The 55338-nt window shown below is 71.3% G+C and carries 54 protein-coding genes and 1 tRNA gene (2 of these 55 cut by a window edge); 24 read left to right on the forward strand and 31 right to left on the reverse strand.

What is annotated here, in order from left to right:
• Positions 1–13: the beginning of a single-stranded DNA-binding protein gene (locus ACT01A_RS15910; protein WP_445148066.1), read on the reverse strand. 473 nt of this gene lie to the left of the window's left edge; the window shows 13 of its 486 coding nt (coding positions 1–13); the start codon lies at positions 11–13; its stop codon lies beyond the left edge, outside the window.
• A 211-nt stretch (positions 14–224) separates the two neighbouring features.
• On the reverse strand, positions 225–614 hold the full coding sequence (gene rpsF / locus ACT01A_RS15915) for a 30S ribosomal protein S6 (RefSeq protein WP_445148067.1): 390 nt from the start codon (positions 612–614) through the stop codon (positions 225–227).
• 99 nt (positions 615–713) lie between these two features.
• Between rpsF and ACT01A_RS15920 the strand changes: the two genes are divergently transcribed.
• Positions 714–1217 carry a hypothetical protein gene (locus ACT01A_RS15920; RefSeq protein ID WP_445148068.1) on the forward strand — a complete coding sequence of 168 codons (504 nt, stop codon included), beginning with the start codon at positions 714–716 and terminating at the stop codon, positions 1215–1217.
• A 335-nt stretch (positions 1218–1552) separates the two neighbouring features.
• Here the strand turns inward: ACT01A_RS15920 and ACT01A_RS15925 are convergent, their stop codons facing one another.
• The 5 genes from ACT01A_RS15925 to ACT01A_RS15945 are packed head-to-tail and all read right to left on the reverse strand — an operon-like array spanning position 1553 to position 7586.
• Positions 1553–3019, reverse strand: coding sequence for an alpha,alpha-trehalose-phosphate synthase (UDP-forming) (locus ACT01A_RS15925; protein WP_445148069.1), 1467 nt, complete (start codon positions 3017–3019; stop codon positions 1553–1555).
• Positions 3016–4290, reverse strand: a complete 1275-nt coding sequence (locus ACT01A_RS15930; RefSeq protein WP_445148070.1) for a glycosyltransferase — start codon at positions 4288–4290, stop codon at positions 3016–3018. Before ACT01A_RS15930 ends, ACT01A_RS15925 begins: the two co-directional genes overlap by 4 nt.
• 15 nt (positions 4291–4305) lie before the next feature.
• Positions 4306–5448 carry a S1C family serine protease gene (locus ACT01A_RS15935; RefSeq protein WP_445148071.1) on the reverse strand — a complete coding sequence of 381 codons (1143 nt, stop codon included), beginning with the start codon at positions 5446–5448 and terminating at the stop codon, positions 4306–4308.
• A complete protein-coding gene (locus tag ACT01A_RS15940; protein ID WP_445148072.1) occupies positions 5445–6854 on the reverse strand; it encodes an ATP-binding protein in 1410 nt (469 codons plus the stop codon). The genes ACT01A_RS15935 and ACT01A_RS15940 overlap by 4 nt, the downstream gene beginning before the upstream one ends.
• Positions 6855–6872: 18 nt before the next feature.
• A complete protein-coding gene (locus ACT01A_RS15945; RefSeq protein WP_445148073.1) occupies positions 6873–7586 on the reverse strand; it encodes a response regulator in 714 nt (237 codons plus the stop codon).
• Positions 7587–7610: 24 nt separating this feature from the next.
• Between ACT01A_RS15945 and ACT01A_RS15950 the strand changes: the two genes are divergently transcribed.
• Both ACT01A_RS15950 and ACT01A_RS15955 read left to right on the forward strand, forming a co-directional pair.
• Positions 7611–9401: a hypothetical protein gene (locus ACT01A_RS15950; protein ID WP_445148074.1), complete on the forward strand. Its 1791-nt coding sequence runs from the start codon at positions 7611–7613 to the stop codon at positions 9399–9401.
• Positions 9402–9403: 2 nt separating this feature from the next.
• Positions 9404–10120 (forward strand): sortase, encoded by a 717-nt coding sequence (locus ACT01A_RS15955; RefSeq protein WP_445148075.1) that lies wholly within the window; start codon positions 9404–9406, stop codon positions 10118–10120.
• Positions 10121–10331: 211 nt separating this feature from the next.
• Here ACT01A_RS15955 and thiL read toward each other — a convergent pair whose 3' ends face one another.
• From thiL to ACT01A_RS15975, 4 genes are all read right to left on the reverse strand, one after another.
• Entirely contained in the window at positions 10332–11321 is a 990-nt protein-coding gene (gene thiL / locus ACT01A_RS15960) for a thiamine-phosphate kinase (protein WP_445148076.1), read from the reverse strand.
• 21 nt (positions 11322–11342) lie between these two features.
• Entirely contained in the window at positions 11343–11561 is a 219-nt protein-coding gene (gene infA / locus ACT01A_RS15965) for a translation initiation factor IF-1 (RefSeq protein ID WP_445148077.1), read from the reverse strand.
• Between the two features lie 56 nt (positions 11562–11617).
• Positions 11618–13879 carry a transglycosylase domain-containing protein gene (locus ACT01A_RS15970; protein ID WP_445148078.1) on the reverse strand — a complete coding sequence of 754 codons (2262 nt, stop codon included), beginning with the start codon at positions 13877–13879 and terminating at the stop codon, positions 11618–11620.
• A 119-nt stretch (positions 13880–13998) separates the two neighbouring features.
• Entirely contained in the window at positions 13999–14790 is a 792-nt protein-coding gene (locus ACT01A_RS15975; protein ID WP_445148079.1) for a mechanosensitive ion channel family protein, read from the reverse strand.
• Here ACT01A_RS15975 and ACT01A_RS15980 point away from each other — a divergent pair, their 5' ends adjacent.
• The 4 genes from ACT01A_RS15980 to ACT01A_RS15995 are packed head-to-tail and all read left to right on the forward strand — an operon-like array spanning position 14791 to position 18738.
• A complete protein-coding gene (locus ACT01A_RS15980) occupies positions 14791–16074 on the forward strand; it encodes a mannosyltransferase family protein (protein ID WP_445148080.1) in 1284 nt (427 codons plus the stop codon). It begins immediately after the preceding gene.
• The gene (locus ACT01A_RS15985) at positions 16056–16781 is read left to right on the forward strand and encodes an HAD family hydrolase (protein ID WP_445148081.1); all 726 of its coding nucleotides are present in this window, start codon (positions 16056–16058) and stop codon (positions 16779–16781) included. The genes ACT01A_RS15980 and ACT01A_RS15985 overlap by 19 nt, the downstream gene beginning before the upstream one ends.
• 25 nt (positions 16782–16806) lie before the next feature.
• The gene (locus ACT01A_RS15990) at positions 16807–17697 is read left to right on the forward strand and encodes a lysostaphin resistance A-like protein (RefSeq protein WP_445148082.1); all 891 of its coding nucleotides are present in this window, start codon (positions 16807–16809) and stop codon (positions 17695–17697) included.
• 27 nt (positions 17698–17724) lie between these two features.
• Positions 17725–18738 carry a L,D-transpeptidase family protein gene (locus ACT01A_RS15995; protein WP_445148083.1) on the forward strand — a complete coding sequence of 338 codons (1014 nt, stop codon included), beginning with the start codon at positions 17725–17727 and terminating at the stop codon, positions 18736–18738.
• Positions 18739–18747: 9 nt separating this feature from the next.
• Here ACT01A_RS15995 and ACT01A_RS16000 read toward each other — a convergent pair whose 3' ends face one another.
• Both ACT01A_RS16000 and ACT01A_RS16005 read right to left on the reverse strand, forming a co-directional pair.
• Complete coding sequence (locus ACT01A_RS16000) at positions 18748–19815, reverse strand: carboxylate-amine ligase (RefSeq protein WP_445148084.1); 1068 nt, start codon at positions 19813–19815, stop codon at positions 18748–18750.
• Entirely contained in the window at positions 19812–20177 is a 366-nt protein-coding gene (locus ACT01A_RS16005) for a hypothetical protein (protein WP_445148085.1), read from the reverse strand. The genes ACT01A_RS16000 and ACT01A_RS16005 overlap by 4 nt, the downstream gene beginning before the upstream one ends.
• A 22-nt stretch (positions 20178–20199) precedes the next feature.
• Here ACT01A_RS16005 and ACT01A_RS16010 point away from each other — a divergent pair, with 22 nt between their 5' ends.
• From ACT01A_RS16010 to ACT01A_RS16030, 5 genes are all read left to right on the forward strand, one after another.
• Positions 20200–20751 (forward strand): orotate phosphoribosyltransferase, encoded by a 552-nt coding sequence (locus ACT01A_RS16010; protein WP_445148086.1) that lies wholly within the window; start codon positions 20200–20202, stop codon positions 20749–20751.
• A 33-nt stretch (positions 20752–20784) separates the two neighbouring features.
• On the forward strand, positions 20785–21987 hold the full coding sequence (locus ACT01A_RS16015; protein WP_445148087.1) for a PP2C family protein-serine/threonine phosphatase: 1203 nt from the start codon (positions 20785–20787) through the stop codon (positions 21985–21987).
• The gene (locus ACT01A_RS16020; protein WP_445148088.1) at positions 21984–23540 is read left to right on the forward strand and encodes a sensor histidine kinase; all 1557 of its coding nucleotides are present in this window, start codon (positions 21984–21986) and stop codon (positions 23538–23540) included. The genes ACT01A_RS16015 and ACT01A_RS16020 overlap by 4 nt, the downstream gene beginning before the upstream one ends.
• On the forward strand, positions 23537–23980 hold the full coding sequence (locus ACT01A_RS16025) for a response regulator (protein ID WP_445148089.1): 444 nt from the start codon (positions 23537–23539) through the stop codon (positions 23978–23980). Before ACT01A_RS16020 ends, ACT01A_RS16025 begins: the two co-directional genes overlap by 4 nt.
• 12 nt (positions 23981–23992) lie before the next feature.
• Positions 23993–24066 (forward strand) — tRNA-Arg (locus ACT01A_RS16030).
• A 316-nt stretch (positions 24067–24382) separates the two neighbouring features.
• On the opposite strand, the gene ACT01A_RS16035 is transcribed toward ACT01A_RS16030, so the two are convergent.
• Positions 24383–25186 (reverse strand): alpha/beta fold hydrolase, encoded by an 804-nt coding sequence (locus ACT01A_RS16035; protein WP_445148090.1) that lies wholly within the window; start codon positions 25184–25186, stop codon positions 24383–24385.
• 25 nt (positions 25187–25211) lie between these two features.
• On the opposite strand from ACT01A_RS16035, the gene ACT01A_RS16040 reads away from it, so the two are divergent.
• The 8 genes from ACT01A_RS16040 to ACT01A_RS16075 all read left to right on the forward strand — a co-directional run bounded on the left by ACT01A_RS16040 (position 25212) and on the right by ACT01A_RS16075 (position 32960).
• Entirely contained in the window at positions 25212–25658 is a 447-nt protein-coding gene (locus ACT01A_RS16040) for a hypothetical protein (RefSeq protein ID WP_445148091.1), read from the forward strand.
• A 241-nt stretch (positions 25659–25899) separates the two neighbouring features.
• Complete coding sequence (locus ACT01A_RS16045) at positions 25900–26136, forward strand: hypothetical protein (protein WP_445148092.1); 237 nt, start codon at positions 25900–25902, stop codon at positions 26134–26136.
• Positions 26137–26512: 376 nt separating this feature from the next.
• Positions 26513–27487 carry an ABC transporter permease gene (locus ACT01A_RS16050; RefSeq protein WP_445148093.1) on the forward strand — a complete coding sequence of 325 codons (975 nt, stop codon included), beginning with the start codon at positions 26513–26515 and terminating at the stop codon, positions 27485–27487.
• 111 nt (positions 27488–27598) lie between these two features.
• Positions 27599–29380: an ABC transporter substrate-binding protein gene (locus tag ACT01A_RS16055; RefSeq protein ID WP_445152838.1), complete on the forward strand. Its 1782-nt coding sequence runs from the start codon at positions 27599–27601 to the stop codon at positions 29378–29380.
• 73 nt (positions 29381–29453) lie between these two features.
• Positions 29454–30410, forward strand: a complete 957-nt coding sequence (locus ACT01A_RS16060; protein ID WP_445148094.1) for an ABC transporter permease — start codon at positions 29454–29456, stop codon at positions 30408–30410.
• Positions 30411–30423: 13 nt separating this feature from the next.
• Positions 30424–31521 (forward strand): ABC transporter ATP-binding protein, encoded by a 1098-nt coding sequence (locus tag ACT01A_RS16065; RefSeq protein WP_445148095.1) that lies wholly within the window; start codon positions 30424–30426, stop codon positions 31519–31521.
• Complete coding sequence (locus tag ACT01A_RS16070; protein WP_445148096.1) at positions 31518–32549, forward strand: ABC transporter ATP-binding protein; 1032 nt, start codon at positions 31518–31520, stop codon at positions 32547–32549. The genes ACT01A_RS16065 and ACT01A_RS16070 overlap by 4 nt, the downstream gene beginning before the upstream one ends.
• Positions 32550–32960 carry a YbaK/EbsC family protein gene (locus tag ACT01A_RS16075; protein WP_445148097.1) on the forward strand — a complete coding sequence of 137 codons (411 nt, stop codon included), beginning with the start codon at positions 32550–32552 and terminating at the stop codon, positions 32958–32960.
• Between the two features lie 2 nt (positions 32961–32962).
• Here ACT01A_RS16075 and ACT01A_RS16080 read toward each other — a convergent pair whose 3' ends face one another.
• The 8 genes from ACT01A_RS16080 to ACT01A_RS16115 form a co-directional block, all read right to left on the reverse strand.
• Positions 32963–34903 carry a potassium transporter Kup gene (locus tag ACT01A_RS16080; protein WP_445148098.1) on the reverse strand — a complete coding sequence of 647 codons (1941 nt, stop codon included), beginning with the start codon at positions 34901–34903 and terminating at the stop codon, positions 32963–32965.
• Entirely contained in the window at positions 34881–35393 is a 513-nt protein-coding gene (locus ACT01A_RS16085) for a nitroreductase family protein (RefSeq protein WP_445148099.1), read from the reverse strand. The genes ACT01A_RS16080 and ACT01A_RS16085 overlap by 23 nt, the downstream gene beginning before the upstream one ends.
• 2 nt (positions 35394–35395) lie before the next feature.
• Positions 35396–36019: a hypothetical protein gene (locus tag ACT01A_RS16090; RefSeq protein ID WP_445148100.1), complete on the reverse strand. Its 624-nt coding sequence runs from the start codon at positions 36017–36019 to the stop codon at positions 35396–35398.
• 464 nt (positions 36020–36483) lie between these two features.
• A complete protein-coding gene (gene dtd / locus ACT01A_RS16095) occupies positions 36484–36900 on the reverse strand; it encodes a D-aminoacyl-tRNA deacylase (protein WP_445148101.1) in 417 nt (138 codons plus the stop codon).
• A 12-nt stretch (positions 36901–36912) separates the two neighbouring features.
• The gene (locus ACT01A_RS16100; RefSeq protein ID WP_445148102.1) at positions 36913–37836 is read right to left on the reverse strand and encodes an AEC family transporter; all 924 of its coding nucleotides are present in this window, start codon (positions 37834–37836) and stop codon (positions 36913–36915) included.
• Positions 37833–38822, reverse strand: coding sequence for a galactose-1-phosphate uridylyltransferase (locus ACT01A_RS16105; RefSeq protein ID WP_445148103.1), 990 nt, complete (start codon positions 38820–38822; stop codon positions 37833–37835). The genes ACT01A_RS16100 and ACT01A_RS16105 overlap by 4 nt, the downstream gene beginning before the upstream one ends.
• Entirely contained in the window at positions 38815–39273 is a 459-nt protein-coding gene (locus tag ACT01A_RS16110) for a GNAT family N-acetyltransferase (protein ID WP_445148104.1), read from the reverse strand. Before ACT01A_RS16110 ends, ACT01A_RS16105 begins: the two co-directional genes overlap by 8 nt.
• The gene (locus ACT01A_RS16115) at positions 39270–39863 is read right to left on the reverse strand and encodes a TlpA family protein disulfide reductase (protein WP_445148105.1); all 594 of its coding nucleotides are present in this window, start codon (positions 39861–39863) and stop codon (positions 39270–39272) included. The genes ACT01A_RS16110 and ACT01A_RS16115 overlap by 4 nt, the downstream gene beginning before the upstream one ends.
• A 196-nt stretch (positions 39864–40059) precedes the next feature.
• Here ACT01A_RS16115 and ACT01A_RS16120 point away from each other — a divergent pair, with 196 nt between their 5' ends.
• The 3 genes from ACT01A_RS16120 to ACT01A_RS16130 all read left to right on the forward strand — a co-directional run bounded on the left by ACT01A_RS16120 (position 40060) and on the right by ACT01A_RS16130 (position 45836).
• A complete protein-coding gene (locus ACT01A_RS16120; protein ID WP_445148106.1) occupies positions 40060–43965 on the forward strand; it encodes a DEAD/DEAH box helicase family protein in 3906 nt (1301 codons plus the stop codon).
• Positions 43966–44077: 112 nt separating this feature from the next.
• On the forward strand, positions 44078–44476 hold the full coding sequence (locus ACT01A_RS16125) for a PH domain-containing protein (RefSeq protein WP_445148107.1): 399 nt from the start codon (positions 44078–44080) through the stop codon (positions 44474–44476).
• Positions 44466–45836 (forward strand): PH domain-containing protein, encoded by a 1371-nt coding sequence (locus ACT01A_RS16130; RefSeq protein ID WP_445148108.1) that lies wholly within the window; start codon positions 44466–44468, stop codon positions 45834–45836. The genes ACT01A_RS16125 and ACT01A_RS16130 overlap by 11 nt, the downstream gene beginning before the upstream one ends.
• A 25-nt stretch (positions 45837–45861) precedes the next feature.
• On the opposite strand, the gene ACT01A_RS16135 is transcribed toward ACT01A_RS16130, so the two are convergent.
• Genes ACT01A_RS16135 through ACT01A_RS16145 form a run of 3 tightly spaced genes read right to left on the reverse strand, consistent with a single transcriptional unit; the run spans position 45862 to position 48306 of the window.
• The gene (locus ACT01A_RS16135; RefSeq protein ID WP_445148109.1) at positions 45862–46752 is read right to left on the reverse strand and encodes a hypothetical protein; all 891 of its coding nucleotides are present in this window, start codon (positions 46750–46752) and stop codon (positions 45862–45864) included.
• A gap of 49 nt (positions 46753–46801) precedes the next feature.
• Positions 46802–47512 carry a biotin--[acetyl-CoA-carboxylase] ligase gene (locus tag ACT01A_RS16140; protein ID WP_445148110.1) on the reverse strand — a complete coding sequence of 237 codons (711 nt, stop codon included), beginning with the start codon at positions 47510–47512 and terminating at the stop codon, positions 46802–46804.
• A complete protein-coding gene (locus tag ACT01A_RS16145; RefSeq protein WP_445148111.1) occupies positions 47509–48306 on the reverse strand; it encodes an SAM hydrolase/SAM-dependent halogenase family protein in 798 nt (265 codons plus the stop codon). Before ACT01A_RS16145 ends, ACT01A_RS16140 begins: the two co-directional genes overlap by 4 nt.
• A gap of 109 nt (positions 48307–48415) precedes the next feature.
• On the opposite strand from ACT01A_RS16145, the gene ACT01A_RS16150 reads away from it, so the two are divergent.
• Positions 48416–50254 carry a methyl-accepting chemotaxis protein gene (locus tag ACT01A_RS16150; RefSeq protein WP_445148112.1) on the forward strand — a complete coding sequence of 613 codons (1839 nt, stop codon included), beginning with the start codon at positions 48416–48418 and terminating at the stop codon, positions 50252–50254.
• Here ACT01A_RS16150 and cobA read toward each other — a convergent pair.
• The 6 genes in view from cobA to ACT01A_RS16180 are tightly spaced (at most 16 nt apart) and all read right to left on the reverse strand, a layout consistent with a single transcriptional unit that may run on beyond the window.
• Complete coding sequence (gene cobA / locus ACT01A_RS16155; protein WP_445148113.1) at positions 50235–51734, reverse strand: uroporphyrinogen-III C-methyltransferase; 1500 nt, start codon at positions 51732–51734, stop codon at positions 50235–50237. The genes ACT01A_RS16150 and cobA overlap by 20 nt on opposite strands.
• The gene (gene hemC, locus ACT01A_RS16160; protein ID WP_445148114.1) at positions 51731–52588 is read right to left on the reverse strand and encodes a hydroxymethylbilane synthase; all 858 of its coding nucleotides are present in this window, start codon (positions 52586–52588) and stop codon (positions 51731–51733) included. The genes cobA and hemC overlap by 4 nt, the downstream gene beginning before the upstream one ends.
• Positions 52585–53949, reverse strand: coding sequence for a glutamyl-tRNA reductase (gene hemA, locus ACT01A_RS16165; RefSeq protein ID WP_445148115.1), 1365 nt, complete (start codon positions 53947–53949; stop codon positions 52585–52587). The genes hemC and hemA overlap by 4 nt, the downstream gene beginning before the upstream one ends.
• Positions 53946–54167, reverse strand: a complete 222-nt coding sequence (locus tag ACT01A_RS16170) for a hypothetical protein (RefSeq protein ID WP_445148116.1) — start codon at positions 54165–54167, stop codon at positions 53946–53948. Before ACT01A_RS16170 ends, hemA begins: the two co-directional genes overlap by 4 nt.
• Complete coding sequence (locus tag ACT01A_RS16175) at positions 54168–54899, reverse strand: cytochrome c biogenesis protein (protein WP_445148117.1); 732 nt, start codon at positions 54897–54899, stop codon at positions 54168–54170. It abuts the gene before it with no gap.
• A gap of 16 nt (positions 54900–54915) precedes the next feature.
• On the reverse strand, positions 54916–55338 hold the 3' portion of the coding sequence (locus ACT01A_RS16180; RefSeq protein WP_445148118.1) for a heme exporter protein CcmB. Its footprint extends 258 nt past the window's final position; the window shows 423 of its 681 coding nt (coding positions 259–681); the start codon falls outside the window, past its right edge — the gene reads right to left on this strand; it ends in the stop codon at positions 54916–54918.

Below are 55338 nucleotides of genomic sequence, written 5' to 3' on the forward strand. Positions count from 1 at the left end.
TGGAGGCGGCCACAACGGGCTCCTTTCGGGGGCGAACTTGAAGTCTGCGGCGAGTCTAGGGGCCGGTCCTGACGCCAAAGCGGGAAAGCCTGCAACGTCCGGCCGTTTCTGCGCGATGTCTGTGCAGTTCACGCGGGTTCCGCCGCAAGACGGTCCCCAGAACGACAGCAGCGCCGCCGGATGGCGACGCTGCAAAAGCGATACGCGGGTGTGCGGAGGAGCGCTTAGAGGCGCTCGACCGGCGCGGCCTCGGCCGGCGCCTCGGAGGCGACGGGCTCGGAGGCGGACGCGGTCAGGTCCGGCACGGCGCCTTCGCGCCCGCGGAGCTTGATGACGCGGAAGCGGACGAGGCCGTCGGCGATCCGCAGGTAGCGATCGAGCGCCGCCGGGACCTCCGGACCACCCTGGAACTGCAGCAGGTGGTACTCGGCGTCGTTCTTGTGGCGGATCTCGAACGCGGTGCGGCGAACGCCCCAGTCGTGCTTGCTGACGACGGTCGCGCCGTTCGTGTCGAGGATGCGCTCGGCTTCGGCGAGCACCTTGCTGCGCTGCTCCTCCTCGGCGGAGGTGTCGAGCAGCAGCATGAGGTCGTAAGTCGGGTTCTGTGCAGGCATGAGAAAAGGGCCCCGAGGGCGACGGCTGACTATAGCGCCAACCGTTCGGCCAAGGACCTCTGGGGGGCGAACTTGCACGAGCGCCGACCTCCGCGCGCCATGACCGACCTCCTGCACCGCATCCGCTGGACCAACCTCGCCCGCGCCTTCGCCCTCCTCCTCGCGGCCCTTCTCACCTTCTCTCTGCTGCGAGGCAAGCACCACGAACCCACGCTCCCGCCGGCGTTGACCGAGCCGCCGGCCGTGGTCGCGGACGGCGGGGCGAGTGAGATGGCGGAGAGCGGCGAGGAGGAGGGCGAAAGGGCAGCCCCGAGCGGGGACGAGCCTGAGGCGGCGAGCGACGAGGTGGCGGACGGGGCGCCGAGCGACGGCGAGGCGAGTGAGGAGGCGGACCGAGCGGACGCGCGACGACGTGCGGCCACGCGGAAGGCGGCCAAACGACGCGCGGCACGAAAGGCGACGGCAGAGCGGGCGCGGAAGCGGCGAAGGACGGCAGCGAGACGGCGGGACGCCAGTCAGGTCGCGACGGGCGAGGGAGGCACGGTGGAGCGAGCATGGCCAACCGCGGCGCCGGCGCCGGCAGGCGCGGAGTTCCGGCCCTGATGGCTCTGGCAAGGTGAAGCGAAGGCCGAGGACGACCCGGCGGTGGGCTCTTGTACGCGGCGTGGCACCCCGGCCACGGAAGACGGCCGGTTAGCTCGCGGCGCCCCCGCGGCAGCCCACGCCGAGGAAGCCGGTGTTCCGTGACTCCGTCGGCGAGCGGAGACCGGAGCGCGGCCTGCGATGCCACGGCGCCCCGCGCCAACGAAGCAGCGAGACAAACCCGCAGCGCGCCGCGTCGCATAAAGCATGAGCGCGAGGCGGAGCGAGACGAGCGGACGTCACGGACACACCGGCCAACCACTAGCGCTAGAAGCGCGAGGCCGACCGCCAGAGGCCTAAGCCTCCACCCCCGCCTTCTTCCTGATGTCCTTGATCTGGTCGTCGATCCAGTTCCCCGGATCACGCGACGTGATGATCTCCTGCAACCCCTTCGCCCGCCGCTCGCGCTCGCCCGGCGCCATCGTCAGCGCCGCGTGGATCGAGTCCGCGAGCTCCTGGATGTCGAACGGGTTCACGGACAAGGCGAACTCGCCGAGCTCCTCGTGAGCTCCCGTGTTCTCGGACAAGATCGACACGCCGTGGCGCTCGTTGACCATCGGGCCTTCCTTGGCGACCAGGTTCATGCCGTCGAACATCGCGTTGACCAACAACACGTCGTAGTGCTTGTAGGCGGCGATCGCGTCGTCGAGGTCGTCCTTCAGCTTGAGCTGGATCGGCATCCAGTCGGGCGTGCCGTGGCGGTGGTTGACGACGGCGACGATGGCCTCGATGCGCTCCAGGTACTCCGCGTACTCGGGCACGTCGGTTCGGGACGGCATCAGCTGCGCGACGAAGGTGACGTTCTCGCGGAACTCCGGATGCTGCTCCAGGAACAGGTCGAAGGCCGTGAACCCGCGCAGCACGTTCTTGGAGAGGTCCGCGCGGTCGACGCGCAGCACCAGGTGCTCGCGACGGCGGCGCAGCAGCTCGGCCTCGAACTCCGCCACGCGCTCGTTGGCGGCGTTGCGCCGGATCGCCTGGGAGTCGATCGGCAGCGGATAGGCCCGCACCCAGACCTCGCGGTCCTCGAAGCGCACGATGCCGTTGGTGAAGTCGACGTCCAAGTCCATCAGGTCGCGGCAGCACTGCAAGAAGTTCCAGCGGTAGGACCGCGTGTGAAAGCCGATGATGTCGTTGGCCAGCAACCCCTCGTAGATCTCCCGCCGCACCCCGCGCGGCAGGACCCGCCACGCATCCGGCTGGGTCCACGGGATATGGACGAAGTGATGCAAGAACGCGTCCGGGCGCGCCTTTCGGATCAGGCCCGGCAAGGTGTACAGGTGGTAGTCGTGGACCATCACGACCGGCTCCTCGACGCCCTCGATCTCCTCGACGACCGCGCGCGCCAGGTCCTCGTTGACCACGTTGTAGCCGAACTCGAAGGCCTCGATCTCGTGGCGCCGGACGTCCGGCGCGTTGGAGAGATCCCAGAGGTAGTGCTGGATGAACCACAGCATCGGGTTCGCGAAGATGTTGTAGAAGCGGTCGTAGGCATCGTCGTCGCTGACGACCATCCGCACCTGGAACGTGCCTTCGCCCGCGGTGTCGACCGAGAACGACTTCTCGCCCGCCTCCTCGACGCGCCGCTTGTCGCCCTCGGTCAGCGCAGAAGCGATCCACACCACCTCGCGGTGTGACGCCAGCCCGGTCAGCGCCGTCACCAGCCCGCCCGTGCCGCGCTTGAAGCTGCCTTCGTCGTCGAAGGTGACCGGCCCGCGGTTGCTGACCAGGATCAGCGGGCGCTGTGTCTCGCTGTCGCTCATGCCGTGCCCTCCGCGGCCGAACTGGGGGTGGAAGCGCTCGTCCCGAGCAGCTCCCCGAAGATCCGAAGGTAGTCGCGCAGGTAGCGGGGGGTCAGGAAGTGCTTGCGCACGTGCGCCTTGCCCCGCCGGCCCAGCGCCTTGCCCAGGACGGGATCCAGCAGGATGTCCTCACAGCGCGCCGCACACTGCTCGGGGGACTTCACCAGGTACCCGGTGACGCCCTGCTCGACTTGAAGTGGGATCCCGCCGACGTCGCCGCCCACGAACGGCCGTCCCTTCCAGAGCGCCTCGGACACGGTCAGCCCGAAGCCCTCGCGGATCGACTTCTGCACGACCACGTCGGCCTGGGACTGAAAGGCGTTGACCTCGATCGAGCCGACGTTGTTGAAGTTGTTCAGGATGAAGATGTCCGGATCTCCGTCGGCGTGCGCCACGGTCGCGTTGTAGAAGTCCCAGCCCTCGGGATCGTCGCTGGCCATCGAGCCGACCAGCGCCAGCTGCACCCCGGGGACGTTCTCCTTGACCAACCTATAGGCGTCGATCACGCCCAGCGGGTCCTTCCACGGGTCAAAGCGGGAGACCTGCACGATCAGCGGCCGGTCGACGTCGATGCCGAACTGCCCGCAGACGTACGCCGCGTCGTCGGGCGACAAAGCCATGTTCTTGGGCGCCAACGGGTCGATCGCCGGCGGCACCACGTTGACCTTGCCGTTCAGTCCGGCCGGGACGTACTGCTCCATGTGAAAGAGCGTCTGCGGGTAGTCCTTGATGTAGGGCAACAGCGTGGCGAGCGTCTCGGCGTGGGGCGTCGACAGATCGATGTGGCACCGCCATACCCAGCCGCGCCCCTTCTCAGGGACGAGTGAGTGCAGGGCCGCCGGCTGCGGGTCGTGGGCGATCACCACGTCCCATCCGCCGGGCAGCTCGCGCGCGTTCATCTCGTTGTACTCGCGCCAGATGTCCCACTGCGCGGTGGTCAGCCCCTCGGGTGCGCCCTGGAGCGCGTTGTGCATCACCTTGGTCGCGTTGAAGAACTCCTCGCGCCCGTAGATGATCTGCCACTCGACGTCGATCCCGACGTCCTTCATCAGCGGCACCAACGTGTAGAGGATCTCCGCCACGCCGCCGCCGAACGCCGTCGCGCTGACGTGCACGACCCGCGCGCCGCGCAGCGGCTCGGCCAGCTCGCGGATCTCCGCGATCTCCTCACGTCCGAAGATGTGGGTGTAGTCCGCGAGGGTCTTGGACCCCAGGGTGACGGGCTGGAGCACGATCTCCGACCTTACTCAGCCGCGCGGCGACTGGAGCGGGCGCGTCCCCAGCCGCACCGGCAAGGTCCGCGGCTTGCCGTCCCGCAGGATCGCGATCTGCACGGTCTGGCCCGGCGTCTTGTCGTCCAACGCGCGCGCCAGGTCGGCGTCGGTCCGGACGGCGACGTCGTCGACCTTGACGATCACGTCGCCGCCGTCGCGCCACGGCTGCTCCTGGAACGTCGCGCGCTCGGTCCCGGCTCGCAGGCCGGCGCGATCCGCAGGTCCGCCGGGCACGATGATCTGGACCCAGGCGCCGCGTGCGGCGCCCAGCTTGAAGCGCTCGTTGAGCTGCGGGTAGACCCCCAAGGTCGATACGCCCAGGTACGGGTACTTGACGCTGCCCGTCTCGCGCAGCTGGGCGAGCGAGCGCTTGACGACGTCGACCGGGACCGCGAAGCCGACGCCGCTGCCGGTCCCGCTCGAGGACCGGATCTGCGAGTTGATCCCGAGCACGCGGCCGCGCGCGTCCAGCAGCGGCCCGCCCGAGTTGCCGCTGTTGATCGCCGCGTCGGTCTGGATCGCGCCGCTGGTGGAGAAGCCGGTCAGCGACTGGATCGACCGGTCCAAGGCGCTGATCACCCCGACCGACAGCGACCGCTCCTCGCCGAACGGCGACCCGATCGCGGCGACCGGCTCGCCGACCGCCACGTCGTCGACCGACCCGAGCGCCAGCGGCCGCAGCGTCAGCCCTGCCGGGTCGACCTTGACCAGCGCGACGTCGCTGAACGGGTCAAAGCCGATGATCTTGCCGTTGACCTGGTTGCCGTCCCCGAAGCGCACGAAGACCGCGCGGGCCTTGCGGATCGTCGCGCCCTCGCCGGTGGTGACGACGTGCGCGTTGGTGACGACCTCGCCGGAGTCCGAGACCACGAACCCGCTGCCCAGCCCGCCGCCGGAGTCGCCCGAGTCGGCGGCCAACAGCGTGACGACGCCGTCGGAGTCGCGCCGGTAGATCGCCTGCGGGTCAAACGCGCCGGTGGGGTCGGCGCCCTTGACGACCTCCACGCGCGTGGTGCGGGCGACGGTGTCGGCGACCGTCGTCGTGGTCTTCTCGTCGCCGCAGCCCGCGCTCGCGAGGACGACCAGGCCGGCCGCCAGCGCGAGGAGGCGCCTCATGCCGGCAGCTCCAACGTGAACGTCGTGCGTCCCGGTTGGGAGTCCACGGCCAGCCGGCCGTCCATGCGCTCGGCCAGCTCGCTGGCGATCGCCAGCCCCAGCCCGGATCCCTGCGCGTCGTCCGAGGTCACGAACGGCTCGAAGATCCGGGGCAACATGGTCCGGTGGATACCCGGTCCGAAGTCCCCCACTCCCAGCCGGGCGCGATCTCCGCGCCGCGACGCCGACACCACCAGGTCGGTCCCCGGCGGCGTGTGCGTCAGCGCGTTGTCGATCAGGATCCGCAGCACCTGCGCGACGCGCTCCGGGTCGCCGTGGACGATCACGGGCTCTGGCGGCAGCCGCAGCTCCAGGTGCGACTCGTGCACGAACAGCGACGGCGCGAACTCGTCGGCGACCATCCGCGCGACGTCGCCGAGATCGGTGCGCTCGCGGCGCAGCTCCAGCGAGCCGGCCTCCAGCTTGGAGAGGTCCAGGAGCCCGGTCGCCAGGTCCTGCATCCGCCGCACCTGCTGGCGCAGCTGCGTGATGAACCGCGCGCGGTCCTCCTCGTCGAGGTCCTCCTCCTCCAGCAGCTCCAGGAAGCCGCCGAGCGAGAACAGCGGTGTGCGCAGCTCGTGCGAGGCGGTCGCGATGAAGCGGCTGCGGGCGTCGTCGAGCTCGGCGAGCTGGCGGCGCATCTGCTCCAGCGTCTGGGCGAGCTGCCCGAGCTCGTCGGAGGACTCGATCGGGAAGCGCACGGTCAGGTCGCCTTCGGCGACGCGGTCGGCGACCGCCTCCAGGCGGCGCACGCGCAGCGCCACCCCGCGCGCGATCATCCACGCCCCGATCGCGGCGACCAGCAGCGCGACGGCCGTCCCGAACAGCACGCGGTCGCGCACGACGCGGACGTCGTCGTCGACGTCGGTCAGCGGCCGCGAGAACACGACGACCGACCCGACGGTCCGCTGCTTGGTGTTCGGGTTCTCGTAGATCAGCGGGATCGCGGCCTCGCCGACGCGGCCCGCGTCGCCGGCCTCGACCGCCGTCTGCGGCGTCCGCGCGTTCGCCGCGTCGATGGCGACGTCGAACTGGAGGTCGCGGATCTCGACCTGCCGCGTCGAGTCCGACTTCGGGTAGGTCCGGAGCGCGCCGTTGTTGGAGTACAACCCGAGGAGCGTCACGCGCGCGGTCGCGTTGTCGGCCGCGTCGCGCACGAGCAGGTCGATGCGGCGCGCGCTGTCGCCCTTGTCGATCGCGACGTCGATCCCGCGCGAGTACCGGATCGCCTGCATCTGGAGGTTGTCCAGCGCTTCGTCGCGCAGCGCATCGCTCAACCCGCGCAGCACGGCCAGGCCGACGATCGCGACCGCCCCGAGGACGATCACGAACAGCGACAGCGCGAGGCGGGTGCGCAGCGATCTCATTCGCGGCGCGAAGTCTGACTACCGGGCTTCGTCTCTGAAGCGGTAGCCAACGCCGCGGACCGTGAACAGATACTCCGGGTCCTTGGCGTCGGTCTCCAGCTTCTCGCGCAGGTGCCGGATGTGCACGTCGATCGTGCGCGGGTCGCGGTAGGCGCTGTCGCCCCAGATCCGCGTGAGCAGCATGTCGCGCGTGAACACGCGGCCGGGGTTGCGGGCCAGCGCGTTGAGGATCTCGAACTCCACGAACGTCAGGTCGACGTTGGCGTCGCGCACACGCACCGCGCGCTTGGCCGGGTCGATCTCCAGCTCGTGGACCGAGAGCGGCTGGTCCTCGGCCTCCGGCTCGGTCTGCGTCTGCATCCCGGCGCGTCGCAGCGCCGCGCGCACGCGCGAGCGGAACTCCCGCAGCGAGAACGGCTTGGTGATGTAGTCGTCGGCGCCGAGCTCGAGCCCGAGGACCTTGTCGATCTCCTCGGACTTGGCGGTGAGCATGATGATGGGGACGGTGTTGCGCGCGCGGATGCGGCGGCAGACCTCCAGGCCGTCCATGCGCGGCATCATCACGTCGAGCACGACGAGGTCGAACTTGCCCTCGTTGAAGCGCGCCAGGGCCTCGCGCCCGTCGGCCGCGGTCGTGACCTCGTAGCCGTCCTTGCGCAGCGGGAACGAGAGCAGCGTCTGGATCGACTGCTCGTCGTCGGCCAACAAGATCCTCGGTGCACGCTCGGCCATCGCTATGAGACACACTGTAGGCGGATGCTCGACCCGCGCCTCTACCGCGTCGCGTTCGTGCCCGTGCTGCTCGCGCTGCTGGTCGCGGCGTTCTCCCTGCAGGACCGCCCGCGGCCCATCGGGACGACGCTGTCGCCGGAGGCGTTCGACAAGATCCGGGCCGGACAGACGCTCGACGCCCTCGCCAAGGCATTTCCATCACGGCGCCCAGGCTCCGACGGCGATGCGCGCTTGGCTACCTACGTGGCGGGTCAGCTGCGCGAGTCGGTCCCGGGCACCGTGGTCGAGCACCGCTACCGCGCGACCACCACCGACGGCAAGCGCGACCTGGTTGACGTGGTCGCCACGCGGCCCGGCGTGCCCGGCCCCGGCGTCGTGGTCGTCGCCCACCGCGACGCGGCCGACAGCGACCCCGCGCACCCGGCGCGCGCCGAGCTGAGCGCGACCGCCGCGCTGCTGGAGCTCGCGCGCGTGGCCGCTGACGGGCGTTTGCGCCGGACGATCACCTTCATCTCGACGACCGGCGGCAGCGGCGGCGCGACCGGCGCCTCCGAGGAGGCCGAGCGCCTGATCGAGACCGCCGACGCGGTCATCGTCCTCGGGCCGGTCGGCGCGACCACCACGCGGCGCCCGTTCGTCGTCCCGTACTCCGACGGCCGCGGCCAGGCGCCGGTGCAGTTGCAGGCGACCGTGCAGCGCGCGGCGCAGCTCGAGCTGGGCACGTCGCCGGGCGCGCCGCGCGCCGCGGTGCAGTGGCTGCGGATGGCGGTCCCGGCGACGATCGGCGAGCAGGGCGCGTTCCTGCGCAACGGCCAGCCGGCGATCCTGCTGTCGCCGACCGGCGAGCGACCGGCCGGGCGCGACGTGCGGGTCTCCGAGGCGCGCATGGCCGGCTTCGGCCGCGCGACGCTGCGCGTCCTCTACGCGCTGGACAACTTCCGCGACTACGCCAAGCCGCCGCGCGACGACCTCGTCATCCGCGGCAAGGTGCTGCCGGGCTGGGCGGTGCGCCTGCTGGTCGGGACGCTGCTGCTGCCGCCGTTGTTGATGGGGATCGACGCGCTCGCGCGCCTGCGCCGCCGGCACGAGCCGATGGGCCCGTGGGGCGTCTGGGCGCTGGCCGGCGGCGTGCCGTTCCTGCTGACCTGCATCTTCGCGCGGCTGCTGGCGACCGCGGGGCTGATCGACGCGCCGGGCGCGCCGGTCCCGGGCGCGAACCTGGAGCTCGGCGGCGGCGCGATCGCCGCGCTGCTCGTGCTCGTGCTCGTCTTCGCGCTCGGCTGGCTGGTGGCGCGCGCCGCGCTGCTGCACGCTTCGGGCGCGGCGCGGGTGCGCCGCCGCGAGCCCGACGGCCCGGGCGCGACCGTCGCGATCGGCCTGCTCAGCGTCGCGATCGGCGCCGGGATCTGGCTCAGCAACCCGTACGCGGCGATGCTCGTCGTCCCCGCCGTGCACCTCTGGCCGTGGGCGCTGACGCCGGACCTGCGCTGGCCGCGGTCGGCCGCGCTGGCGCTCGTGCTGGCGGCGCTGCTGCCGTTGGCGCTGACGTGGTGGGTCAGCGCGGGCGCGTTTGACCTGACACCGCTGGAGGGCGTCTGGTTCTGGACGCTGCTGGTCGCCGGCGGCCACGTGCCGATCGGCTCGTGGGTGCTGTGGTCGCTGTTCTGGGGCTGCCTGGTGGCGGCCGCGCTGGTCGCGATCCGCAAGCGCCGCCCGCAGGACGAGGATCCGGAGGAGATCACGGTCCGCGGGCCGGTCACCTACGCGGGGCCGGGGTCGCTGGGCGGGACGCCGTCGGGGATGCGGCAGCCGTAGCGATGGCGGCGGCCACCGGCAGCACGGCCCGCCCGGCGCGCCGTCGGCGCGCCCTGCACGGGTTGTCCACCGTGTTGATCGCGGTCGGCGTGCTCGTGCTGCTGGACGCGGGGACCACGCTGCTCTGGCAGGAGCCGGTCACCGCGCTGCAGACCAAGCTGCGCCAGCGTGGGCTGTCCAAGGACCTCAAGAAGCTGGAGGCGCGCGGGCCGACGGCGATCGAGCGGCGCGTGCTGGCGGGGATCGACGGCCAGGATCGCCGGATCGCGTTCCTGGCGCGCTCGTTGCAGCGGCGCACCGCGCCGGGCGACGCGATCGGCACGCTGAAGATCCCGCGGTTGGACGCGGACTTCGTGATGGTGAAGGGCTCTGACCCTGAGGATTTGCGCAAAGGACCCGGAACCTTTGACGACACGCCCCTGCCCGGAGTCGGCGGGACGTCGGCGATCGCCGGGCACCGGACCACGTATCTGGCGCCGTTTCGGCACATCGACGAGCTCAAGCGCGGCGACCGGATCACGGTGAAGATGCCCTACGCGACCTTCACCTATCGCGTTCAGCGCACGCGGATCGTGGATCCCGACGAGGTCAGCGTCCTGCGCGACGTGGGCTACGACCGGTTGGTGCTGAGCGCCTGCCACCCGCTGTTCAGCGCCGCCCAGCGGATCGTCGTTGTCAGTCGTCTGACCAAGGTTGAGCCGCTCGGGGCCGCGCGGTAGGACATCCGTCGGAGATCGGGTCGCCGACGCTCACAGGCGGCCCGTCGTGAACCGATGCAAAAGCTCCAAGGGGTCCAGGAAACGGAACGCAAGATGTACATGAAGCAGCTTAAGGAGCGCGTGGCGCACGACGCCTATGTCGTGGACGCGCACCAGGTCGCGGAGGCCATGCTCCGCCACGCCGCCGCGCGTCGCACGGAGGCGCAGACGATCACCCGACGTGGTGCTCGTGACCGCGCAGCGACGTCTCCGAGCCGGCGCCCGCAAGGCTGAGGCCGACCGGGCCGTCGCCATCGGTCGCCTCGACGCGGCCGACGACGGTCAGCGCCAGCGGCGCGATCGCCGCGCGCAACGCGTCGACGCGATCCGGCGCGACGCACGCCAGCAGCTCGTAGTCCTCGCCCGCGGTCGCGGCCAGGACGCCCGGCAGCTGGCCGGTCTGGGCCGCGACCTCCGCGACGCCTGAGGCGACCGGCAGCGCGTCGAGGTCGACGTGCAGCACGACGCCGGACGCGCGTGCGACATGCGCGGCGTCGGTCGCGACGCCGTCTGAGAGGTCGATCATCGCGGTGGCGCCGCCGGCCGCGAGCGCGCGGCCCGCGTCCAGCCGCGGCTCGGGGTGCAGGTGGGTGCGCAGCAGCGCTGCCCGCAGCGCGTCGTCGCTCGTCGTCGCCTGGCCGAGCAGCAGCGCGAGGCCCGCGCCCGATCCGCCCAGCTCGCCGGTCACCACGACCACGTCGCCCGGGCGCGCGCCGTCGCGACCGATGAGCGCCGCTTCGTCGTCGGCCCAGCCGACGACGGTGACCGAGATCGTCAGCGCGGGCGCGCGCGTGACGTCGCCGCCCGCGATCGTCGTGCCGGTGCGCGCCGCCAGCTCCTCCATCCCGGTCGCGAGCGCCAGCGTGTCCTGCGAGGAGAAGCCTTCAGGCAGCCCGAGCGCGACGTAGGCCTCGCCGGCGTCGGCGCCCATCGCGGCCAGGTCGCTCAGCGCGCCGGCCAGCGCGCGGTGGCCCGCATCGGCGGGCGTGACCGGATCGAGGTCGAGCCGGAAGTGGACGCCGTCGACCATCGCGTCGATCGACACCGCCTGCACCGGCCGCGCGCGCACGACCGCGCAGTCGTCGCCCGACCAGCGCACGACGCGTTCGGAGCGATTGGTGAGCAGCCGCTGGAAGGCGGCGATGACGTCCAGTTCCCCCAAAGCCGGGCGGACGCTACTGGCTTATCTATGGCGGTAGATGATCCGCGCGCGGGTGAGGTCGTACGGGCTGAGCTCCACGCGCACGCGGTCGCCGGGCAGGATCCGGATGCGGAAGCGGCGCATCTTGCCCGCGCAGTGCCCGAGCACCTCGTGGCCGTTGTCCAGCTGCACCTTGAACATGGCGTTCGGGAGGGCCTCGAGCACCTCACCCTCGAACTCGACCTTGTCCTCCTTGGACATTGCGCGACCGTACCAGGACCCGCGCAGTCCAAACGAGGGTTTTTGGTGACCCCGGTCTACGGCGGCGGCGCGCCGGTTCCGCCACCGGCGCCCGTGTCGGGCGCGGGCGTCCCGGTGTCGGGCGTGGCCGTGCCGTTGCCGGTCGTGCCGTTGCCCGTACCGCCGGTCCCGGTCCCCGTGCCGCCGCCCGTGCCCGTGCCGTCGGCCGGGTTGGACTGCGGCTGGCCCTGGTACTGGTCGTTGGGGTACTGGGTCGAGCCGTTGTCCTTGGTCTTGCCGTCGGACTTGCCGGTCTCCAGGTCGGTCGCCCCGTTGGGATCCTTCTCGTAGGTGCTCGGGTCGACCTTGTTGTCCTTGACGCCGGTCTTGGCGTACTTGCCGAAGAACGGCGTGGACTCGAACGGCTTCTTGGGCTTGGCGAAGTCGCCGCAGTAGTCGCCGTGGGCGACCTTCATGTACTGGCCCCAGATCGGCGCCGCGACCTCGCCACCGGCTGCGCCGCCGCCGAGCGTGCGGCGCTCGGTCGCGTGGCCGACCCAGACCGAGGTCGCCAGCTTGGGCGTGTAGCCGACGAACCAGGCGTCGGTGAAGTCGTCGACCGTGCCGGTCTTGCCGGCGGCCGGGCAGCCGATCTGCGCCTTGGTGCCGGTGCCGCCCTCGACGTTGGCCTTCAGGATCTTGGTCGCCTCGGCGGTGACGCCGTCCTCGAAGGCGCGGTGGCGGTGCGCCTTCTCGGTCTTGCAGTCAAAGCCGCCGATCTTCTTCGGGAAGCAGACCTTGCGAACCGCGCTGACCTTGTTGCGCCAGCCGTTGGAGGCGATCGTGGCGTAGGCGTTGGCCATCTCCAGCGGCGTGACGCCCTTGGTCAGGCCGCCGAGCGCCGCGGCGGGCAGCGCGTCGACCGGCGACTTGATCCCCATGTCGATCGCGGTCTGCTTGACGTTCTCGGGCCCGAGGTCGAGGTCGAGCTGCTGGTAGATCGAGTTGTCGGATGCGAGCGTCGCCTTGACCAGGTTCGCGCGGCCGATGTAGGAGCCCGAGTAGGTGTGGACGTCGATCGGCCCCCACTTGGGGTCGTTGAACTTCAGCGGCATCGACGTGTAGGACGTGGAGTTGGGGTCGACGCCCTTGCGCAGGGCGGTCATCAACACCATCACCTTGAACGTCGAGCCGGCCGCGTAGTGGCCCTGCGAGGCGAGGTTGAACTCGAACTGCCCGTAGGTCGCGGTGGACGCCATCGCCTTGATGTCGCCGTTGGCGGGGTCGACCGTGACGATCGCGCCGGAGCGGTCGGTGCCGCCGAGGTTGTCGTCCAGCGCCTTCTTGGCCGCCTTCTGCATCTTCAGGTTCAGCGTGCTGTAGATGTGCATGCCGCCGGCCTGCACGCGCTTGTAGCCGTACTCGTCGACGAGCTGCTGCTTGACGTAGTCATAGAAGTAGCTCTCGCGGCGCTGCGTGTAGTACTTGTTGGCCTTGACGCCGAGCGACTTGGCGATCGCCGTGTCGGCCTGCGACTGGGTGATGTAGCCCTCGTCGGCCATGCGGCGCAGCACGTCGTCGCGGCGCGCCTTGGCCTTCTCGGGGCTGAGGAACGGGTTGTAGAGCGACGGCGCCTGGGGCAGGCCCGCCAGCAGCGCGGCCTGGGAGAGCGACAGCTTCTCGGCCGACTTGTCGAAGAACACGCGGGCCGCGGCCTGGATGCCGACCGCGGTCTTGCCGCCGACCGTGCCGTAGGGCACGTTGTTGAGGTACTGGTCCAGGATGAAGCGCTTGCCGCGCACGCCCGGGTGCTCGTTCTCGAGCTCCTCGGCCAGCTTGGCCTCGCGGATCTTGCGCTTGAAGCCCTCGACGCCGGTCCGGACCGTGTCCTTGGTGTACAGGTTGCGGATCAGCTGCATCGTCAGCGTCGAGCCGCCCTGGATGTCGTCCTTGGACTCCAGGTTCTTGACGCCGGCGCGGACGATGCCCTCGAAGTCGACGCCCTTGTGCTCGAAGAAGCGGCGGTCCTCGATGGCGACGGTCGCGTTGCGCATCACCTGCGGGATCTGGCCGCCGGTGATCGGCGTGCGCAGGACGTCGGAGCTGATGAAGCCGAGCTTGGCGCCGTTGGCGGCGTAGATCACCGACGCGGCGCCCTGGTCCTGGGGCTTGATCGTGTCCAGCGACGGCGCGGAGTTGGCGACCGAGATCACCCAGCCGACCGCGCCGAGCGCAGCCAGCGCCGCGAACGTCGTGATGACGCCGAAGGCCAGGAAGAGGGGGCGAGCCGGGCCGCCCTTATTGCGACGCCGTCGGCGCTGTCGTTCGCGTCGGGACATTGTCCTTAGGCGGCACGCTGTAAGGCCCTCCCACAAGCCACGTGCCGCGAGGACGTCATTCTAGCCCGACGGCGGGAGTCCTCCGCCGGTCCCTTCGCCAGCGAACGTTGGCGGCGGCGCTATCGCACTTGGGCTTCTCTCAGGGTGGCCAGCGACAGCTCGCGCAGCGCGGCCTCGCGCGCCAGGCGCTCCGACGGCGGGCCGGGCTCGCCCATCACCAGCAGGCGCAGGCCCTCGTGGGTGATCTCGGAGACGCGGGCGCGGACGCCGTCCAGCGCGCGCAGGGCCTCCAGCGCGCGGCGCTCGTCGGCGTCCGGCGCCAGCCAGACCGAGATCTCGATCGCGACGGTCGGCGAGCGGATCGAGTCGTTGCGGATGATCCCGCCGGCGAGCCGCTCGTTGGGCACCAGCAGGCGCGCGTCGGCGCCGGTGCGCAGCCACGTGTAGGTCAGGCCGACGTCCTCGACGGTCCCGGTCTCGCCCTCGAAGGTGACGAGGTCGCCGATCCGGATCGGCTGGACGATCGCCATCACGATGCCCGCGATCGCGTTGGCCAGCGTCTGGCGGGAGGCGAAGCCGACGACGGCGGCGGTGATCGCGCCGGAGGCGAGGATCGTCCGGCCGACGCGGTCCAGCGAGCTGAACTCGCTCAGCGCGCTGGCGATGACGATGATCGCGATGACCGCCTCGATCGCGCGGCGGGCGAAGCGCAGGCGGGTCGTCGCATCGCGCGAGAGGCCGTCGCCGCCGGTCACCGCCGAGGCGAGCTTGGTCGCCCGGCGGACGAGGAAGCGGTCGATGATGTAGATCAGCGCGCCGCCGAGCAGCAGCGTGCCGATCGCCGTGAAGAGGTTGTCGTACTTGTCGATGAACGACTCGTCCTGTGCTGCGGCTGCGACGATGTGGAGCACGTGGGCGTGACCGTACAAGAGCGCGAACCCGCCACGCCGCCGCCCTCGGGGCGCGCCGGGGCGTGGCGCGGCGACCTCGCGGTCGCGTGGCGGGCGTTCTGGGTCTCGCGCTTGCTCGTGTGGGTCGCGGGCCTGGGCGCGATCGCGATCTGGGGCCTGCACGAGCTGCACGCGCAGGTCTTCGATCCGGGCGGCGTGACGCGGCCGTTCGGCTCCTTGGGCGACCACCTCGTCGCGCCGGCCGCGCGCTGGGACAGCGTCTGGTTCCTGAACATCGCCAACGACGGCTACGGCCCCGGCGAGGGCGACCGCGCCGCGTTCTTCCCGCTCTACCCGGCGCTCGTCAAGGTGCTGGGCGCGGTGATCGGGTCGCCGCTGATCGCCGCGATCGCGCTGTCGATGGCCGCGTTCGTGGTGGGGATGGCGGCGCTGCACCGGCTGGCGGTCATCGAGGTCGGGCCGGACGCCGCGCGCTGGGCGGTGCTGTCGCTGGCGCTGTTCCCCGGCTCGCTGTGGTTCTCGGCCGCCTACTCGGAGTCGCTGTTCTTGATGGTGTCGGTCGGTGCGGTGCTGGCGGCGCGTACGCGGCACTGGGCGCTGGCCGGCCTGCTCGGCGCGCTGGGTGCCGCCACGCGCAGCGCGGGCCTGCTGCTCGTCGTGCCGCTGGCGCTGCTGTGGGCCGACGCGCATCGCGCCTCCGCGCCCGCGGATCGCCCGCGCTGGCCGACGGCAGCGTGGATCGGCGTCGTACCGCTGGGCCTGGCGGCCTACGTCGTGTACTTGGCGGCGACCGGTGAGCCCGCCGACGCGCCGTTCTCCTCCCAGGACACCTGGCACCGCGCGTTCGAAGGGCCGCTGACCGGGATCGCGGACGGCGCCAGCGCCGCGTGGGCCGGCGTGCGCCAGCTCGTGCACGGCCCGCCGCCGCCGTTGTACTTCGACCGGGCCGCGGGCGACGCGATGGCGATCGGCCGCCACAACGTGCTGCTGTTCACCTGCCTCGTGCTCGCCGTGCCCGCGATGATCGGCGCGTTTCGGCGGCTGCCGATCGCCTACGGCGCCTACGCGCTGGTCGCGTTGCTGCTGCCGCTCTCCTACCCGGTCGAGTCCCAGCCGCTGATGTCGCTGCCGCGCTTCGAGTCGGTCCTGTTCCCCTTGTTCATCTGGCTGGGCTGGTGGCTGGCGCGGGGCGGCGCGCTGCGGCGGACGATCGTGCTCGGGGTCTTCGCCGGCGGGCTGGCGTTCTGCGCGGCGCTGTTCTCGACGTGGCACTGGGTGGCGTGAAGGGCGAGGGCGCGCCCGTGCGTGTCGTCTTCCTCGACGCGCTCGGGACGCTGCTGACGCTCGAACCTCCGGCGCCGCGGCTGGTCGCGGCGCTGCGCGAGCGCGGGGTGGAGGTCAGCGAGGCGGTCGCTAGCGCCGCCCTGGGCGCGGAGATCGCCTACTACCGCGAGCACCACCACGAGGCGCGCGACCTCGCGACGCTCGCCGACCTGCGCGAGCGCTGCACCGCGGTCCTACAAGAGCACCTGCCGGCGCGCGTGCCGGACCTGTACGGCGTGCTGATGGCGAGCCTGAAGTTCACGCCGTTTCCCGAGGTCGAGGCCGCGCTCGCCGCGCTGCGCGCCGCCGGGCTGCGCCTGGTCGTGGTGTCCAACTGGGACGTGTCGCTCCACGAGGCGTTGGACTCGACCGGTCTGAGTCGACAGGTCGATGGCGCCATCTCCTCCGCCGAGGCCGGCGCGGCCAAGCCGGACCCGGAGATCTTCACGCGCGCGCTGGCGCTCGTCGGCGACGGCCTCACCGCCGCTGACGCCGTCCACGTCGGCGACGAGCCGGTGGACGTCGAGGGCGCCCGCGCCGCCGGGATCCGGCCGATCCTCATCCACCGCGGCCCGGCCACGCTGGTGCCGCCGGCCGCGCTCGCCGCCGACCCGACCGTCCCCGTCCTGTCGGACCTGACCGGTCTGCCCGCGCTGATCCTCTCTTGAGACCGGTCACCTACCCTTCGCGGCGATGACGTCGATCCCGGCGCCCAGCGGCCATCCCGCACCGCCCGAGCACCCCGAGGCCCCGAACCGCCCCGTCGACGACGGCGGCCCGATCCCGCCGTGGCCCGGCTGGAGCGCACCCGCCGCGCTGCTGGCCGCGTTCGCCGCCGCGCTGGTGCTGTCGCTGATCATCGGGATCGTCGCCCTGCCGTTCGGCGCCAAGCTCGAGGACGCGCCCGCGGCGGTCACGATCCTCGCGACGATCGGCCAGGACGTCTGCTTCATCGGCTCCGCGCTGCTGTTCGCGCTGATGGTCGCGCCGCCGCGCCGGGCGCTCTTCGGCCTCGTGCCCCCGCGCAGCCTCAAGCTCGCGGCGGCGTTCGTGGTCGGCGGCTACGTCGCGTTCATCGGCATCTCCGCGCTCTGGCTGGCCCTCATCGACCAGTCCGACACCAAGGACACGATCATCGAGGACCTCGGTGCGGGCGACTCGACCGTCGCGCTGATCGGCGTGACGTTCATCGTCTGCGTCTGCGCGCCGCTGGCCGAGGAGTTCCTGTTCCGCGGCTACATCTTCGGCGCGCTGCGCTCCAACGGCCTGTGGGTTGCCGCGCTGCTGACCGGCCTGATGTTCGGCCTCGTCCACGTGCTCGGCTCGCCGATCGCGTTCATCCTGCCGCTGGCCTTGCTGGGCGCCGGGCTGTGCCTGCTGCGCGAGTGGACCGGCTCGCTGTATCCCGGGATCGTCCTGCACTGCGTCAACAACACGCTCGCGCTGTCGTCCAACCAGGGCTGGGGCTGGCAGGTCCCTGTGGCGCTGCTCGGGTCGCTTGCGGCGATCGCTGCGCTGGTCTGGCTGATGGTCCGCTTCTGGCCGTGGTCGGACTCCGTGCGCGCCAACCCGTTGTCCCTGTAGCCGCGCCGAGTACGATTCCCGGCGCCTATGCACCGCCGCTCCGCCGTTGCCGCCCTGTCCACCGCGATCCTGCTTGGTGTGGCCGGGCCGGCTGCCGCGCAGTCGACGACCGCGCCGCCCGCCAGCACCACCGCGCCGCCGACGACCACGCCGCCCGCGCCGGTGCCCGCCAAGGGCACGCTGAAGTTGACGCTGGAGAAGGTCAACGGCAAGGCGTCGTCCGTCCTGGCCGGCGACCGCTTCCGCGTGCGCGGGACGGTCAAGCCGTACATCCCGGGCCAGAAGGTGGTCGTGCGCTTCTACCGCGGCGAGAAGAAGATCGCGGCCAAGACGGTGGCCGTGTTGTCGTCCAAGAGCGGCAACGGCTACTTCGTCCTGGGCTACAAGGCCAAGAAGGCGGGGCACATCACGGTCCGCGCCTCGCACCGCGCGACCGACACGCTGGCGACGCTCGTCGCCAAGGGCAAGGGCGTCGACGTCCTGCCGCTGCGCGCGTCGCCGGGCTCCAAGGGCCTCGCGGTCCGCGTCTTGCAGACCAAGTTGAAGTCCTTGGGCTACGTCATCGGTCAGAAGGGCGTCTACGACGCGCGCACCGCTCGCGCCGTCCTCGCGTTCCGCAAGGTCACCGGCATGGCGCGCATCGAGACCGCCTCCTCCGACGTCTTCCGCAAGCTCGCCAAGGGCGCCGGCCACTACCCGGTGCGCTTCCCCAAGCACGGCAAGCACGTCGAGGCCGACCTCTCGCTACAGGTGCTGGCCTTGATCCGCGGCTCGAAGGTCGAGCGGATCTACCCGATCTCGTCGGGCAAGCCGTCGACGCCGACGGTCCTGGGCACGTTCAAGGTGTACTCCAAGACCCCGGGCACCAACGCCAAGGGCATGGTCTTCACCTCCTACTTCCACGGCGGCTACGGCATCCACGGCTACCAGTCGGTGCCGATCTACGCCGCCTCCCACGGCTGCCTGCGCACGCCGGTGCCGGACGCCGTCTCGATCTTTAACTGGATCTCCTACGGCGACACGGTGGACGTCTACTTGTAGGTCTCAGGCCTACGTGTAGGCCTTGATGTCGCGGGTCTCGCCCGCGAGCAGCTCCAGGACCGCCGGGAGGCCACCGCGCGCGTAGGCCGCGCGTTGGCGGTCGGCGCCGGCGCCCTCACGGACGATCCGGAAGATCTCCTCCAGCGCCGGGTCGTCACCGGCGCGGGCCACCGCGGCCGCGGCGATCTCCGCGACCGGCCGCAGCGCGCCGTCGTGGTAGAGCGTCGCGGAGATCCCGTCGCGGGCCGCCCGGAACGAGGATTCCTCGAGCGCCTCGCGCGGTGACCAGGCGCGGCGCAAGCGCACCCGCTCGTCCAGCGCCGCCCGCGCCAGGCCCACCACCAGCGCGACCAGCCCGTGAACCGTGCGCAGCGACGACTGCGCGTCCATCGCCCGGACCTCGACCGTCCCCAGGTTCGGGTGCGGGCGGATGTCCCACCACAAGAACGTGTAGTCGGGCGCGTCGCCCGCGGCGACCACCGCGGCGACGGTCTCCTCGAAGTGGGCGAAGGAGGTGAACGCCGGCGGGATGTCGCTGCGCGGGTAGCCGCGGAAGAGCTGGGCGCGCGCGGTCGCCAGGCCGCTGTCGGTCCCGTGCCAGAACGGGGAGTTGCCGGCCAGGGCCTGCAGCAGCGGCAGCCACTCGCGCAGCGTGTTGTACACGTGGATGGTCGACGCGTCGTCGGGCATCCCGACGTGGACGTGCAGCGCGCAGGTCGGCGTCCGGCGCAGCAGACCGCGCAGCTGGGCGTGGATCTCGTGGTAGCGCGGCTCGTCGACGTGCACGACGTCGCCGAACGCGCCGTCGGGGTGGATGCCCGCGCCGATCAGGGCGGTGCCGGACACCGCGAAGGCCCGCTCGCGCAGCGCGGCGATCGCGCGCACGCCGTCCTCGGGGGTCGCCGCGATCGGCGACGCGAACTCGACGAGCGCGGCGTACGTGTCCGGGTGCGCGCTCCCGGCGCTGTCTGCGACATCGATCGCCGCCAGCACTTCGGGCCCGCGGTGGGAGAGCGCCAGCGTCGTCGGGTCGACGACGATCAGCTCCTCCTCGACACCGAGGGCGGGCGAGGTCACCAGCGGCCGGCCGCCACGCGCGCCAATGTCCCGAGGCCGAAGCCGTAAACGAGGAGCGCGAGCAGCGCCGGGACCGTGCGCCGCACCCATTTGCTGTCGCTGTTCTCCGCGATGGGCGCGAACGGCTTGAGCAGCACGTCGTTGGCGTCGTCGACGTACTCGTGCAGATCGGAGTTGACCTTTTCGCGGTCGGCCTCCTGATCGGGGTCCGGGCTCGGCTTCGTCGACGCCGCGTCGCCCGCGATCTCCGCTTGGCTCTGTTCGGACGCACTGCTGGCCTGGTCGGCCGCGAACCAGCCCCATCCGGCGATGACCAACAGGCTGCAGGCGATGGCAGCGAAGCGCAGAACCCGTTCGATCACGGGCAATAGAGTACGGCCGCACATGGACGCGACCGGACGCTTGGTGGAGGAACTTCGCGCGCACGCGCTCATCGTGGGTGAGGTCGTGCTGACCAGCGGTGCAACCGCGCAGTACTACGTCGACGCCAAACGGGCCATCCTGCGCCCCGCGGGCTTCACCGCGCTGGGCGAGATCGTGGCCGCCAAGGCCGCGGAATGGGGCGCGACCGCCGCGGGCGGCCTGACCATGGGCGCCGACCCCGTCGCGTGCGCCGCGCTGGCCGGCGGCTTTGACGGCAAGGCGTTCTTCGTGCGCAAGGAGACCAAGCAGCACGGGCTCCAGCGGCGCATTGAAGGTCCGTTGCTGGACACCGACGACCGCTGCGTGATCGTGGAGGACGTGGTCACCACCGGTGGCTCGACGATCCAGGCGATCGAGGCCGTGCGCGAGGCGGGGCACGCGATCGTGGGCGTCGTCGCGGTGCTGGATCGCTTGGCGGGCGGCGCCGAGCGCATCGAGGAAGCAGCCGGCGCGCCGTTCTACGCCTGCGCCACGATCGACCAGGTCTACCCTGATCGACCGGATCGAGGCTGACCGCGCGTGACCGCGCCCGTGTAGGTTGGCGCCGTGCACGTCGGGTCCGGCCGAACGGACGTGGTCTCCCCCACGACGCTGCGCGTCCTTCTGGTTGAGGACGACGACGGCGACGCGTTCCTCTTCGAGGAGCTGTTGTCGATGGCCGATCTGGACGTCGCGGTCGCCCGCGAGCGCACGGTCGCCGAGGCCGAGGCGCGCCTGCCGAGCGACGTCGCGTGCGTCGTGTTGGACCTGGGGTTGCCGGACGCCGACGGCCTCGCCGCGCTGCACCGCCTGCGCGAGGCGGCGCCGGCCACGCCGATGTTGGTGTTGACCGGCCTGTCGGACACCGCGCGCGGGCTGGAGGCGGTCGCGGCGGGCGCGCAGGACTACCTCGTCAAGGGCAGCGTCAGCGGCGAGCTGCTGGCGCGGTCCATCCGCTACGCGGTCGAGCGCCAGCGCGCGGAGGTCGTTCAGGCGCAGCTGACCGCGGCCAACATGTCCGCCGAGGAGAACTCGCGCCTGGAGCGCGGGCTGCTGCCGCGGCCGCTGATCGCCGACCCGCGCATCACGGTTGCGACCGGCTACCGGCCGGGGCGCGAGCGCGCGTTGCTCGGAGGCGACTTCTACGACGTGGTCGAGGCGGCCGACGGGACGTTGCACATCGTCATCGGCGATGTCTGCGGGCACGACCCGGACGCCGCGGCGCTCGGCGTCTGCCTGCGGATCGCGTGGCGGACGCTGATCCTGGGCGGGCTGACGGGCGATGAGTTGTTGAAGACCTTGGAGGAGGTGCTCGTCCACGAGCGCCTCGCGGACGAGATCTTCGCCACCGCGTGCATGGTCAGCGTGGCGCCGGATCGTCGCAGGGCGGTCGTCCGCGTCGCGGGCCATCCGCTGCCGATCCTGGTCGGCGACGGAGGCGAGGTCGCGTCCGAGGTCCCGGTGCCGCAGCGGCGCCCGCCGCTGGGGATCGATGCGGGCATCGGCTGGTCGCCGGTGTCGGTCGAGCTGCCCGCGAGCTGGCGGCTGGTGCTCTACACCGACGGGCTGATCGAGGGCCGGACGGGCGCCGGGCCCGAGCGCCTGGGGACGCGTCGGCTGGTCGACCTGGTCGCCGAGGGTGGCGGCGCCGCCACCACCGCCGAGTCGGGGCGCGCGCTGATCGACCGCCTCATCGGGACCGCCGAGCGCCTGAACGGCGGTGACCTGAACGACGACGTCGCGGTGCTGGTGGTGGCATCGCAACCATGAGCCGGCTGCGCAGCGGACAATGGCTGGCGCTGACCGCGGGCGGGTTCGTCCTGGCGGCGATGATCGGGGTCGTTGTGACGCTGATCGCGCTGCACCGCCTGACCGACGCGCGCGAGCAGGTTGTCGACCGCGTCGATCCCGCGCGCGTGGCCGCGCAGGTCTACATCACGGGGTTGCTCAACCAGGAGACCGGCGTGCGCGGGTACGCCAACGCCGGGCGCGACGATTACCTGACGCCGTACACGCAGGGCATCTCCGACGCGACGCGGGCGCGCGAGCGCCTGGACGAGATCGCGGCCAGCGGCGAGGTCCCGAACCTGGCCGAGAACGTGCAGGCGACGGGGGTCGCGTCGACGACGTGGCACCTGCTGTACGCCGAGCCGACGGTGCTGATCGTGGGCAAGGACGGCGCGAACTCTCGCAACGTTCCGAGCATCGAGTCCGGCAAGGCGCTGTTTGACCAGGTGCGCGCGGCCTACCAGAAGCTTCAGGACGATCTCGTGGCCGAGCGTGCGTCGGCACGCACGAAGCTGCGGCACGCGGCGGCGGCGGCGCAGTGGTCGGTGATCTTCACGGCGGGGCTGTTGCTGGCGGCCGCGATCGCGGCCGCGGTCACCTTGCGCCGGACGGTCTCGACGCCGCTCTCCCTGCTGGCGCGCGATGCCCGGCGCGTGGCGCGCGGGGAGTTCGACCACCCGGTCGCGGTGACGGGGCCGAAGGACATCCAGGGGCTGAGCACCGACGTGGAGTCGATGCGGCGGCGGATCCTCGCCGAGCTGGAGGTCGTCAACCACGCGCGGGCGCGGCTGGAGGAGCAGACGGTCGACCTGCAGCGGTCCAACGCCGAGCTCGAGCAGTTCGCCTACGTGGCGTCGCACGATCTGCAGGAGCCGCTGCGCAAGGTCGCGAGCTTCACGGGGATGTTGCAGCACCGCTACCAGGGCCAGCTCGACGAGCGCGCCGACCAGTACATCGAGTTCGCCGTCGACGGCGCCAAGCGCATGCAGGTGCTGATCAACGACCTGCTGGCGTTCTCGCGCGTCGGGCGGGTGGGTACCGAGCAGTCGCTGGTGGAGTTCGACGACGTCGCGGCCGACGCGGTCAAGAACCTCGGCGCCGCCATCGAGGAGTCCGGCGCGCGCATCGACATCCAGCCCGACCTGCCGGTCGTGCGCGGCGACCGTTCGCTGCTGTCGGCGTTGTTACAGAACTTGATCGGCAACGCCATCAAGTTCTCCGACGAGGGCACGACGCCCGAGGTCAAGGTACGGACCGTCCGCGGCGAGAAGGACTACGTCTTCACGGTGTCCGACAACGGCATCGGCATCGCGCCGCGCTACGCGGATCGCATCTTCGTGATCTTCCAGCGCCTGCATCCCAAGGAGGACTTCTCCGGGACGGGCATCGGCCTGGCGATGTGCCGCAAGATCGTCGAGTTCCACGGCGGCCACATCTGGCTGGACGGCGACGAGTCCGCCGAGCAGTCCGGGGCCACCTTCCACTTCACCTTGCCCATTCCCGAGGCCGACACCACAGGAGCCCACGACGCATGACCCCCAAGCCCGCCGGCCAGCCGATCGAGGTCCTGCTCGTCGAGGACGATCCCGGTGACGTCCTGTTGATCAAGGAAGCCTTCGAGTTCAACAAGGTCCACAACAACCTGAACGTCGTCAGCGACGGCGAGCAGGCGCTGGCCTACCTGCGCCGCCAGGGCGAGCACTCCGCCGCCCTGCGCCCCGACCTCGTCCTGCTCGACCTAAACCTGCCCCGCAAAGACGGCCGCGAGGTCCTCGCCGAGGCCAAGCAGGACCCCGAGCTGCGCACCATCCCCATCGTGGTGTTGACCACCTCCGAGGCCGAGGAAGACGTCCTCAAGAGCTACCAGCTCCACGCCAACGCCTACGTCACCAAGCCCGTCGACTTCGAGCGCTTCGTGTCAATCGTCAGGCAAATCGACGACTTCTTCGTCTCCGTCGTTCGCCTCCCGTCTTAGACTTCCCACCACGCCCCGATAGCTCAGCCGGATAGAGCGTCCCCCTCCTAAGGGGAAGGCCGCTGGTTCGAATCCAGCTCGGGGCGCTGGCGCTGGGAATGCCAGCCGCGCAAGCGCGAAGCTCGTAATCAGGCTTCCATCGGCCAGAGCCTGAGCCCGCCGACCCTGCGTGGGCGGGGATCGTGCGGCGATTACGTCCCGGGCTACCGCGGCGCTGCATGGCGGCGAGCCGGTCTCGTCGGACGGGTAGGCGGGGGCCGAGGCAGCCGGTCACCTTGACGTGGAATATCCCCGTCAACGCACCCGGGCGCGTTACGAACCTGGGCAGGCACTCAGCGGCGCAAGATGTTGACGGTCGTAGGCGCATTTGGTTTTGTCCTCGCCAGTCCCCCGCGCTGTGCCTCAGGTGATGATGAAGTCCGTGATCAGTGCCGAGGTTGTCGTTGGGTCGTCGAGCTGCGGGCAGTGGCCGATGGAGTCGAGGACGATCCAGTCGGCGTGGGGCAGCCAGTCGGTGCGGTAACGCGCGGCGGCTGAGGGCCAGGGCAGGAGGCGGTCGGAGGTACCCCAGACGATGCGGACCGGGCAGTCGATGGCGCCGGCGTCGAGGGTGTAGCCCTCGCGAGCCGCGAAGGTGACGAGGTCGTCGAGGGCGGTGCAGGCGATGACGCCGCGGAGCTGGTGGGCGAGCAGCCTCGGCGAGATGTGCTGGTAGTTGACGGTCGTGAAGGTGGTGGCGTTGCGGCGTCCGCGGTCGGTGGACATGATCGCGTCGGCGTTCGCGACGGCGGGGCGCAGGCCGTCGCGCACTGTGATGAAGTGCTGCAACGTGTCCTTGTAGCTGTCCTCGCCGCGGGCCCAGCCGCCGGCGGGGGCGAGGGCGGTCACGCTCCTGGCCCGACCGCGGGCGGCGAGCTGGAGCGCCACGAAGCCGCCGAGCGAGTTGCCGACCAGGTGCGCGGTTTCCCACCCGGCCTCGTCGATGGCGCGCTCCACCGCGTCCGGCAGTGTGTCCGCGGTTACCGCGTCGGTGATCCGTGGGCCGCCCGCGTGGCCCGCCAGCGTCGGCGCCAGGACGTCGAAGCGCCGCTCCAGCGACGGCAGCACCAGCTCCCACGTCCGCCACGTGTCGGTGAACCCGTGCAGCAACACAAGCGGCTCGCCGTTGCCGCCGCGGTAGGCCTCTGAGAACACGTCCACCGACACGCCGCGTCGATCGTACGCTCCGCACGTGCCGACGATCGAGATCTGGGACACGCCGTACGAGGTCGAGCTCGCCGACCTCTTGGACCTGATCGGCCTTACCGAGGATCTGCGGTGGACGATCCTGGAGATGTGGGCGACAGCGTCGGACGAGGACGCGGACATCAGCCACCTCGAGGAGGCCGAGCACCTGCCGACGGGCCTGGTCATGACCGGCGCGGAGCTGCGGGCGCTCGCCGGCGAGCTGCTTCAGGTCATCGACGGGATCGTCGTGGGCTACCTCGATCACCCACCGGACCGCACGGTCGCGGATCTGCGCGATGTCGCCGAGGTCGTCATCAAGGCCATCGACAGCACGTACTGGCTCGTGCACACCCGTGACGCCGCGGTCGTCGACCGGGTTCGCCGCGCCTACGAGGACGTGCGCGAGGTGGGACCAGAGACGCCGATCGCGCCCGACCTCGAAGCTCGCTGAGCGCGGCGCGGTTGCTCGCGGCGGCAACGTCGCGTGGCGGCAGCTGCCCGGCGTGGCAAGGTCAGCGCCCACGTCCATCCGGCAGGCCAAGGCCATGGCCTATGTGTTGGATCGAGGAGGGGTATCCCATGAGCGCGGCCCGGTTGGCTGACAGCCATGAGCACGATCGCCGAGCCCGGGGGCATCGCCGCCCGGCGCCGCCGGTCAGTTCGAGGGCAACTACGCGTCGGCCTTCTACCCGTTGACCGACAAGTACGTCGGCGGCGGCCTCACGACCGCCCTGGAGATCTTGATCATCACGAGCTCCTTCGCCTGCGCGATGGCCTTCTTCGTCGGTCACCCACAGCTCGGGGACCTCGCGCCACTGGCGCTCCATCAGGTCGTCGACGATGACATCCAGTCGGCGCCGCACCCGCTCGGCCAGCAGGGTCGCGCCCTCGGGCTCGCGCATGGAGAGACCAGCGTGCCAGGCCGCTGACCGCCTCCCCACGGACCGCGTGCGGTGAAGCGATTGGACCACCCGTCCCGAATCGGACGCGCAAGCGCTCTGTCACGCCGACCTAAACCGACGTCTAGGGCCCAACAAGCCGTCTCCAAACTGGCACACCATTCGGGTCAAGACTTGTCCAAAGTGGAGTCGTTTGGCTCTACAGCTTGCGTGAAGCTCAGATTGTGTGTGGTCAAGTCACCTGACATATCCCCCCTGAGAGGAGTAGCCTGCGCGCGGCTTGCCCCGGGGTTCCTCCCATTGAGGAGGTGCAGGGACTCCGATTCTGGGAATGGGGTGAGCACTCAAACGGCTTTCTGGGAGAGGGACCCATCAAGCAGCACGAGATCACGGCGGGGGCCGGAGCGTGAGCACCGGTGCCTCTGAGACGCTCCTCGAGGGCGGCGGCGTAGACCTGGCGGACGAGTCCGCTGCGGAGATTGCTGCTCGCTCGCCCCTCGAGTTGTTCTGGCGCCGCCTGCGCCGGGACAAGGTCGCGCTGACCGCGCTGACGATCGTCGGCATCATGATCTTCATCGGGATCTTCGCGCCGCTGATCGTGAAGATCTTCGGACTGCCGAACCCGAACACGCAGAACGACGACCTGCTCGACGACTTCGGCTCGCCCACCGGTCCGAGCGGCGCGCACCCGTTCGGCGTCGACGAGCGCGGCCGCGACGTCCTGTCGCGCGTGCTCTACGGCTCCCGCGTCTCGCTCGAAGCCGCGTTGATCTCCGCAGTGCTGATCGTCGTGATCGGAGTGACCGCCGGATTGGTCACCGGCTACTTCCGCGGCCGCGTCGACACGTTCGTCAGCCGCGTGATGGACCTCTTCCTCGCGTTCCCGGTGCTCGTCCTGGCCGTCGGCCTCGGCGTCGCCTGCGCCGACGGCTGCCTCGGCGGCGTCATCCAGCCGGGCCTGCCGGTCGTGATCTTCGTCATCACGCTGACGACCTGGCCCTACATGGCGCGCATCGTCCGCGGCCAGGTCCTGTCCTTGCGTGAGCGCGAGTTCGTGGAGGCGTCCCGATCGCTGGGCGCCTCCGACCGCCGCATCATCTTCCGGGAGATCCTCCCGAACCTGGTGGCGCCGATCATCGTCTACGCCACCGTCTTGATCCCGCAGAACATCATCTACGAGGCGTCGCTCTCCTTCCTGGGCGTCGGGGTCGATCCCGACAAGCCGAGCTGGGGCGCGATGATCTCGGATGCCACCTCGATCTTCCAGGATGCCTGGTGGTTCATGGTGTTCCCAGGCCTTGCCCTCCTGATCACGGTCCTCGCCTTCAACATCGTCGGCGACGGCCTTCAGGATGCTCTCAACCCGCGGACGTCCAAGTAGGTGCACGTGCGCCGCGGTTCATCGCTAGAGCCGGTCGTTGAGGACGACCGGCCGACACATCAGAAAGGACCGCACATGCATCGGAGCCATCTCCGATTCCTGGTGGTGAGCATGCTGGCCGTGCTCGCCCTGGTCGTAGCCGCCTGTGGTGGCGACGACAACGACTCGAGCTCGTCTTCGGGCGGATCGTCCACGACGGCCAAGAAGTCGGCCTCGGCTGACGCCGGGACCGACAACACGAAGGCCGCCGAGGTCGAAGGCAAGAAGGGCGGCACGATTACGATGCTGGCCGGCTCCGACGTCGACTTCCTCGACCCGGGCCGCTCGTACTTCACGCAGGGCTACATGGTCATCTACCCGACCCAGCGCACCCTGTACTCGTTCAAGCCGCAGGACTCGGCCAAGCCGGTGCCGGACCTCGCCGAGGCCGACCCGGAGATCTCGGACGACAACAAGACCATCACGGTCAAGATCCGCAAGGGCGTGAAGTTCTCGCCGCCGGTCGACCGCGAGGTCACCTCCAAGGACGTCAAGTACTCCTTCGAGCGCTTCTTCTCGGAGAACGTCGGCGGCCAGTACGCCTCGTACTTCTCGTCGATCGAGGGCGCGCCCGCGACGCCGACCAAGGGCGTCAAGCCGATCTCCGGCATCGAGACGCCGGACGACAACACGATCGTCTTCCACCTCAAGGAGGCCGCCGCCGTTCCGGTCGCCGCCGCCTTGGTGATGCCGATCACGGCCCCCGTGCCCGAGGACTACGCCAAGAAGTTCGACGCCAAGAACCCGTCGACCTACAACACGCACCTCGTCGCGACCGGTCCGTACATGGTCAAGAACGACGCCAGCGGCAACGCGGTCGGCTACAAGGCCGGCAAGTCCATCGCGCTGGTCCGCAACCCGAACTGGGACGCCTCGACGGACTACCGCCCGGCGTACCTGGACGCGGTCAACATCCGCACGAACGCCTCGGACGCGAACGTCGCGTCCAAGCAGGTCCTCGACGGGCAGTCGATGATGTTCGACGCCAACCCGCCGGCGAACATCGTCAAGGACCTCGCGACGAAGATCAAGGACCAGTACACCCAGATCCCGTCGGGCGGTTACCGCTACTTCCCGATCAACACGACGATCAAGCCGTTCGACAACGTCGACGTGCGTCGTGCGGTGCTGGCGGCCTTCGACCGCAACGCGGCCCGTCTGGCGCGTGGTGGCAAGTTCACCGCCGACCTGCCGACCCACTTCCTGCCGCCGGACTTCCCCGGCTTCGAGCAGGCGGGCGGCTACGAGGGTCCCGGCTATGACTTCCTCTCGACCAAGAACGAGAAGGGCGACATGGCCATCGCCGCCAACTACATGAAGAAGGCCGGCTACCCCTCGGGCAAGTACACCGGGAACGAGGAGTTCCTGATGGTGTCGGCGAACGTCGACCCCAACAAGGCCCAGTCCGAGGTCGCCAAGGCGCAGTTCGAGAAGCTCGGCTTCAAGATCCGTCTGCGCCTCGTGCCGCAGGACTCGGTCTACAACGACTGGTGCCAGGTCCCGAAGAAGAAGGTTGCCGTCTGTGGCGGCGCCGGCTGGTTCAAGGACTTCGCCGATCCCCAGTCGATGCTGGAGCCGGTCTTCGCGGGCTACACGATCCCGAAGTCGGGCCTGAACAACAACATGGCGCAGCTGCGTGACGACAAGGTCGACGCGGCGATGAAGAAGGCGGCGCTCCTGGACGGCGACGAGCGCCTCCAGGCGTGGGCGGACATCGACAAGATGATCACCAACGACGCGCCTGCGATCCCGTTCGTCTGGGACAAGACGACGCTGATCCGCTCCAAGAACGTCAACGGCGTGGCCAACGGGTACTACACCGCTTGGGACTTCGCCTGGACGTCGCTCAAGTAGGCATCACCCTGGTGTCTCCCGGCCGCGCGTTTAGGGCGCGCGGCCGGGGGCATCTCCTCTTCCCGACCGACCTATGGCCGCGTACATCCTCCGCCGACTCCTCTGGACCGTCCTGCTCCTGCTGGTGATCACGGCGGTCACCTTCCTGATCTTCTACGTCCTGCCCTCGGGCGACCCCGCCGCCAGGCGCGCGGGCCGTGCGCCGAGCCCCGAGACGATCGCCGCGATCCGGCACTCGCTCGGGTTGGACAAGTCCTTGCCCGCGCAGTACTGGGAGTACATCAAGAAGCTCGTGCTCCACTTCGACTTCGGGCAGTCCTACGTCAACGACCAGCCGGTCAAGACGCTGATGTTCGACCGCCTGCCGAACACGATCTTCCTGGTCTCCGGCGCGGCCGTCATCTGGTTCGTCGCGGGCGTCACGATCGGCATCGTCTCCGCCGTCTCCCGCGGCTCGTTCTGGGACCGCTTCCTGATGGGCGGCGCGCTGGTCGCGATCTCCGCGCCGGTCTACTGGCTCGGCCTGGTCTGCCTGTACCTCTTCTCCGACGACATCGGCCGCTGGAAGATCTTCCCCGGCGCCGGGTCCTACCAAGACGCGCACGGGTTCTTCAACAAGGCCTGGACCCTGGTCCTGCCGTGGTGCGTGCTGGCCGCCGCGTTCTCCGCGATCTACGCGCGGCTGCTGCGCTCCAACCTGCTGGAGACGATGAGCGAGGACTACATCCGCACCGCGCGGGCCAAGGGCCTGCCGGAGAAGCGGGTGATCTTCCGCCACGGCGTGCGATCGGCGATCACGCCGGTCATCACGGTGCTCGGCCTCGACATCGGCATCCTCATGGGCGGCGCGATCCTGACCGAGACGGTGTTCAACATCGACGGCATCGGGCGCCTGTCCTACGACGCGATCCAGCGCGGCGACCTCTCCACGGTCCAGGGCACGACGCTCGTGCTCGCGCTCGCCGTGGCGCTGTCGAGCCTCCTCGTCGACATCATGTACGCCTTCCTCGACCCGCGCGTGCGCTACTAGGCTGGAATCCGAGATGGCCGAACCGCTTCTGCAGGTCGAGGACCTGCGCGTCCACTTCGAGACCGAGGATGGCCTGGTCAAGGCCGTCGACGGCGTCTCCTACACCGTCGACGCCGGCCAGGCGCTGGGCATCGTCGGCGAGTCCGGCTCGGGCAAGTCGGTCTCTTCGATGACGGTGATGGGCCTGACGCGCGCGTCCAACGCGCGTATCAGCGGCCGCATCATCTTCGACGGCAAGGACCTGCTCGCCGCCAGCGACGAGGAGATGCGCGCGATCCGCGGCGGCCAGATCGCGATGATCTTCCAGGATCCGCTGTCCTCGTTGCACCCCTTCTACAAGATCGGCGATCAGCTGATCGAGGCCCGTCGCGTCCACCACCGCGAGGAGTCCAAGGCCCAGGCCCGCGACCGCGCGATCGAGATGCTCAGCCTCGTCGGCATCCCGGACCCGCGCAGCCGCATCGACAGCTACCCGCACGAGTTCTCCGGCGGCATGCGCCAGCGCGTGATGACCGCGATGGCGCTGATCAACGACCCCAAGCTGCTGATCGCCGACGAGCCGACGACCGCGTTGGACGTGACGGTCCAGGCGCAGATCCTCGACCTCATCATGAAGCTCCAGCACGAGCTCGACACCGCGGTGGTGATGATCACGCACGACCTCGGCGTCGTCGCCGAGGTCGCCGAGGAGATCGCGGTCATGTACGCGGGCCGGGTCGTCGAGAAGGGCCTGGCCGACACGATCTTCGCCGAGCCCGAGCATCCCTACACCTGGGGCCTGCTGAACTCGATCCCGCGTCTGGACACGCCGCGCGACCAGGAGCTCGTCCCGATTCCGGGCCGCCCGCCGTCGCTGATCACGCGCCCGCCCGGGTGCTCGTTCGCGCCGCGCTGCCCGTACGTGCGCGAGTCGCACAAGCGGATCGACCCCGTCCTCGCCGAAGCCGAGGGCCCTGGTCACCTCGTCGCCTGTCTGCTGCCCAAGCCGACCCGGCGTGCGCTGTGGGCCAAGCTGCGCGATGGCGCCCAGCCCGAAGAGGCCAAGCAGGCGGTCGGCCTCCCCGAGACGCTGTCCGCGTCGGCCCCTGAGGGCCAGGAGGTGAAGGCGTGAGCGCCACGCCCGACACGCTGCTGCAGGTCCGCGGCCTGTACAAGCACTTCCCGATCCGTGCGGGCCTGCTCCAGCGGCAGGTCGGTGCGGTCAAGGCCGTCGACGGCGTCGACTTCGACGTCTACCGCGGCGAGACGCTCGGCCTGGTCGGCGAGTCCGGCTGCGGCAAGTCGACCACGGCGCGGTTGGTGACGCGCCTGCTGGACCCGACCGCCGGGACGATCTCCTGGGAAGGCAATGACATCGCCAACCTCTCGCGCTCGCAGCTGAAGCCGCTGCGCCGCGAGATGCAGATGATCTTCCAGGACCCGTACTCGTCGCTGAACCCGCGCAAGACGGTCGGCACGATCATCGGCGAGCCGTTCATCATCCACGGCGAGGAGCCCGACGAGGGCCGGCGCAAGAAGCGCGTCCAGGAGCTGATGGAGCAGGTCGGGCTCAACCCCGAGCACTACAACCGCCTGCCGCACCAGTTCTCCGGCGGCCAGCGCCAGCGCATCGGCGTGGCGCGCGCGATCGCGCTGAAGCCGAAGCTGATCGTCGCCGACGAGCCGGTCTCGGCGCTGGACGTCTCGATCCAGGCCCAGATCCTGAACCTGCTGCGCGACCTGCAGCGCGAGCTCGGGCTCACCATCATCTTCATCGCCCACGACCTCTCCGTCGTGCGTCACACCTGCGACCGCGTCGCGGTGATGTACCTCGGCCGGATTGTCGAGATGGCGCCGTCGGATCTGCTCTACGGCCACCCGCGCCACCCCTACACGGGCGCGCTGCTGAGCGCGGTACCGGTGCCGGATCCGCGGCTGGCGCGCAACAAGGCACGGCAGGTGCTGACCGGAGACGTGCCGTCGCCGACCAACCCGCCGAACGCCTGCCGCTTCCACACGCGCTGCCCGAAGTTCGTGGAGGGCACCTGCAACGTGATCGACCCGCCGTTGGAGCCCAAGGAGGGCGGCAACGTCGCCGCCTGCCACTTCCCGCTCAGCGACGAGGAGATCGCCAGCCGCGTCCCGACCGCGGCGGCGTAGATGTACGACAACGCGGTCGAGCTGACGGAGTCGGCTCACACCGCCGAGCAGGCGGCGGCCGCGCTCGGCGTCGAGGTGGGGGCGATCGTCAAGTCCTTGGTCTTCCTGCGCGGCGACGTCCCGGTGATGGTGTTGTGCAGCGGCGCCAATCAGGTCGACGCCGACGCGCTGGGCCTGGAGCGGGCCAGCGCGAAGGTCGTGCGCGAGGCGACGGGGCAGCCGATCGGCGGCGTCGCGCCCTACGGGCACCCGGCGCCGCTGGAGACGCTGGTCGACGAGGACCTCATGACCTACGACGAGGTCTGGTCCGGTGCGGGCCACCCGTCGAAGGTCTTCCCGCTGGCGCCGGTCGAGCTGCTGCGGCGCACGGGCGGGACGCCGGCGCGCGTCCGCGTCCGCGCCTCGGAGTAGTCCTACACCTCGACGTTGGAGCCCATGACGATCGTGCGGTCGTCGGGCAGCCCGAAGTAGGCCACCGGGTTGGACACGTTGCGCGACATCGCGATGAAGAGCTTCTTGCGCCAGATGGCCATACCGGGCGCGTGGGTCAGCACGATCGACATCCGCGAGATGAAGTAGCTGGCGTCTGAGACGTCGATGTCGCCTTCGAGGCGCTTGGCCGCGCGGCGCAACGTGCGCGGGATGTCGACGTCGTCCTGGAAGCCGACCGACATCGTCAGGTGGACGATGCCGTCGTCGGCGTAGCCGAGGTCGTCGATCGTGACGCGCTGGGTCTCGCGGACGTGCGGCACGCGCTGGACGACGACCGAGACGATCACGAGGTTGGTGTGCAGCACGTTGTTGTGCTCGAAGTTCGCGCGCAGCGCCAGCGGCGTGGTGTCGCGGGTGGCGTTCAGGAAGACCGCGGTGCGCGGCGGCCGGTAGGCGGGCGGGTCGGTCGCGTGGACCTCGTCGACGAACGCGCGCAGCGGGCCCTCGAGCTTGGTGCGGTTGCGCGTGACGATCTCCCGGCCACGCTGCCAGGTCGTCAGGACGCCGAAGATCACCAGCGCGATCAGCAGCGGGAACCAGCCGCCGTGGACGACCTTTGGCAGGTTGGCCGCGAAGTAGGTCAGGTCGACCAGCAGGAACAGCGCGCAGCCGGTCGCCGCGACGCGCAGCGAGCGGCCGAAGACGACGTGCACCACGACGAAGAACAGGATCGTGTCGATCGCCAGCGTGCCGGTCACCGCGATCCCGTAGGCCGCGGCGAGGTGCTGCGAGCTCTGGAAGCCGAGGACGAGCGCGACGACTGCGACGAAGATCCCCCAGTTGATCGCCGGCACGTAGACCTGGCCGACCTCGTGGCGCGACGTGTGGCGGATCGTCAGGCGCGGGAGGAAGCCGAGCTGCACGGCCTGGCGGGTGACGCTGAAGGCGCCGGAGATCACGGCTTGGGAGGCGATCACGGTGGCGAAGGTGGCGAGGATCACGACCGGGATCCGCGACCACTCGGGCACCATCAGGAAGAACGGGCTCTCGATCGCCGAGCGGTCGTGCAGGATCAGCGCGCCCTGGCCCATGTACTGCAACAAGAGGGCCGGGAAGACGAGCGCGAACCAGGCGCGGCGGATCGGCGCGCGGCCGAAGTGCCCCATGTCGGCGTAGAGCGCCTCGGCGCCGGTGACGGTCAGCACGACGCTGCCCAGCGCGATGAACGCGGTGCCGCCATGCTCGCCGAGGAAGTCGATCGCGTAGTAGGGCGACAGCGCGCGCAGGATCCCGGGGTGCTGGATGGTCTCCACGGCGCCGGTGACCGCGAGGAGGCTGAACCACACCGCCATCACCGGGCCGAACGCGCGGCCGACCGTGCCGGTGCCGAAGCGCTGGATCGCGAACAGGCCGGTGAGGATCGCCAGCGTGATCGGGACGACCCACTCCTCGAAGGACGGTGAGACGACCTCCATGCCCTCGACAGCGGAGAGGACCGAGATCGCGGGCGTGATCATCCCGTCGCCGTAGAACAGCGCTGCGCCGAAGACGCCGAGCAGGATCAGCACGTGCTTGCGCTTGCCCTGGCCCATCGTCACCGCTTGGACCTTGGCGATCAGCGCGACGATGCCGCCCTCGCCGTCGTTGTCGGCCCGCATGATCAAGATCACGTACTTGATCGAGACGATGATGGTGATGGTCCAGAAGACCAAGGAAATGACGCCGTAGACGGTCGTCGGCGTGGGCTGGACCGCGTGGTGGTCGGCGGCGAAGACCGTCTGCAGCGCGTAGAGCGGGGAGGTGCCGATGTCGCCGAAGACGACGCCGAGCGCGCCGAGGGTCAGCGCCGCGGCGCCGCCGGCGTGGACGGCGTGCGAGTGGCCGCCGGCCGGCCCGGAGTCAGTCGAGGAAGGTGAGGACATCGTCCAGCGGCGCGCGCTCGGGGACGCGCGGCTCCTGGCGCGGCGGGCCGAGGTGCAGCAGGGCGATGCAGCGCTCGGTCTCCGGGATCGACAGCGCGGCGCGGCCGGCGGCATCGCGCAGGATCGCGGGCGTGCGCCAGTAAGCGGCCAGGCCGCGCGCGTGGGCGCCGAGCAGGATCGCGTAGGCGGCGGCGCCGGCGGCGAGCAGGTCCTCCTCGTCGATCACGGGGTCGCCGGGCGTGGTGACGTAGGAGACCGCGACGAGCGTGGGGGCGCGGTCGAGCTTGGAGGCGCCCTCTTCGCCGACGGCCTCCTTGAGGCGCTGGAGCGCGTCCGGCCCGACGACGCGAAAGCGCCACGGGTTGGTCAGGTGGTGGTTGGGCGCCCAGCGGCCGAGGTCGAGCAGCTCGGTCAGCGTGCCGCGGTCGACGGGCTCCGACCCGTAGGCCTTGTGCGTGCGCCGCGTGCGGATCGCCTCTTCGAGGTCCACGGCTACTCGTCGTCCTCGCCGTCGTCGCTGTAGAGCGACTCGCGCGCCAGCTCGTTGCCGCCGCCGGTGAACACCGCGATGTCCAGCGTGTCGCCGCGGTAGTCGTCCGGAGCCAGCAGCGTGAAGCGGTTCTCGACCAACACGCACTGGTCGACGGTCAGCCCCGCCAGCTCGGCGCTGGCGATCGCAGCCCGATCGACCACCGGCGTGCCCCACACCAGCGTCATCGCGGCGACGTTGCCCTGCTCACCGCGCCACCCACCGACGACCTCGTCGCAGACGTCGATCTTCCAGTCCGGGTTGTTCTCGGCCGTCTCCTCGGTCCAGTCGGCGGTCGCCGCAAAATGATCCGGCTCCTGCCCCTCCTCGACGGCCGGCGCGAACGACACCACGCCGTACAGCTCCAGGCCGGTGGACGTCCGACACGTCGCCGGCACGTAGGTCCGCCCACCCCACGTACGGTCCGGGTACCAGACAACATCTCCGGGCTCCCCGACCTCATCCTCGATCGTCAGGCACGCAGCCAGGAACTCCTCCCGGAGGCGATCCGCCCAGCGGCCGTACGGCAGCAGCTCCTGCGGCGGCTCGGCGGCAAAGCGGGGGACGAACCTCTCTTCCGGCGGCATGGCTCGGACCTTACGGGCTCTTGGCTCTTGGTGGCGCGGCGTGGGCGTTGGTGGATCGGCGAGGCCGACGACACCGTCTTCATCGTCGGCCGCTCGCGCTCAGGTTGCCGGAGCGCCGGCGCTCGCTGTTGCTCGGGCTGCCGCCGTGCTGCGGGCGTCGGTGGCAACGCAGGACGCGCTTTGTCGCGGCCGCCGCTGAAGAGATGTCGCGTCCTCGCCTAGCCGACAGCGTCGGCAGCGCGCTGCGGTAGCTCACGCCGAGGGAGGTCGCTGTTCCGTGTCTCCGTCGGCGAGCGCAGTCCGGAGCGCGGCGTTCGGTGCTCCGGCGGTGGCAGCGCCCGCCACGCTCCTCGAAGCACCCGGCGCGGGCGCCTCGGTGGCGCGAGCGCGAGGCGGAGCGAGACGAGCGGATGGCACGGAACGGCGACCGGCCAACCACGCCGGAAGGCTCGTGCCACCAAGACCTACAGCTCGAGCATCAGCGTCACTGGCCCGTCGTTGACCAGCTCGACGGACATGTGCGCTCCGAAGACGCCGCCTTGGGCGTCCAGGCGGGTGCGGAAGCGCTCGTACAACGGCTCGGCGTGGTCGGGGCGGGAGGCGGTGATGAAGGAGGGGCGGTTGCCGCGGCGAGTGTCGCCGTAGAGGGTGAATTGGGAGACGACGAGGATGGCGCGGTCGCCGAGGGGGTCGTTCATCTTGCCGTCGGCGTCTTCGAAGATGCGCAGGGCCTTGACCTTGTCGGCGAGGCGGTCGGCGATCTCGTCGGTGTCGTCGTGGGTGATGCCGAGGAGGATGAGGAGGCCGGGGCCGATGGCGCTGATCTGCTCGCCGTCGACGGTTACGGAGGCGCGGGAGACGCGCTGAATGAGGGCTCGCATCGTTGTCCTTGCCTATATGAACGGGGAGGCCGCCAGCGCGATCGCCAGCGCGAAGATCGAGGTCCAGACGATGCCGGAGGAGGACAGGCGCAGGTCGGTTCCGTAGAGGTGGCCGACGATCAGCGCGTTGATCCCGGAGGGCATCGCGGCCTGCAGCAGGTAGGCGTCGGGGATGTCGGTCAGCGGCAGCGCCAGCAGGAGCAGTAGGGCGGGGGCGACCGCGAGGCGCAGCGCGATCGCCACGCCGACGGGCGCGGTCAGCGGCGGTGGGAAGCCGAAGACGCCGTCCTCGCGCTCGGCCATCAGGTTGACGCCGAGGATGAAGAAGCCCAGCGGCAGCACGGCGTAGGCGGCCATGAAGCGCGCCACGTCGACGATCGCCTCAGGCGCCAGCGCGTTCGGCACGACGAGCGCGGCGATGATCGCCCACAGCACCGGGTTGCGCGTCAGGAACGCGCGCAGCCGCTGGCGCGGCGTGTCGCCCGCCTCGGTCCCGTAGGCCGCGCCGACGCCGAAGCCCGCCACGTACAACATCAACTGGCTGACGATCGAGTCCCAAGCGATCGCGGGGGCGAGCGCGTCGTGGCCCAGGAGCGCGGCGACGACCGGGACGCCGAAGTACCCCGTGTTGCCCAAGATCACCAACAAGATCAGCGAGCCGACAGACGGCCGTGGCAGCTTGAGGACCTTGGTCCCGACCACGGCGGCGATCAGGCCGACGATCGACAGCTCCACGAAACCGAGCGCCAGGCCGATCCCGACGCCGCCGCCGAAGTGCAGCCGCGCGACGACGAAGAACACGATGAACGGCAGCAGCGCCCAGACCATGAAGTCGATCACCGCTCGCGAGAAGCGCTGCGCGGCCGCGCCGAAGCGGTGCTCGGCGGTCGCGCCGATCGCGGTTGCCGCGACGATCGCGAGGACGACGAGGATCACGGAATGACGTCGCGCAGCTGCGCCGCAGCGTCTTCGGGCGAGACGATGTTCATGCCGACGCCGAGCCCGAGCTCCAGGCCGGCGAGGTGGGTCAGTCGGGGCGTGATGTCGATCCGCCAGCAGAACGACTCGGCGCCGGCGGGCGCGGTCCGGACCCAGAGGTTGAGCGGCGGCTGGAAGCCCAAGAGGTTCTTGTAGGCGTTGAGCGCGCGGTGCAGCAGCTGCGCTCCGAGCGGGCCGTCGTCGTCAAAGCGCTGCCGCGGCCGCCGGGGCGCCAGCATCAGCTGGTAGGGCAGCCGCGCTGCGTAGGGCGAGAGCAGGATCGCCTCGTCGTCGATCGCGACCATGCGGGCGCGCTGGCGGACCTCCTCGGCGACGAGGTCCTGGAGCAGGTTGCCGCCCATCGTGCGCGTCGCGTGGGCGGTGAAGCGCTCGCGCTCGCGCGCGACCTGCGCGGGGACGAAGTCCAAGGCGTACACCTGCGCGTGGGTGTGCGGCAGGGAGGCGCCGCCTTCGGCGCGCTCGTTGACGATCACGTGGACGTAGGCGGCGCCGCCGTCGTGATGCACACGCGACCGCGCGCGCCAGACCTCCATCGCGCGGGTTACCTGCTCGGGCGCGAGCTGCGCGAGCGACGTCACGGCGTCTGGCGCGTTGACGACCACCTCGTGCGCGCCGCGCGCGGCGGTGGCGGTGAAGAGGTCGGGGACGTGCGAGCGCTCGGGGTCGACGGCGTCCTCGTCGGCGTCCAGCGCCGGGTAGAGGTTCGGGACGACGCGCACGCGCCAGGCGCCGCCGTCCTCGTCGCGGTCCGCGAAGACCTCGGGCGGCGTGCGGTCCTCGTGGCCGGGGGCGAAGGGATCGGCGTCCGGGTCGATCGGCGGCGCGTCGGCCGCGGCGATCGGCCAGCCGCCGGGGCGCGCCGCGCGGCCGGAGGCGACGATGACCTTCAGGCCGGTCAGCGGGTCGACGCGGACCTCAGACAAGCGCCTTCACCATCGTGCGGTGCGGGATGCCGCTGCCGTCGTCGAAGTCCTCACCCTCAGCGGTATAGCCGCTGCGCTCGTAGAGCGGCATCGCGCTCACCTGGGCGTCGAGGACCATCCGCCGCGCGCCGGCGGCGCGGGCGCGCTCCTCGCAGGCCTCGATCATCCGCGAGGCCAGGCCGCGGCGGCGGGCCTGCGGCAGCACTGCCAGCCGGCCCAGGCGCGCGGTGCCGTCGGCCCGTCCGTCGTCCACGAACACGCGGCAGGTCGCGATCGGCGTGCCGGCGGCGTCGTCCTCCACCACCAGCAGGTGCTCGGCCTCCGCGTCGCGGTCGTCGTACTCCTCGGCCTCCGCGATCCCCTGCTCCTGCACGAACACCGCGCGCCGGATGTCCATCGCGGCGCGCACGTCCTCCGGCGACGTCGCGGTCCGGATCCCGGCGCTGCTCACGACGTGCGCATCGCGTAGCGCCGGATGTCCTTCTCGAACGCCTCCGCGGTCGTGTACGGCCCCTGGTGGAAGTAGGCGACCTTGCCGTTGGCGTCGTAGTAGAGCGTCGTCGGGAAGCTCTGGCCGATCCCGAGCTTCTGGGCGACGCGCGCGTTGCGATCGACGTAGCTCGGATACGGGACCGGGAACTGCTTGAGGAACTTGGTCGCCTGCTCGTCGTTGTCGTTGGCGTCCAAGCCGACGAACGCGACCTGCTTGCCGAGCTTGGTCGAGGTCTCCTGCAACACGGGGAACTCGGCGCGGCAGGGCCCGCACCAGGCGGCCCACTTGTTGACCACGATCGGGTGGCCCTTGAGCGCGGCGATCTGGTCGTCGTAGCTCTTCTGCGCGTCCGGCACGAGGGTGTTGGCCTTGGCGTGCAGGGCGGCCAGCGGCGCGGGCGCGCCGGCCAATGCGCGCTGGGCGGCGGCGAGGTCGAAGGCGTTTTCCTTCGGTGCCTTGTTGTCGCCCTTCGTCTGCGTCAGCCCGACGACCACGATCGCCACCACCGCCAGCGCGCCAGCAATGATCAGCAGGCGGCGTCGGTCCATGCCCGGAAGGGTGGCAGGTTTCTGGGTGTCAGCCGTCCGATCCGGTATCCTTGCCTCACGAGGCGAGGGCAGCTGCTGTTGACAGGGAGGTTCCCTCGCTTCCCCTTACGGTCCGGCTGGTGAGGACCGCCTAGCGCACGTCCGCCGCTTTGGTCTTTTCGCGGACGCTTCTCACGAAGAGCGAGTAGCCAAGTTCATGGCTGATCCCACGACGGCCGTCGAGGCCGCACCCGTTCCCGATTCCACCCTCATCAAAAAGGCGGAAGCGTTCACCCGTGAGCGCTTCGTCCACGAGGGGGAGGATCCGGCGGTCGCGCTGGCGCCCGGCACGCCGCGCCGGCAGGCGCTCGACTACGCGCTGGGCGAGATCGAGCGCGGGCTCAAGGTCCCGTCGACGAAGTGGCGCCGCCGCTCGGCGCTCATGCTCGGCCTGGAGCGCGTGCTGTCGGAGGACGAGCCGCGCCTGGCCGACGGCACGCTGCTCAACCCGCACCAGGTCGACGCGCTGTCGGGCACGCTCGTCGCGCTGCTCGCGTCCACCGTCGCGCCCAAGAACGGCAACGGCGCGGCGCGCGTCGAGGCGGCCGCGCCGGTCCTGGCGGTCGAGCCGGAGCCCGAGCCGGAGCCCGAGCCCGAGGCGCTCGCGGAGCCGGTTGACGAGCCCGAGCCCGACGATCACGACGACGACGAGGACGACGACGAGCCGGAGGACCGCACCCCGGTCGAGGTCGAGATCGAGGGTCTCGACGACGACGACGAGGAGGACGAGGAGGAGCCGCCGTCGGAGGAGGAGTCCTACGACGACGAAGCCGACGAGGACGTCGACGAGGACGTCGACGACGCCGCGGCCGACGACCCCAACGCCGACAAGCGCTTCTGGTTCGAGCACGCGACGGGCGCCGGCAAGACGGTCGCCGCGATGGGCTTCGTGGAGGCGTCGCGCACCGGTGGCGTCCTGATCCTCACGCACCGCCGCAACCTGGTCGACCAGTTCCTCGGCGAGCTGCACACGCGCGGCTACGGCAAGCGCGAGTCGCCGCCGCTGCTGGACAGCGACACCGGCGCGACCAAGCGCGTCGACGGCCCGGTGACCGTCGAGACCTACCAGTGGTTCGTCCGCAACGCCGGCCGGATCTCCGACGCCTACACGATCGTCATCTGCGACGAGGCGCACACCGCGCTGGGCGACAAGACCTCCGCGGCGATCCGCGCGTGGACGGGCCCGATCTTCATCGGCATGACCGCGACGGGCGCGCTGATCGCGCGGCACGTCACGGACCTCTTCCCGACCCAGACCTCGCGCTTTGACCTCGCGCAGGCGGCGCGGCGCGGCGTCATCGCGCCGCTGCGGTCGATCCGGATCCCGCCCGGCCCGGGCGTGCGGACGATCGCCAAGGTGCCCTTGCGCAAGGGCGAGGTCGACGTGGAGTTCGACCAGGAGATGCTGGCCGAGCTGCTCGACCAAGCGCCGTTCAACCTGGCGATCGCCGACCTCTACAAAACGCGCTTCAATGGCGTCCCCGGCGTGGTCTACGCCGCGGGCGTCAAGCACGCGATGAACGTCGCCGAGGCGTTCCGCCAGCTCGACATCAAGGCGATGGGCGTCTCGGGCGAGACGCCCAAGCGCGAGCTGGCCGAGATCCTGGCCAAGTACGAGCGCGGCGAGATCGACGTGCTGGTCAACGCGCAGCTGCTGGCCGAGGGCTGGAACTCGCCGCGCGCGACCATCTGCATGCACTTGGCGCCGACGGCGTCCAAGCGCATCTACCAGCAGCGCGTCGGCCGCGTCACGCGCCGGCACCCGGGCAAGGAGTCCGGGATCGTGGTGGACTTCGTCCATCCGGCGACGCGCCACGACGACCCGGTCGTCACGCTGCACTCGCTGCTGGATCGCGACGTCTACCGCGGCGGCGCGATCGTCGTCGGGCCGGTGCGCCGCGGGCGCGGCCGGCGCGTGCGCGTCGAGCGCCGGGTCATCCCGGTCACGGCCGATCCGGACAAGCGCATCGAGGTCTTCGAGCGCGAGCTGTGGCGGATCGCCGTCGAGTTCCTGGACTACGGCGAGCAGGTGCAGTGGGCGGCGTTGGCGGGCGCGCGGGTGGCGCCGTCGGGCTGGCGCCGCGCTCGGGCGATGTTGCACTTCGACAAGTCCGGCGAGCTGAAGCGCTCGTTCCTGCTGACGGCGGTCGAGCGCAACAAGAACTCGCAGCTGCGCTTGCGCGCGCTGCAGGAGATCGCGCAGTCGCGGGACGCGGACGCGTTCGAGCGCGCGGTCGACGTGGTGCGCCTGTGGTCGCGCGATGAGCGCCGCGAGGGCGTCAAGGTGTTGTTGCAGGCCTTGGCCGAGCGGCGTATCGGGCGTCGGGATCAGGCCTCGCACTGGATCTGGGATCTCGCGGACATGACGCGTGAGGTCCACGAGGAGTACGCGGTCCAGCGTTGGCCGGAGACCAAGCGCTTGTTGGGGCTGTTGGTGAACTCGTCCGGGGGCGCCCACGCGCGCAACGCGCGCCGGCTGGTGCACGCGGCTCGGAAGCAGGACCGTCGGCTCTCGGCCGCGTTGCTCGCCGCCGCGGTGGCGCACACGCCCGAGGCGATGGAGGTCGTGCGCGGGGCGCGGACGCGGATGGCGCGCAAGCCGTCCGCGTTGTCGCGCGAGCTGCTGCGCAACTTCCCGAAGCGCAAGAACCGCTCCCGGCGTCGTCGTGGCAAGAAGGGCGAGAACCAGATCGCCGCCGAGACGCCGAAGGTCGAGACGACGTTGGACGCGGTCACCGCTGAGGGGGGCGCGTCTGGCGAGCAGGCCGCCGAGGGCGCGACCGCTGTCGCGGACGCGCCGCGCAAGAAGCGCCGCCGCTCGCGCCGCAAGCGCAACGGCAACGCCGAGAACGCGAACAACGGCAACAACAACAACGCGAACAACAACAACAACGCCGGCGACGTCGCGGCTACGGCCGAGCCGACCCCGGCGATCTCCGACGAGGAGGCGGCCCGCTCGATCGAGGCGGCTGCCGCTCTCCTGGCCGGTGGCCGCGGCACGCCCGTCGCGCCGCGGAGCGACGCCGCCCCGGAGGCGCCGAGCGCCGATGGGTCGTCGACCACCGATGCTGCGCCCGCGGAGGAGGCGCCCAAGCCGCGCCGTAGCCGGAGGTCGAAGAAGGCCGCCGCCGAGGCGGCCGCGAGCGACACCGCCGCGCCGCCGACGGACGACGCCGCGCCGAGCGATGACGCCGCGGGCATCGCAAGCGCTGCCCCGCGTGATGACTCCGCGGCTGCCGCGGCGAACGAGGACTCCGTCGCTGCCGCTCCGTCGGCCGAGGACGCGCCGAAGCCGCGTCGCCGTCGGTCGCCGGTGAAGCAGGCCGCCGCTGAAGCCGTTGCGAGCGAGGAGGCGTCCGCCGCGCCGAGCGATGACGCTTCGCCGGCTGAGGATGCACCGAAGCCGCGTCGCCGTCGCGCGCCGGTCAAGGAGGCCGCCGCCGAGGCGGCCGCGAGTGAGGACGCTGCACCGGCTGAGGATGCGCCGAAGCCGCGGCGTCGTCGGACGCCGGTGAAGGAGGCTGCTGCTGAGGCGGTCGTGAGCGAGGCCGCTTCGTCGGTCGAGGATGCGCCCAAGCCGCGTCGTCGTCGCGCGCCGGTGAAGGAGGCTGCTGCTGAGACGGTCTCGAGCGACGATGCTCCGCCGGCTGAGGAGGCGCCGAAGCCGACGCGTCGTCGTGCTCCGGCCAAGAAGGCCGCTGAGGAAGCGGTCGCGAGCGAAGAGGCACCCAAGCCGACGCGGCGCCGGACGACCAAGGCGGCGGCCGCGGAGGACGAGGCGCCCAAGCCCAAGCGCGTCCGGAAGGCTCCGGCGAAGAAGGCCGACGCTGAGGCTGAGGCCGCGCCGAGCGAGGACGAGGCGCCCAAGCCCAAGCGGACGCGGAAGGCGCCGGCCAAGAAGGCCGAGGCCGAGGAAGCAGCGCCCAAGCCGAAGCGGACGCGCAAGGCGCCCGTGAAGGCCGCGGCGCCGGAGCAGCTGTCGCTGGACGAGGCCGAAGAGGCGCCGAAGGCGCGGCGGTCGCGGCGGAAGGCAGACGACGATCAGCTCGACGACGCCGCCTGATCCGGCGGCGTCGGCGTCGACGGAGGTCGCCGCCCGGCCTGAGCCGCAGGAGCGGCTGGCGCCGGCGGCGCGGCTCTTCTGGACGCTGGAGCTCGTCGGCAGCGGCATCGGCATGACGGTCGGGGCGTTCCTGATCGCGAGCGTGCTCCCGGACCGGCACGAGTGGCTCAACACGGTCAAGGACGTGCTGCCGTTCGTGGTCCTGTTGGCCTCCATCTTGGCCGCCGCGATCATCCCGGCGCTGCGGACCCGGCGGTGGAGGTGGCGGTTGGACGACGTCGAGCTGGACCTTCGCCACGGCGTCCTCACCGACACGCGGACGATCATCCCGGTGGCGCGGATCCAGCACGTCGACGTCCGGCGCACGTTGATCGCGCAGGCCGCGCAGGTCGCCTCCGTGGTCGTCCACACCGCGGCCGGTCAGACCGAGATCCCGGCGATGACCGAGGCCGACGCGGCGCTCGTCCGCGACCGGATCGCCGGGCTGATCCGCACGCCCGATGACGACTGAAGGCGAACAGCGGCTGCACTTCGCCGCCGCCATCGGCGAGGCGGTCGGCGCGCTGCGCGACGTTGCCCTCCCGCTGCTGATCGGCCTCGTAATCGGCGGCACCTCGAGCTCGGGCATGGCGATCGCGCTCGGCCTCGGCGGCGCGACGCTCGCCGCGATCGTCGGCACGATCCGCTGGCGGGCAACCTCTTATGAGGTCTATAACAACGCGCTGCGCTTCCGCTCTGGCGTCTTCTCGCCCGACGAGACCGTCGTCCCGGTCGCTCGCATCCAGGCGGTCGACACCGTCGCCGGCCCGATCCAGCGCCTCTTCGGCGTCACCGGCCTGCACGTCCAGACGCCCGGCGGCGGCGAGGAGGCTGACGTCGTCCTCAGCGCGCTCTCCTCCGACGCCGCCGCTCGCCTGCGCGCCGCGCTCGGCCACCCGGACACCGGCACGGCCGGCTACCGCTTGCACCTCACGCCGCTGCGCCTGCTGGCCACCGCGCTGACGGCCCCGCAGCTCGGCGTGCTCCTGCCGATCCTCGGCGGCGCCTTCGGCCTGCTGCAGAACAGCGACAGCGACGTCGCCGAAGGGCTCCGGCTGGCGCGCGACGTCGACACCTGGCACGAGATCCTGATGCTCGCCGCGGTCGTCGTCGGCGTCGCGTTCTTGTTGTCCTTCCTCGCGGCGGTCGTCGCGTTCTCCGGCTTCGACGTCCGGCTGGTCGACGGCCGCCTGCGGATCCGCCGCGGCCTCGGCCAGCGCCGCGCCGTCTCGGTCCCGGTCGACCGGATCGACGGCATCCAGATCGTCTCCTCGCCGCTACGTCGTCCGCTCGGCCTCGTCACGCTGCGGTTGGAGGCGACGAGCCTCGGGGAGCGCGAAGCCGTCGGCCGCACGCTCTTCCCGCTGATGCGCACGAGCGAGGTCGGGCCGTTCCTGGCCGCGATCGCGCCCGAGCTGGCCGGCACGCTGGCGGTGACCGAGCGCCCGCCGCGCCGTGCCCGCCGCCGCTTCCTCACGGTGCCGGTCGCGTTGGCGGCGTTGATCGGCGCGGTGCTGACCGCCTTCGTGCCGCCGGCGTGGCCGGCGCTGCTGGTGCTCGTCGCCGTCGCCGCCCTCGGCGGGATCGACGCCTACAGCTTGTCCGGGCTGCGCGTCGACGGCGGGCGCGTGGTCGTGCGCAGCTGGCGCCGCGGGTCGGCGGTGACGCTGATCGCTCGCCGCCGGCGCCTTCAGTCCCGCGCGCTGCGGCGCTCGCCGCTCCAGCGCCGCGCCGGCCTCGGCACGCTCTCGGTCACCGTCGCCCGTGGCACGCGCGCCCGCGTGCGCCATCTCGAGCAGCCGCTCGCCCAGCGCGCGCTCGACGCGCTCTAGGCGAGCAGCTGCGCGGCGCGGCCGCTTAGAAGTAGCGGCCGCCGCTCGCGATCGCCACGTGGGCGCTGCCAGCCGTCAGCGTGCCGGTCGCGGTGAAGGCCTGCTTGGGCGAGCGCAGGGCGGCGATGCCGGAGGTGAGCTTGACGGTGACGTTCTTGACGCCCGCGGGCAGCCCCGTGACGCGCAGGAAGCGCTTGGCGCCCGGCGCGAAGCGGACCGTGACGCCGCCGCGCTCGAGCGCCGTCGACGCGCCCTTCAGGGTGTAGGACTTGATCGTCTGGCCGTTCTCGCCGATCAGCGCGATCGACCCGATGGACTTGCCCCGCTTGGCGCGCGGGAGCACGGTCCGCACGTTCTTGGTCGCCGTGACGGTCACGCCGTCGAGGTCGGGGCCGCCGCCGCGCTCGATCGCCGACTGGAAGCCGAAGGTCGCCGTGCCGCGGACCTTAGGCACCTCGGCGTAGAAGCCGGCGGGCTGGCAGTCGGTGGCGGTCAACGCGAAGCTCGTGCTCGCGGCCGTGCCGCTCTTGGGCGTCACCGTGACCGTGATCTGATGGTCGCCGGCGGGCATCCGCTTCGAGGAGCCGGACTGGCCGCTCCACTGGAACGGCAGCGTCGGGTCCGTGCGCACGACCTTGCCGTCGAGCGCCCACGAGACCGACGCGACGTTGGCGAGGTCGGCGGCCGACCCGCGGACGCTGAAGGAGAAGAACAAGCGATTGCGCGCCAGGAGGCCGTGGTACGGGTCGCGCGCGGTCAGGTTCGTGCCGGGGATCGCGTGCTCGACCTTGGCCTGCGGCGCCCACAGCGGGCAGTCGGCGGCCGGGGCGTCGGCGGCGGAGGCGACGGACGGGACGAGGACGGCCGCGGAGACGGCCGCGGCGGCGAGGAGAGGAAGTCGGGTGGGGAGGGCCATGGCTCGTGAACGATGCCGGGCCATCAAAGGTCACGCCACCCGCGGGGCGTTAGCCGGCTGGTGGTGCCGGACGCGGCGCGAGGTGGACCTCGCCCGCGTGCAGCGCCGTGCGCGTGCCGTCCGCGCGCTCGACGACCAGATGGCCGTCGTCGTCGATGCCGCGGGCAATACCGCGCTCCTCGCCCCAGCCGATCTCCTCGCCGAGCAGGACGTCGCGGCCGCGCCAGGCGGCCAGGATCTCCTCGGGCCCAGCAGCGAGCGCGACGTCGAGGTGCGCGAGCAAGGACGACAAGAACGGCTCGACGTCGCCGAGCGACCGGCCGAGCGTGCCGGCGCGGCCGCGCAGCTCTTCCGGCAGGTCCTCAACGCGTACCGCCACGTTGACGCCGATCCCGAGCACGACCCAGCCCTCGCCCGGCCGGCCTTCCGCCAGGATCCCGGCGACCTTGCGGCCCTCGATGAGGATGTCGTTCGGCCACTTGATCTGGGCCGCGTCGCCGCACGACCGGGCCACCGCCACCGCTGCGGCCAGCGTCAGCAGCGGATCAAACGAGCGCAACACCATCGACATCGCCAGCGCCGACCCCGGCTGCGTCGTCCACGCCCGACCCTGGCGCCCGCGCCCCGCGGTCTGCGCCGCCGCCGTCACCAGCGCGCCGTGCGGCGCGCCGCCGACCGCCAGGTCGCGTGCGACGTCGCTCGTCGAGCCGACCGACGCGAAGTGCAGGCGCGGCGTCCCGAGCACCGGCGAGACGCTCACCGCGGCTGGATCCGCAGCTCGTCGTCGCGCTCGACGCCCAGCAGCTCCCGCGCCGACCCGCGGTTGACCGCCAACGCCAGCGTCTTGTAGGCGTCCTCGTAGAGGATCAGCTCGCCCGGGGCGACGTCGGCGAACGTCGTCGCGTACATCCCCGGCCGCCCGTTGACGTCGACGCCGTGCCCGAGCCGGAACCCGGATCCCGTCAGCTCGGCGTGCTCGACGTCGAGCATGATGTTGCCGAAGCGGTCAAAGCCGACCGCGTGCGCGAACAGCTCGTCCTCGTCCTGAAAGGCCAGCGGCATGTCGAGCCGGACGATCTCGTCGGCGTCGATCGGGTCGCCCGCGTCGGCCAGCTCGGCGCCCGCCGCCAGGTGCGCGGCGACCGGCGCGAAGATGTCACGCCCGTGGAACGTCGCGCTCACGGGCTCCAGGCGGTGCGGCGAGCGCCCGATGTCGATGACCTCGGCGATCCCGCCGAAGCGCTGCGCGGCCAGCGACAGCAGGCCGTTGTCGGGGCCGATGAGGATGCGGTCCTCCTCGGTCGTGCGCAGCGCGATCGCCCGGCGCGTCGCGCCCACGCCCGGGTCGACCACCGCCAGGTGCACGCCCGGCGCGCTGAACGGCAGCGCCCGGCGCAGCACCATCGCCGCGGTGCGCACGTCGTGGCGGTCGAGGCCGTGCGTGAGGTCGACGATCCGCGCCTCGGGCGCGATCCGCAGCATCACCGCGTGGCAGACGCCGACGAAGTCGTCCGCCAGGCCGTAGTCGGACAGGAACGTGATCGGACGCGGCATTCGGAGTTGAGGCTATCCGGCGGGAGGCGGCCCGCGCGCGGACCCCGAACGGCGTTACCCCCCGCCCGGGGGATGGGCCGCGAACCGCTCGAAGCCGACTCAGCCGTTCATGAAGCTCTCAATCCGCAGCAAGCTGATCTTCAGCTCGTTGACGATCATCGCGCTATGCGCCATCGGCTCGCTCGTCGCCATCGACCACCTCGGCGGCGTTCGCAAGTCGGGCAAGGCGCTGCACGATCAGGCCTACACGCCCACGGTCAACTCGATCTACGTGATGGCGCTGGCCAAGGACCTCCAGCTCCAGCACACGACCTACCAGCGACTGGTCGCCGAGGTCGGGCCGGTCAAGGCCGCCCAGACCAAGGAGTTCAAGGCCCTGCTGGCCGCCACCGCCGCCGACCAGAAGCAGCTGGCCGCGACGATCAAGAAGCTTGACGGCGCGCCCGCCGACGAGCAGGCCACGGTCGCCAAGGTCAAGGCCGCCGTCAAGACCTACAACGACGCGCTCACCGCCGCGGGGTCCAAGGACACCCAGAAGCTGCCGCTCGCCGAGCAGGCCAAGGTCATCGCCCAGATCCCGGTCGCCGCCAAGAACCTCGAAGGGGTCGCCGGGCAGTTCACCCAGGCCTCGGACAAGTTCGCCCAGTCGGCCGAGAACTCGATCGACGACGCCTACACCTCGGGTCGCGACGCGGTGATCGTCACGCTGCTGATCGCGATCCTCGCCGGCATCCTGATCTCGTTCGTCGTCGCCAGCCGCATGGTCAAGCGCCTCGGCGTCGTCGTCGAGCGCCTCGGCATGCTGCGCGACAACTGCGCGACCGAGCTGCGCCAGGGCCTCAACCGCTTTGCCGCGGGCGACCTGACCCAGGACGTTCAGCCGAGCACGCCGGAGCTGCACGACCTCGGCAGCGACGAGATCGGCGACCTGGGCCGTGTCGCCGAGGCGCTGCGCTGCAACACGGTCGCCTCGGTCCACTCCTACAACGACTCGCGCGCCGCGCTGACCGGCATGATCGGCCGCGTCTCGGCCTCCGCCCAGACGCTGTCGGACGCCTCCGAGCACCTCGCCGGGTCCTCGCAGGACGCGGGCCGCGCGGTCTCCGAGATCGCCTCCGCGGTCGACGACGTCGCCCAGGGCGCCGAGCGCCAGGTGCAGGCCGTCGACGGCGCGCGCCGCCTGACCGGCGAGATGGTCGACGTCGCCCGCGCGTCCGCGGCGACCGCGTCGCAGACGACGCAGGCCGCCGAGGAGGCCCGCGTGGTCGCCAGCGAGGGCGCCGCCGCCGTGGCCCAGGCCACCGAGGCGATGGTCGCCGTCCGTGACGCCTCCGCGCAGGCCACCGGCGCGATCCGCGAGCTGGGCGCCAAGTCCGAGCAGATCGGCGGCATCGTCGACGCGATCACCGGCATCGCCGAGCAGACCAACCTGTTGGCGCTCAACGCGGCGATCGAGGCCGCGCGTGCCGGCGAGCAGGGCCGCGGCTTCGCCGTCGTCGCCGAGGAGGTCCGCAAGCTGGCCGAGGAGAGCCAGCAGGCCGCCGCGTCGATCGCCGAGCTGATCGGCCAGATCCAGGCCGAGACCGGCCGCGCCGTCGAGGTCGTCGAGCTGGGCGGCGCCCGGACCGACGAAGGCACCAAGACGGTGCAGCAGGCCCGTGACGCGTTCGAGCGCATCAACGGCCAGGTCGAGGAGATGGGCGCGCGCATCGGCGAGATCGCCGGCGCCGTCGAGCAGCTCTCAGAGACCTCGGCCCGCATGGACGCCGAGATCGGCGAGGTCGCCGCCGTCTCCGAGGAGACCTCCGCCGCCACCGAGCAGGTGTCGGCGTCGACGACCGAGACCTCGCGCGCCGCTCAGGCGATCGTGGGCTCGGCGGGCACGCTGGCCGAGACGGCCGGCGAGCTCACCCGCCTGGTCGGCGAGTTCACGCTGCCGGCGGCGTAGCCGCGCTCGCGGCGACCAACGCGTCGACGAGGCCGCCGGGCGTGTGCTCGGTGGCCTCGACGTCGGGTTCGAGGCCCTGCTCGCGCAGGGCCTCGGTCGTGATCGGGCCGATCGAGGCGAGCTTCAGGCCGCTCTCGCGGACGACGTGCGCGCCGCCGGCTGCGGCGCAGAAGAAGCGCGCCGACGACGCGCTGGTGAACGTCGCCCAGTCGGCCGACAGCGCGCGCTCGCGGGTCCGCGGGTCGAGCTGCTCGGCAACCGTCACGTAGGGCTCGATCAGCGTGACGTCGGTGCCGCGGTCCTCCAGCGCGTTGCGGACCACGTCGCGGCCGCCACGGGCGCGCACGACGAGCGCGTGCTCGACGTCGAAGCCGGAGACCATCTCGGCCAGCGACTCGCCGACCGCGCGCGTCGGGATGAAGTCGGGCTCGACGCCGTGGGCGCGGACGGCGTCGGCGGTGCCCGGACCGATCACCGCGACCGCGATGCCGAAGAGCGAGCGCGCGTCGCGGTGGGTGGCCTTCAGCTCGTCGAAGAAGCGGCCTACGCCGTTGGGCGAGGAGAAGACGAGCAGGTCGACGTCGCTGAGGTCCGGGATCGCGAAGGCCAGCGGCTGCGGGACGATCACGGCGGCCTCGACGACGCGCGCGCCGAGGTCGCGCAGCTGCCGCGCGAGCCCGGAGGCCTGCGCGCGCGGCCGCGTGACGGTGATCGCGCAGCCGCTCAACGGGCCGCGGCCGAGCCACGCCAGCTCGTCGCCGAGCGCGGCGACCGGGCCGACGACGGTGACCGACGGCGGCCGGACCTCGGCGGCGGCGGCGAGCTCGGCGATGGTGGACAAGGTGCCGGACACGCTGCGCTGGTCAGGGAGCGTGCCGCGCTCGACGATCGCGACGGGCTCGCTCGCAGGCCGGCCGCCGGCGATCAGCTGCTCGGCGATTCGCGGCAGCGCGCGGACGCCCATGTAGAACACCAACGTGCCCGGGAACGCCGCCAGCGCCGGCCAGTCGATCTGGGTCTCGGGCTTCTTCGGATCTTCGTGGCCGGTGACGAACGCGACCGCGGCGGCCATGTTGCGCTGCGTGACCGGGATCCCCGCGTAGGCCGGGCCGGCGATGCCGGCGGTGACGCCCGGGACGACCTCGAACGGGATGCCGTGCTCGCGGCAGACCTGCGCCTCCTCGCCGCCGCGGCCGAAGACGAACGGGTCGCCGCCCTTGACGCGGACGACGAGCTTGCCTTCCTGCGCGTGGCGCAGCAGCAGGCGCTGGGTCTCTTCTTGAGGGACTTGCTCGCCGCCGCCGACCTTGCCGACGTCGAGCTTGATGGCGTCCTCGCGAGCACCGTCCAGCGCGGTGGCGGGGATGAGCTTGTCGTACAGGATGACGTCGGCGGCGGCGATGGCCTCCAGCGCGCGGACGGTCATCAGGCCCGGGTCGCCCGGGCCGGCGCCGACGAGGATGACGCGGCCGGTCTTCACGAGGCGGCTGCCTGCTCTGCGGCGCGGGCAAGGAGGTCGCGGACGCCCATCGACTCCAGGCGCTCGACGAGAATGCGCGGCGCGTCGTCGCCGGTCGACGCGACGCTGTCGCGCAGCCACGTCGAGCCGTCGGGCATCCCGATGAAGGCGTGCAAGGCAAGGCCATCGTGATGGACCCCGACGGGCGTGTCGCAGGTCGCTTCCAGCGCCTCGACGACGAAGCGCTCGGCGCGCAGGGCGGCGTCGGCGTCGGCGTCGACCAAGGTGGTGGGGATGCTTCGCCCTTCGACCGCCAGTGCGCCCTGCCCCGGAGCGGGGACGAAGACGGAGGCGTCCAGGAGCGCGCCGATCTCGCTCTCGCGGCCCAGGCGTCGCAGCCCCGCCGCGGCGAGGATCAAGGCATCGCACTGGCCCTCGGCGAGCTTGCGCAGGCGCGTGTCGACGTTGCCGCGCAAGGCAACCACGTTGAGATCTCCGCGCACGGCGAGCAGCTGCGCGCGGCGGCGCAGCGACGCCGTTCCCACGCGCGCGCCCTCCGGCAGGTCATCGAGCGACGCCGCGCCGATCAGCGCGTCGCGGGCGTCCTCGCGGCCGAGCACCGCCGCAAGCGACATCCCGTCGCGCAGCAGCGACGCCGCCGGGACGTCCTTGGCGGAGTGGACCGCCAGGTCGATCTCGCCGCGCTCCAGCGCGTCCTCGATCGTGTCGATCCAGCGCGCCTTGTCGCCGGCCACGCCGCGGTCGCCGGACGTCGTGATCTCCACGATCTCGGCGGCGGCCTCGCCACCGAGGGCGTCGCGGACCGCCCGCGCCTGCACGAGCGCCAGCGCGCTGCCCCGCGTCCCGAGCCTCACTGACCGGAAGCGCCGCGGCGGCGCAGGGGACGCACGTCGGCCTCGGCTGCCGCGTCGGCAACCTCCGGGACCTCGGGGACGCCCTCGGCCAGCCCGAACAGCTCGCGCGCGAACTGGACGCGGCCGTGGCCGCCGTCGCGGTCGACGGACTTCAGCCGGATCGTCGGCTCGTGCAGCAGCCGCTGCATGACCGACTTGGCGAGCGCCTCGATGCGTGCGCGATCGCGCGGCGACGCGGACTCCCAGCGCCCCGCGTTCTCGGCCAGCACCTGGTCGACGATCGTGTCGCCGTGCTCGCGCAGGGCGGCGATCGTCGGCATCACGTCGAGCTGGCCCATCCAGCGCGCGAAGCGCTGGATCTCGTCCTCGACCACGCCCTCGGCCTGGACGCGCTCGGCCTCGCGGACCTCGCGCGTGCGCGTGACGACCTGCTGGAGGTCGTCGATGTCATACAACGTGACGCCGTCCAGCTCGCCGCAGGCGGGGTCGACGTCACGCGGCACGGCGATGTCGATTAGCAGCAGCGGCGCGCCCTCGCGCTCGCGCATCACGACCGCCAGCTCGTCGACGCCGATGATCGGGTGCGGCGAGGCGGTCGAGGAGACGACGATGTCGGCCTCGGCCAGGCGGTCGGGCAGGTCGTGCAGCGAGGAGACCGAGCCGCCGAAGCGCTCGGCGATCGAGCGGGCGCGGTCAGCGTGGCGGTTGGCGACGAAGATCGTGCGCACGCCCTCGTCGGCCAGGGCCTGGGCGGTCAGCTCGGAGGTCTCGCCCGCGCCGATGATCACGACGTCGCGCTTGGCGAGATCGGGACCCATGATGTCGCGGGCGAGGCTGACGGCGACGCTCGAGACGCTCCCGCGTCCCTCGCCGATCGCGGTCTCCGACCGCACGCGCTTGCCGGTCTGCAAGGCCGCGGTGAACAGGCGGTTGGTCAGCGGCCCGGTCGTCCCGGCCTCCAGCGCGGCCTCGTAGGCGCGCTTGGTCTGGCCCTGGATCTCGGCCTCGCCGACGATCATCGACTCCAGCCCGGAGACGACGCGGTAGAGCTGGCGGGCGGCGTCGCAGTTGCGCGGCGCGTACATCGCCTCGGCCAGCTCGGTCGGGCGCGTGCCCGCGTGCTGGGCGAGGCGGCCGAGCAGCTCGGTCTCGGCGCTGACCGGATCGCCGACGACGTAGACCTCGGTGCGGTTGCAGGTCGAGATCGCGACGGCCTCGCGGACGACGTCGGTCGCGACCAGCTCCGCGCACAGCGCTTGCTGGTCCTTGACCGTCAGCGCCAGGCGCTCGCGGACCGCGACCGGCGCGGTCTTGTGCGAGATGCCCAGGCACAGCAGCTCGCCGCCACCGCCCTGGCTCATGCCGGCGTCTCCTCCCGTGCGCGCGGCGGGGCGTCGTCGCGGTCGGCGCGGGCGATGGCGCGGTCGGTCAGCTCGTCGACCTCGATCACGTCGCGCTGGATCCGCGTCAACTTGTAGGCCATGATCCCGACGTAGATCACCAGCAGCGCCAGGAACACCAGGTAGGCGGCGGCGACGTAGCCGGCGTTGTCGGGAAGCGTGGTCGAGGCGAGGAGCATCTAGGAGACCTGCAGTTCGGGGGCCGCGGAGCGGCGGGCACGGGCGCCGTCGTCATCGTCGGCGAGCTTGCGCTTCAGCGAGCGCAGGCGGGCGACCGTCGTCTTGTGGGCGATCTCGTACTCGAACAGCAGCCAGTACAGGAACGCCATGCCGATGAAGCACACCAGGAACGCCAGCGCCATCTTGCCGGGCAGGTTGCCGGTGCGGTCGAAGGTACGCGGGTGCACCGTCGCCGTGGCGGCGCGCACGGCGGCGAAGTTCAGCGGGACGAACGCGCCGGCGGTGATCGCGAAGACCGAGGCGTAGCGGGCCTGCTTGGTGCGGTCCTCGATCGAGAAGCGCAGCGGCGTGTAGGTCCCGTAGAGCAGGAAGACGATCAGGAAGCTGACCAGCGTCGGCTCGTCCCACACCCACCAGTGGCCCCACGAGGCCTTGGCCCAGATCGCGCCGGTGATCAGCACGCCGACGCCGAGGATGATCGAGACGTGGATCGCGACGTAGGAGCGCAGGTCCCACTTCGAATCGTCGGTGCGCAGCTGGAGGATCGCGAAGATCCCGGCGAGCACGAACCCGCACAGCGCGACGATCGCCATCGGCACGTGCAGGTAGAAGATCTTCTGGATGAAGCCCTGGTCGGCGTCCATGGGCGCGTAGAAGGCGGCCAGGGAATAACCGGCGATCAGGGTGATCACCGTCGCGACGGACAAGAGGCGAAGGCGGGTGCCGGACATCGTTTCGGACGGCCCTTCAGTCTTCGATCAGAAAGTCGAAGACGGCGTAGGCGAGAAGGCCGAAGATCAGATCATAGAGCGCGAGGATCGCCAGCCAGCGTCCGGGGAGCGCCTCCGCGCCCGCCGCGGCGAAGGTGGGCGCGAGCAGCTTCGCGGTCCCGATCACCACCGGCAGCAGCAGCGGCAGCGCGATGAGGGGGACGATCAGGTCCCGCGCGCGGGTCTGGATCGCCAGCGCGCCGACCAGCGTGCCGACGATCGCCAGCGCGAGGTTGGCCAGTAAGAGCGTCAGGGCGGTCTGGCCGATGGCGTCGGCCGAGAGCAGTTCAGGGTCCAGCAGCATCAGGTCAAAGGCCGGGACGGCGACGATCTCCAGGACCACGAGGAAGCTGAAGAGCGCGATCGCCTTGGCGACCAGCAGCGCGGTGCGGTCGACCGG

It is taken from the genome of Baekduia sp. Peel2402 (assembly GCF_052567285.1).

What these genes read in the sequence shown, in the direction of transcription:
- ACT01A_RS16135 (WP_445148109.1), bottom strand. Translation starts at nt 46,752, where the DNA reads ATGGCCCTCCCCACCCGACTTCCTCTCCTCGCCGCCGCGGCCGTCTCC.
- ACT01A_RS16150 (WP_445148112.1), top strand. Translation starts at nt 48,416, where the DNA reads ATGAAGCTCTCAATCCGCAGCAAGCTGATCTTCAGCTCGTTGACGATC.
- hemA (WP_445148115.1), bottom strand. Translation starts at nt 53,949, where the DNA reads ATGAGCCAGGGCGGTGGCGGCGAGCTGCTGTGCCTGGGCATCTCGCAC.
- ACT01A_RS16170 (WP_445148116.1), bottom strand. Translation starts at nt 54,167, where the DNA reads ATGCTCCTCGCCTCGACCACGCTTCCCGACAACGCCGGCTACGTCGCC.
- ACT01A_RS16025 (WP_445148089.1), top strand. Translation starts at nt 23,537, where the DNA reads ATGACCCCCAAGCCCGCCGGCCAGCCGATCGAGGTCCTGCTCGTCGAG.
- ACT01A_RS16020 (WP_445148088.1), top strand. Translation starts at nt 21,984, where the DNA reads ATGAGCCGGCTGCGCAGCGGACAATGGCTGGCGCTGACCGCGGGCGGG.
- rpsF (WP_445148067.1), bottom strand. Translation starts at nt 614, where the DNA reads ATGCCTGCACAGAACCCGACTTACGACCTCATGCTGCTGCTCGACACC.
- ACT01A_RS15935 (WP_445148071.1), bottom strand. Translation starts at nt 5,448, where the DNA reads ATGAGGCGCCTCCTCGCGCTGGCGGCCGGCCTGGTCGTCCTCGCGAGC.
- ACT01A_RS16090 (WP_445148100.1), bottom strand. Translation starts at nt 36,019, where the DNA reads ATGCCGCCGGAAGAGAGGTTCGTCCCCCGCTTTGCCGCCGAGCCGCCG.
- ACT01A_RS15940 (WP_445148072.1), bottom strand. Translation starts at nt 6,854, where the DNA reads ATGAGATCGCTGCGCACCCGCCTCGCGCTGTCGCTGTTCGTGATCGTC.
- ACT01A_RS16125 (WP_445148107.1), top strand. Translation starts at nt 44,078, where the DNA reads ATGACGGTCGGGGCGTTCCTGATCGCGAGCGTGCTCCCGGACCGGCAC.
- ACT01A_RS16060 (WP_445148094.1), top strand. Translation starts at nt 29,454, where the DNA reads ATGGCCGCGTACATCCTCCGCCGACTCCTCTGGACCGTCCTGCTCCTG.
- ACT01A_RS15920 (WP_445148068.1), top strand. Translation starts at nt 714, where the DNA reads ATGACCGACCTCCTGCACCGCATCCGCTGGACCAACCTCGCCCGCGCC.
- ACT01A_RS15950 (WP_445148074.1), top strand. Translation starts at nt 7,611, where the DNA reads ATGCTCGACCCGCGCCTCTACCGCGTCGCGTTCGTGCCCGTGCTGCTC.
- ACT01A_RS16115 (WP_445148105.1), bottom strand. Translation starts at nt 39,863, where the DNA reads ATGGACCGACGCCGCCTGCTGATCATTGCTGGCGCGCTGGCGGTGGTG.
- ACT01A_RS16065 (WP_445148095.1), top strand. Translation starts at nt 30,424, where the DNA reads ATGGCCGAACCGCTTCTGCAGGTCGAGGACCTGCGCGTCCACTTCGAG.
- ACT01A_RS16080 (WP_445148098.1), bottom strand. Translation starts at nt 34,903, where the DNA reads ATGTCCTCACCTTCCTCGACTGACTCCGGGCCGGCCGGCGGCCACTCG.
- ACT01A_RS15945 (WP_445148073.1), bottom strand. Translation starts at nt 7,586, where the DNA reads ATGGCCGAGCGTGCACCGAGGATCTTGTTGGCCGACGACGAGCAGTCG.
- ACT01A_RS15990 (WP_445148082.1), top strand. Translation starts at nt 16,807, where the DNA reads ATGACGTCGATCCCGGCGCCCAGCGGCCATCCCGCACCGCCCGAGCAC.
- ACT01A_RS15970 (WP_445148078.1), bottom strand. Translation starts at nt 13,879, where the DNA reads ATGTCCCGACGCGAACGACAGCGCCGACGGCGTCGCAATAAGGGCGGC.
- ACT01A_RS15995 (WP_445148083.1), top strand. Translation starts at nt 17,725, where the DNA reads ATGCACCGCCGCTCCGCCGTTGCCGCCCTGTCCACCGCGATCCTGCTT.
- ACT01A_RS16120 (WP_445148106.1), top strand. Translation starts at nt 40,060, where the DNA reads ATGGCTGATCCCACGACGGCCGTCGAGGCCGCACCCGTTCCCGATTCC.
- ACT01A_RS16010 (WP_445148086.1), top strand. Translation starts at nt 20,200, where the DNA reads ATGGACGCGACCGGACGCTTGGTGGAGGAACTTCGCGCGCACGCGCTC.
- infA (WP_445148077.1), bottom strand. Translation starts at nt 11,561, where the DNA reads ATGTCCAAGGAGGACAAGGTCGAGTTCGAGGGTGAGGTGCTCGAGGCC.
- ACT01A_RS16145 (WP_445148111.1), bottom strand. Translation starts at nt 48,306, where the DNA reads ATGCCGCGTCCGATCACGTTCCTGTCCGACTACGGCCTGGCGGACGAC.
- ACT01A_RS16055 (WP_445152838.1), top strand. Translation starts at nt 27,599, where the DNA reads ATGCTGGCCGTGCTCGCCCTGGTCGTAGCCGCCTGTGGTGGCGACGAC.
- dtd (WP_445148101.1), bottom strand. Translation starts at nt 36,900, where the DNA reads ATGCGAGCCCTCATTCAGCGCGTCTCCCGCGCCTCCGTAACCGTCGAC.
- ACT01A_RS15925 (WP_445148069.1), bottom strand. Translation starts at nt 3,019, where the DNA reads ATGAGCGACAGCGAGACACAGCGCCCGCTGATCCTGGTCAGCAACCGC.
- ACT01A_RS15955 (WP_445148075.1), top strand. Translation starts at nt 9,404, where the DNA reads ATGGCGGCGGCCACCGGCAGCACGGCCCGCCCGGCGCGCCGTCGGCGC.
- ACT01A_RS16130 (WP_445148108.1), top strand. Translation starts at nt 44,466, where the DNA reads ATGACGACTGAAGGCGAACAGCGGCTGCACTTCGCCGCCGCCATCGGC.
- ACT01A_RS16175 (WP_445148117.1), bottom strand. Translation starts at nt 54,899, where the DNA reads ATGTCCGGCACCCGCCTTCGCCTCTTGTCCGTCGCGACGGTGATCACC.
- ACT01A_RS16075 (WP_445148097.1), top strand. Translation starts at nt 32,550, where the DNA reads ATGTACGACAACGCGGTCGAGCTGACGGAGTCGGCTCACACCGCCGAG.